This window comes from Actinoallomurus liliacearum (genome assembly GCF_039542035.1).
GTDB lineage: Bacteria > Actinomycetota > Actinomycetes > Streptosporangiales > Streptosporangiaceae > Actinoallomurus > Actinoallomurus liliacearum.
Genome location: NZ_BAABHJ010000005.1, coordinates 1,066,733 through 1,123,189 on the forward strand (window position 1 = coordinate 1,066,733; position 56,457 = coordinate 1,123,189).

At 71.7% G+C, this 56,457-nt stretch carries 55 protein-coding genes and 1 pseudogene (2 of these 56 only partly in view); 35 read left to right on the forward strand and 21 right to left on the reverse strand.

Annotation, left to right across the window (positions count from 1 at the left end; genetic code table 11):
* Positions 1–405, reverse strand: partial view of a 2-phospho-L-lactate transferase gene (gene cofD / locus ABD978_RS12945; protein WP_345353385.1) — the beginning only. The gene continues 537 nt to the left of window position 1, outside the view; only the first 405 of its 942 coding nucleotides appear in the window; it begins with the start codon at positions 403–405; the stop codon falls past the left edge of the window.
* Positions 406–504: 99 nt separating this feature from the next.
* Between cofD and ABD978_RS12950 the strand changes: the two genes are divergently transcribed.
* Both ABD978_RS12950 and ABD978_RS12955 read left to right on the forward strand, forming a co-directional pair.
* A complete protein-coding gene (locus tag ABD978_RS12950) occupies positions 505–1,338 on the forward strand; it encodes a hypothetical protein (protein ID WP_345353387.1) in 834 nt (277 codons plus the stop codon).
* 222 nt (positions 1,339–1,560) lie between these two features.
* Positions 1,561–1,824: a WhiB family transcriptional regulator gene (locus ABD978_RS12955; RefSeq protein WP_252810716.1), complete on the forward strand. Its 264-nt coding sequence runs from the start codon at positions 1,561–1,563 to the stop codon at positions 1,822–1,824.
* Between the two features lie 159 nt (positions 1,825–1,983).
* Here ABD978_RS12955 and ABD978_RS12960 read toward each other — a convergent pair whose 3' ends face one another.
* The gene (locus tag ABD978_RS12960; protein WP_345353389.1) at positions 1,984–2,415 is read right to left on the reverse strand and encodes a metallopeptidase family protein; all 432 of its coding nucleotides are present in this window, start codon (positions 2,413–2,415) and stop codon (positions 1,984–1,986) included.
* A gap of 145 nt (positions 2,416–2,560) precedes the next feature.
* On the opposite strand from ABD978_RS12960, the gene ABD978_RS12965 reads away from it, so the two are divergent.
* The 5 genes from ABD978_RS12965 to ABD978_RS12985 all read left to right on the forward strand — a co-directional run bounded on the left by ABD978_RS12965 (position 2,561) and on the right by ABD978_RS12985 (position 6,614).
* The gene (locus tag ABD978_RS12965) at positions 2,561–2,923 is read left to right on the forward strand and encodes a DUF3499 domain-containing protein (protein WP_345353391.1); all 363 of its coding nucleotides are present in this window, start codon (positions 2,561–2,563) and stop codon (positions 2,921–2,923) included.
* Between the two features lie 61 nt (positions 2,924–2,984).
* On the forward strand, positions 2,985–4,340 hold the full coding sequence (locus ABD978_RS12970) for a phosphomannomutase/phosphoglucomutase (protein ID WP_345353697.1): 1,356 nt from the start codon (positions 2,985–2,987) through the stop codon (positions 4,338–4,340).
* Positions 4,337–4,510, forward strand: a complete 174-nt coding sequence (locus tag ABD978_RS12975; protein WP_345353393.1) for a Trm112 family protein — start codon at positions 4,337–4,339, stop codon at positions 4,508–4,510. Before ABD978_RS12970 ends, ABD978_RS12975 begins: the two co-directional genes overlap by 4 nt.
* 1 nt (position 4,511) lies before the next feature.
* Positions 4,512–5,651 carry an SIS domain-containing protein gene (locus ABD978_RS12980; protein ID WP_345353395.1) on the forward strand — a complete coding sequence of 380 codons (1,140 nt, stop codon included), beginning with the start codon at positions 4,512–4,514 and terminating at the stop codon, positions 5,649–5,651.
* A 33-nt stretch (positions 5,652–5,684) separates the two neighbouring features.
* Positions 5,685–6,614, forward strand: a complete 930-nt coding sequence (locus ABD978_RS12985; RefSeq protein ID WP_345353397.1) for a cation diffusion facilitator family transporter — start codon at positions 5,685–5,687, stop codon at positions 6,612–6,614.
* A 672-nt stretch (positions 6,615–7,286) separates the two neighbouring features.
* Here ABD978_RS12985 and ABD978_RS12990 read toward each other — a convergent pair.
* The 3 genes from ABD978_RS12990 to ABD978_RS13000 all read right to left on the reverse strand — a co-directional run bounded on the left by ABD978_RS12990 (position 7,287) and on the right by ABD978_RS13000 (position 10,240).
* Positions 7,287–7,958, reverse strand: coding sequence for a response regulator (locus ABD978_RS12990; RefSeq protein ID WP_345353399.1), 672 nt, complete (start codon positions 7,956–7,958; stop codon positions 7,287–7,289).
* Positions 7,955–9,454, reverse strand: a complete 1,500-nt coding sequence (locus ABD978_RS12995) for a sensor histidine kinase (RefSeq protein ID WP_345353401.1) — start codon at positions 9,452–9,454, stop codon at positions 7,955–7,957. Before ABD978_RS12995 ends, ABD978_RS12990 begins: the two co-directional genes overlap by 4 nt.
* A gap of 447 nt (positions 9,455–9,901) precedes the next feature.
* Positions 9,902–10,240: a MerR family DNA-binding transcriptional regulator gene (locus ABD978_RS13000; protein ID WP_345353403.1), complete on the reverse strand. Its 339-nt coding sequence runs from the start codon at positions 10,238–10,240 to the stop codon at positions 9,902–9,904.
* A 109-nt stretch (positions 10,241–10,349) separates the two neighbouring features.
* On the opposite strand from ABD978_RS13000, the gene ahcY (ABD978_RS13005) reads away from it, so the two are divergent.
* From ahcY (ABD978_RS13005) to ABD978_RS13020, 4 genes are read left to right on the forward strand one after another with little or no spacing between them, the layout of a single operon-like run.
* On the forward strand, positions 10,350–11,777 hold the full coding sequence (gene ahcY, locus ABD978_RS13005) for an adenosylhomocysteinase (RefSeq protein ID WP_345353405.1): 1,428 nt from the start codon (positions 10,350–10,352) through the stop codon (positions 11,775–11,777).
* Between the two features lie 13 nt (positions 11,778–11,790).
* Entirely contained in the window at positions 11,791–13,044 is a 1,254-nt protein-coding gene (gene ahcY, locus ABD978_RS13010) for an adenosylhomocysteinase (protein WP_345353407.1), read from the forward strand.
* A 19-nt stretch (positions 13,045–13,063) separates the two neighbouring features.
* On the forward strand, positions 13,064–13,624 hold the full coding sequence (locus ABD978_RS13015) for a hypothetical protein (RefSeq protein ID WP_345353409.1): 561 nt from the start codon (positions 13,064–13,066) through the stop codon (positions 13,622–13,624).
* A gap of 44 nt (positions 13,625–13,668) precedes the next feature.
* Positions 13,669–14,070, forward strand: a complete 402-nt coding sequence (locus tag ABD978_RS13020; protein ID WP_345353410.1) for a hypothetical protein — start codon at positions 13,669–13,671, stop codon at positions 14,068–14,070.
* 11 nt (positions 14,071–14,081) lie between these two features.
* Here the strand turns inward: ABD978_RS13020 and ABD978_RS13025 are convergent, their stop codons facing one another.
* Positions 14,082–15,050 carry an RDD family protein gene (locus tag ABD978_RS13025; RefSeq protein WP_345353412.1) on the reverse strand — a complete coding sequence of 323 codons (969 nt, stop codon included), beginning with the start codon at positions 15,048–15,050 and terminating at the stop codon, positions 14,082–14,084.
* A 66-nt stretch (positions 15,051–15,116) separates the two neighbouring features.
* On the opposite strand from ABD978_RS13025, the gene ABD978_RS13030 reads away from it, so the two are divergent.
* Positions 15,117–16,115, forward strand: coding sequence for a stage II sporulation protein M (locus tag ABD978_RS13030; protein WP_345353414.1), 999 nt, complete (start codon positions 15,117–15,119; stop codon positions 16,113–16,115).
* A gap of 56 nt (positions 16,116–16,171) precedes the next feature.
* Here the strand turns inward: ABD978_RS13030 and ABD978_RS13035 are convergent.
* From ABD978_RS13035 to ABD978_RS13060, 6 genes and pseudogenes are all read right to left on the reverse strand, one after another.
* Positions 16,172–16,591: pseudogene (locus ABD978_RS13035) on the reverse strand (Uma2 family endonuclease); the annotation flags it as partial.
* Between the two features lie 122 nt (positions 16,592–16,713).
* Positions 16,714–18,006 carry a DUF58 domain-containing protein gene (locus ABD978_RS13040; RefSeq protein ID WP_345353416.1) on the reverse strand — a complete coding sequence of 431 codons (1,293 nt, stop codon included), beginning with the start codon at positions 18,004–18,006 and terminating at the stop codon, positions 16,714–16,716.
* Between the two features lie 13 nt (positions 18,007–18,019).
* Positions 18,020–18,997, reverse strand: a complete 978-nt coding sequence (locus tag ABD978_RS13045; RefSeq protein WP_345353418.1) for an AAA family ATPase — start codon at positions 18,995–18,997, stop codon at positions 18,020–18,022.
* The gene (locus tag ABD978_RS13050; RefSeq protein ID WP_345353420.1) at positions 18,994–20,181 is read right to left on the reverse strand and encodes a DUF4350 domain-containing protein; all 1,188 of its coding nucleotides are present in this window, start codon (positions 20,179–20,181) and stop codon (positions 18,994–18,996) included. The genes ABD978_RS13045 and ABD978_RS13050 overlap by 4 nt, the downstream gene beginning before the upstream one ends.
* Positions 20,178–20,834, reverse strand: coding sequence for a DUF4129 domain-containing protein (locus ABD978_RS13055; protein WP_345353422.1), 657 nt, complete (start codon positions 20,832–20,834; stop codon positions 20,178–20,180). Before ABD978_RS13055 ends, ABD978_RS13050 begins: the two co-directional genes overlap by 4 nt.
* Complete coding sequence (locus tag ABD978_RS13060; protein ID WP_345353424.1) at positions 20,831–21,946, reverse strand: DUF7847 domain-containing protein; 1,116 nt, start codon at positions 21,944–21,946, stop codon at positions 20,831–20,833. Before ABD978_RS13060 ends, ABD978_RS13055 begins: the two co-directional genes overlap by 4 nt.
* A 162-nt stretch (positions 21,947–22,108) precedes the next feature.
* Here ABD978_RS13060 and mtnA point away from each other — a divergent pair, with 162 nt between their 5' ends.
* The 7 genes from mtnA (at position 22,109) to ABD978_RS13095 (ending at position 30,211) form a co-directional block, all read left to right on the forward strand.
* A complete protein-coding gene (gene mtnA / locus ABD978_RS13065; RefSeq protein WP_345353426.1) occupies positions 22,109–23,107 on the forward strand; it encodes an S-methyl-5-thioribose-1-phosphate isomerase in 999 nt (332 codons plus the stop codon).
* Positions 23,108–23,124: 17 nt separating this feature from the next.
* The gene (gene mtrA / locus ABD978_RS13070) at positions 23,125–23,802 is read left to right on the forward strand and encodes an MtrAB system response regulator MtrA (protein ID WP_252785371.1); all 678 of its coding nucleotides are present in this window, start codon (positions 23,125–23,127) and stop codon (positions 23,800–23,802) included.
* 28 nt (positions 23,803–23,830) lie between these two features.
* A complete protein-coding gene (gene mtrB / locus ABD978_RS13075; RefSeq protein WP_345353430.1) occupies positions 23,831–25,480 on the forward strand; it encodes an MtrAB system histidine kinase MtrB in 1,650 nt (549 codons plus the stop codon).
* Positions 25,477–27,231, forward strand: coding sequence for an LpqB family beta-propeller domain-containing protein (locus ABD978_RS13080; protein WP_345353432.1), 1,755 nt, complete (start codon positions 25,477–25,479; stop codon positions 27,229–27,231). The genes mtrB and ABD978_RS13080 overlap by 4 nt, the downstream gene beginning before the upstream one ends.
* A gap of 121 nt (positions 27,232–27,352) precedes the next feature.
* Positions 27,353–28,081: a ComF family protein gene (locus ABD978_RS13085; RefSeq protein ID WP_345353434.1), complete on the forward strand. Its 729-nt coding sequence runs from the start codon at positions 27,353–27,355 to the stop codon at positions 28,079–28,081.
* A 620-nt stretch (positions 28,082–28,701) separates the two neighbouring features.
* Positions 28,702–29,361: a ribosome hibernation-promoting factor, HPF/YfiA family gene (gene hpf, locus ABD978_RS13090; protein WP_345353438.1), complete on the forward strand. Its 660-nt coding sequence runs from the start codon at positions 28,702–28,704 to the stop codon at positions 29,359–29,361.
* Positions 29,362–29,509: 148 nt separating this feature from the next.
* Positions 29,510–30,211 (forward strand): response regulator, encoded by a 702-nt coding sequence (locus ABD978_RS13095; RefSeq protein WP_345353440.1) that lies wholly within the window; start codon positions 29,510–29,512, stop codon positions 30,209–30,211.
* Between the two features lie 22 nt (positions 30,212–30,233).
* On the opposite strand, the gene ABD978_RS13100 is transcribed toward ABD978_RS13095, so the two are convergent.
* Together ABD978_RS13100 and ABD978_RS13105 are read right to left on the reverse strand one after the other, a co-directional pair.
* Positions 30,234–31,499 carry a winged helix-turn-helix domain-containing protein gene (locus ABD978_RS13100; protein ID WP_345353442.1) on the reverse strand — a complete coding sequence of 422 codons (1,266 nt, stop codon included), beginning with the start codon at positions 31,497–31,499 and terminating at the stop codon, positions 30,234–30,236.
* Positions 31,500–31,706: 207 nt separating this feature from the next.
* On the reverse strand, positions 31,707–32,015 hold the full coding sequence (locus ABD978_RS13105) for an HGxxPAAW family protein (protein WP_345353444.1): 309 nt from the start codon (positions 32,013–32,015) through the stop codon (positions 31,707–31,709).
* A 245-nt stretch (positions 32,016–32,260) separates the two neighbouring features.
* Here ABD978_RS13105 and secA point away from each other — a divergent pair, with 245 nt between their 5' ends.
* The 3 genes from secA to ABD978_RS13120 all read left to right on the forward strand — a co-directional run bounded on the left by secA (position 32,261) and on the right by ABD978_RS13120 (position 36,825).
* On the forward strand, positions 32,261–35,065 hold the full coding sequence (gene secA / locus ABD978_RS13110; protein ID WP_345353446.1) for a preprotein translocase subunit SecA: 2,805 nt from the start codon (positions 32,261–32,263) through the stop codon (positions 35,063–35,065).
* Between the two features lie 171 nt (positions 35,066–35,236).
* Entirely contained in the window at positions 35,237–35,836 is a 600-nt protein-coding gene (locus tag ABD978_RS13115; RefSeq protein ID WP_345353448.1) for an RNA polymerase sigma factor, read from the forward strand.
* Entirely contained in the window at positions 35,833–36,825 is a 993-nt protein-coding gene (locus ABD978_RS13120) for a CU044_5270 family protein (RefSeq protein WP_345353450.1), read from the forward strand. The genes ABD978_RS13115 and ABD978_RS13120 overlap by 4 nt, the downstream gene beginning before the upstream one ends.
* A gap of 59 nt (positions 36,826–36,884) precedes the next feature.
* Here ABD978_RS13120 and ABD978_RS13125 read toward each other — a convergent pair whose 3' ends face one another.
* Both ABD978_RS13125 and ABD978_RS13130 read right to left on the reverse strand, forming a co-directional pair.
* Positions 36,885–37,367 (reverse strand): Rv3235 family protein, encoded by a 483-nt coding sequence (locus ABD978_RS13125; RefSeq protein ID WP_345353452.1) that lies wholly within the window; start codon positions 37,365–37,367, stop codon positions 36,885–36,887.
* A gap of 206 nt (positions 37,368–37,573) precedes the next feature.
* Entirely contained in the window at positions 37,574–38,329 is a 756-nt protein-coding gene (locus ABD978_RS13130; protein ID WP_345353454.1) for a GntR family transcriptional regulator, read from the reverse strand.
* 165 nt (positions 38,330–38,494) lie between these two features.
* Here ABD978_RS13130 and ABD978_RS13135 point away from each other — a divergent pair, with 165 nt between their 5' ends.
* The 3 genes from ABD978_RS13135 to ptsP are packed head-to-tail and all read left to right on the forward strand — an operon-like array spanning position 38,495 to position 41,473.
* Entirely contained in the window at positions 38,495–39,526 is a 1,032-nt protein-coding gene (locus ABD978_RS13135; protein WP_345353698.1) for an SIS domain-containing protein, read from the forward strand.
* A gap of 14 nt (positions 39,527–39,540) precedes the next feature.
* Positions 39,541–39,804, forward strand: coding sequence for an HPr family phosphocarrier protein (locus tag ABD978_RS13140; RefSeq protein ID WP_345353456.1), 264 nt, complete (start codon positions 39,541–39,543; stop codon positions 39,802–39,804).
* Between the two features lie 55 nt (positions 39,805–39,859).
* Positions 39,860–41,473, forward strand: a complete 1,614-nt coding sequence (gene ptsP, locus ABD978_RS13145) for a phosphoenolpyruvate--protein phosphotransferase (protein WP_425550711.1) — start codon at positions 39,860–39,862, stop codon at positions 41,471–41,473.
* On the opposite strand, the gene ABD978_RS13150 is transcribed toward ptsP, so the two are convergent.
* Entirely contained in the window at positions 41,470–42,030 is a 561-nt protein-coding gene (locus ABD978_RS13150; protein WP_345353460.1) for a TetR/AcrR family transcriptional regulator, read from the reverse strand. The two genes, ptsP and ABD978_RS13150, sit on opposite strands and share 4 nt — an antisense overlap.
* 122 nt (positions 42,031–42,152) lie before the next feature.
* On the opposite strand from ABD978_RS13150, the gene ABD978_RS13155 reads away from it, so the two are divergent.
* Positions 42,153–43,082, forward strand: coding sequence for an SDR family oxidoreductase (locus ABD978_RS13155; RefSeq protein ID WP_345353462.1), 930 nt, complete (start codon positions 42,153–42,155; stop codon positions 43,080–43,082).
* Positions 43,083–43,133: 51 nt separating this feature from the next.
* Here the strand turns inward: ABD978_RS13155 and ABD978_RS13160 are convergent, their stop codons facing one another.
* Both ABD978_RS13160 and ABD978_RS13165 read right to left on the reverse strand, forming a co-directional pair.
* On the reverse strand, positions 43,134–43,898 hold the full coding sequence (locus ABD978_RS13160; RefSeq protein ID WP_345353464.1) for an SDR family NAD(P)-dependent oxidoreductase: 765 nt from the start codon (positions 43,896–43,898) through the stop codon (positions 43,134–43,136).
* Between the two features lie 35 nt (positions 43,899–43,933).
* A complete protein-coding gene (locus tag ABD978_RS13165) occupies positions 43,934–44,620 on the reverse strand; it encodes a DUF4386 domain-containing protein (protein ID WP_345353467.1) in 687 nt (228 codons plus the stop codon).
* An 80-nt stretch (positions 44,621–44,700) separates the two neighbouring features.
* Between ABD978_RS13165 and ABD978_RS13170 the strand changes: the two genes are divergently transcribed.
* The 3 genes from ABD978_RS13170 (at position 44,701) to ABD978_RS13180 (ending at position 48,545) form a co-directional block, all read left to right on the forward strand.
* A complete protein-coding gene (locus ABD978_RS13170) occupies positions 44,701–45,183 on the forward strand; it encodes a MarR family winged helix-turn-helix transcriptional regulator (RefSeq protein WP_345353469.1) in 483 nt (160 codons plus the stop codon).
* A gap of 127 nt (positions 45,184–45,310) precedes the next feature.
* The gene (locus ABD978_RS13175; protein WP_345353471.1) at positions 45,311–46,591 is read left to right on the forward strand and encodes a glycoside hydrolase family 3 protein; all 1,281 of its coding nucleotides are present in this window, start codon (positions 45,311–45,313) and stop codon (positions 46,589–46,591) included.
* 121 nt (positions 46,592–46,712) lie between these two features.
* Positions 46,713–48,545, forward strand: a complete 1,833-nt coding sequence (locus tag ABD978_RS13180) for a glycoside hydrolase family 3 protein (protein ID WP_345353473.1) — start codon at positions 46,713–46,715, stop codon at positions 48,543–48,545.
* Positions 48,546–48,718: 173 nt separating this feature from the next.
* On the opposite strand, the gene ABD978_RS13185 is transcribed toward ABD978_RS13180, so the two are convergent.
* Positions 48,719–49,777, reverse strand: a complete 1,059-nt coding sequence (locus ABD978_RS13185; RefSeq protein ID WP_345353475.1) for an N-acetylglucosamine kinase — start codon at positions 49,775–49,777, stop codon at positions 48,719–48,721.
* A 42-nt stretch (positions 49,778–49,819) separates the two neighbouring features.
* On the opposite strand from ABD978_RS13185, the gene ABD978_RS13190 reads away from it, so the two are divergent.
* Genes ABD978_RS13190 through ABD978_RS13210 form a run of 5 tightly spaced genes read left to right on the forward strand, consistent with a single transcriptional unit; the run spans position 49,820 to position 54,797 of the window.
* Positions 49,820–50,749: a MurR/RpiR family transcriptional regulator gene (locus tag ABD978_RS13190; protein ID WP_345353478.1), complete on the forward strand. Its 930-nt coding sequence runs from the start codon at positions 49,820–49,822 to the stop codon at positions 50,747–50,749.
* Positions 50,746–51,672 carry an N-acetylmuramic acid 6-phosphate etherase gene (gene murQ, locus ABD978_RS13195; protein WP_345353480.1) on the forward strand — a complete coding sequence of 309 codons (927 nt, stop codon included), beginning with the start codon at positions 50,746–50,748 and terminating at the stop codon, positions 51,670–51,672. The genes ABD978_RS13190 and murQ overlap by 4 nt, the downstream gene beginning before the upstream one ends.
* Positions 51,673–51,712: 40 nt before the next feature.
* Positions 51,713–52,978, forward strand: coding sequence for an ABC transporter substrate-binding protein (locus tag ABD978_RS13200; protein WP_345353482.1), 1,266 nt, complete (start codon positions 51,713–51,715; stop codon positions 52,976–52,978).
* Entirely contained in the window at positions 52,954–53,904 is a 951-nt protein-coding gene (locus ABD978_RS13205) for a carbohydrate ABC transporter permease (protein WP_345353484.1), read from the forward strand. Before ABD978_RS13200 ends, ABD978_RS13205 begins: the two co-directional genes overlap by 25 nt.
* Entirely contained in the window at positions 53,901–54,797 is an 897-nt protein-coding gene (locus ABD978_RS13210; RefSeq protein WP_345353486.1) for a carbohydrate ABC transporter permease, read from the forward strand. The genes ABD978_RS13205 and ABD978_RS13210 overlap by 4 nt, the downstream gene beginning before the upstream one ends.
* A 68-nt stretch (positions 54,798–54,865) precedes the next feature.
* On the opposite strand, the gene ABD978_RS13215 is transcribed toward ABD978_RS13210, so the two are convergent.
* Positions 54,866–55,738 carry an AraC family transcriptional regulator gene (locus ABD978_RS13215; protein ID WP_345353488.1) on the reverse strand — a complete coding sequence of 291 codons (873 nt, stop codon included), beginning with the start codon at positions 55,736–55,738 and terminating at the stop codon, positions 54,866–54,868.
* A gap of 77 nt (positions 55,739–55,815) precedes the next feature.
* On the opposite strand from ABD978_RS13215, the gene ABD978_RS13220 reads away from it, so the two are divergent.
* Positions 55,816–56,457, forward strand: partial view of a class I SAM-dependent methyltransferase gene (locus tag ABD978_RS13220; protein ID WP_345353490.1) — the 5' portion only. The gene runs 153 nt beyond the window's last position; the window shows 642 of its 795 coding nt (coding positions 1–642); the start codon lies at positions 55,816–55,818; its stop codon lies beyond the right edge, outside the window.

Here is a 56,457-nt window from a genome sequence, read left to right on the forward strand (position 1 = left end):
GTCGTCGCTCATCGGCAGCAGGCGCACACCGGGCTTCCAGCGCTCGCACAGCGCCTCGGTCACGGCGGACAGCGGGTATCCCGCGTCCAGCATCTGCGTGCGCACGATGTGCGTCGCGAAGTCACGGTCGCCGAGGGTGAACCAGGAGGGGCCGACCTCGTACGCGGCGAGTTCCTCGCGGATCGTGAACGTCTCGTCCGCGCGGCCCCATCCCTGCTCCTCGTTGATGCCGCCGCCGAGGGTGTACATCACGGTGTCCAGATCGGGACAGACCCGAAGCCCGAAGAGTGAAATGTCGTCGCCGATGTTGCCGATAACGGTGATGTCCGCCTCTGGGGCGGCCTGCTGTAGTCCGCGCAGGAAACGGGCTCCCCCGATTCCGCCCGCCAGTGCCACGATGCGCATGCGGACAAGTCTGGCACCTCGGGGGGCGGCGGACGCCCACGGGCCGTCGGTCGGTATGCGAAGCTGGCAAGGATCCGATTACTCACAGGGAGTACACGCGTGAACAACGACGCCGCGCAGCGGCTACGAGGACCCGGGGCGTGGATCCTCCTCGGTTCGGTCGTCCTGCAGTTCCTCAGCGGACTGATCGGCCTGTCCACGGGTAAGGGCACGACCTTTACGTACCGCGCCTACAACTTCGTCGCGTACGACAACTTCTTCGCGGGCGTGGCCACCGTCGCGGTCGTCGTGGCGGCGGTGGCGCTGGCGTCCCGGCTCGGCGGCCCCCCGATCGCCCAGGCCCGCAACGTCGCCCTGGCAGGCGTGATCCTGCTCGGCGTCATCGCGCTGTTCGACGTGATCGGCATCCTCGCGGGCCTCGCGGCGGGCAGCGGCAGCGAGGCCGCGATCCTGGACATTCCGGTCAGTGCGAAGTTCGCGATGTTCCTGTACGGCGTCGCGAAGCTCGCGGTGCTGGCGGTCGGCGCCTTCTACGCCTTCTCGACGTTCCAGTCGCTCCAGCCGACGCCGCCGGCCGTTCCGCAGTATCCCCAGCAGGGTTACGGCCAGCCGGGGCCGCAGTACGGCCAGGCGTACGGTCAGCAGCAGCCTTACGGTCAGCCGCAACAGCCCTATGGACAGCCCCAGGTGCAGCAACCGTATGGTCAACAGTCGCCATATCCGCAGCAGGGGTACGGCCAGTCTGCTTACTATCAGCAGCGACCGGCCCAGCCCGCCCAGCCGGCGCAGCCGGCCGGGCAGAGCGAGGGTGAGTGGACGCGTGCCTACGGCAGCACGGAGCAGCCGGCACCGCAGGAGACGAAGGAGACCTCATCGGGATCCGGGGAGTCGGATCAGTCGCCTCCCGCAGACCCGTACCGGCCTCCGGAGTAGTCGGCGACGGCAGAAACACATAACCGCGGGATTCTGTGGAGTCACTGATCGTCTCTGCAGGTCAGCACGGCTTTACGGTCGTGACACCCCGTGCCGTGCCCATTCGGCTTGACGTCCCTGGTCATACACGCGTGTAATTTCATGGGTGTAGTTCTGCCTTCCCGGGGGACTGAGTCGGGGAAGGTGACCAGGGGGGACTCCACGGGGCGAGGAGGTGCGTCTGTGAGCGAAGTGCTCATCCCGCTGGCGCACGGTGCAGACGGCGAAGAGTTGGGCTGGCAGGAGCGCGCGCTGTGCGCGCAAACCGACCCGGAAGCTTTTTTTCCGGAAAAGGGTGGCTCGACCCGTGAAGCCAAGAAAGTGTGCCGTGCCTGTGAGGTGCGGGCGGAATGCTTGGAATACGCGCTGGGGCATGACGAGCGGTTCGGGATCTGGGGAGGTCTTTCCGAACGTGAACGCCGGAAGCTCAAGCGCGCGGCAGGCTGAAATCCGCCTCCGCGGCGTCTGACGCCCGCGGCGACCATTTCACCGGGGTCCTGCCGGACGGCTTGACGCGGTCCGGCAGGGCCCGGGGGCGCCGCGTACGGTCGTCGGATCTCGCACGTCCATGCGCCGAGGCCTGCGGACCAGGCGGGCCGTTCAGGCTCAGTCGTCGCGGGACTCGTAGGTCGGGTCGATGGACTCCGGCGCGAGCCCGAGCAGATCCGCGACCTCCTCGACGACCACGTCACGGACCAGCCGGACGCGGTCGCGCTCATCGTCGCCGCCACGCGCCTCCACGGGCCGCCGGTACACCACGATCCGCGCCGGTCTGCCGTCCGCCGCGGGCAGCAGACGCCCGAGCGGAACCGGATCGGCCGGGTCCGCCCACGGCTCGACGGGCGGGACCTCTTCGACGGCGAACTCGACACCTGTCAACTCGCGGCTCCATCGCTGCTCGAGCCGGCGCGCCTCCTCGCGGACCAGATCGTCGAAGCGCTCGGCGCGGGTCCGGGAGATCGGCGCATCGGGCGGCGCGAGCGGGCCGCGCAGGCCGCGTCCACGGCGGTCGCGGCGGCGTGTGCTGGAGCGTGTCACCCGGGATCGCACTCCTTGAGCATAGTCCGGACCTCGCCGGACCGCCCCCCGCACAAAGATCCGTTATGCGGTCGCGCGTCGGAAATACGGCGACACGAAGTGAGGATAGTGGCGCGGGGGCGGCAGGAGGAGATACGTTCCCGTCGTGAGCCCCGTCCGCATCTGCTCCCGCACCGCGTGCAAGCAGTCTGCTGTCTACACGCTCACGTACGTCTACGCCGACTCGACCGCTGTTCTGGGCCCGCTGGCAGCGTACGTCGAGCCGCATTGCTATGACCTCTGCGCCGAGCACGCCGAGCGCCTGACCGCCCCCGTCGGCTGGGAGCTCGTCCGCCTCCCCGCCGAAGAGTCCGAGCCGACCACTGACGACCTCGAAGCACTGGCCAACGCCGTCCGTGAGGCCGCGAAACCGGCCACGCCGCGGGAGGAACCGGTCGGGCAGGGCATCGAGGTCGGCCGGCGCGGCCATCTGCGGGTCCTCCGCTCCGACACGCCCCGCAAACCCTGATCCGCTCCCGGTAGGCTCATGACCGCAATGCGACGACCGGGCCATGAGCAGGGGGGCGCAGGTGGGCGACCTGGCCAAGATCTTCAAGGCGTACGACGTCCGGGGGATCGTGCCCGATGACTTCGACGAGCGGATAGCCGAGGCGGCCGGTGCCGCCTTCGTCCGCGTCACCGGCGCCACGGCGATCGTCACCGCCCACGACATGCGCGCCTCGTCGGGCCCGCTGTCCGCCGCGTTCGCGCGGGGCGCCGCCGCCCAGGGCGCCGACGTCACGGAGGCGGGCCTCGGCTCGACCGACCTGCTCTACTACGCCAGCGGCAGCCTCGGACTGCCCGGCGCGATGTTCACCGCCAGCCACAACCCGGCCCGGTACAACGGCATCAAGCTGTGCCGGGCGGGCGCCCGGCCGATCGGCCGGGACACCGGGCTCGGCGAGATGCGCCGGCTGGTCGAGGAGGGCGTTCCCGCCCACGACGGCCCGGCGGGGACGGTCCGCCGCTTGGACCTGCTCTCGGGATACTCCGCGCATCTGCGGTCCCTCGTCGACCTGTCGGGCATCCGTCCGCTCAAGGTCGTCGTCGACGCCGGCAACGGCATGGCCGGGCACACGGTGCCGAGCGTGTTCGCGGGGCTGCCGATCGAGATCGTCCCGCTCTACTTCGAGCTCGACGGCACGTTCCCGAACCACGAGGCCAACCCGATCGAGCCGGAGAACCTCCGCGACCTGCAGGCGGCGGTCCGCGAGCACGGCGCCGACATCGGGCTGGCCTTCGACGGCGACGCGGACCGCTGTTTCGTCGTGGACGAGCGCGGCGAGCCGGTCACGCCCTCGGCGATCACGGCCCTGGTCGCCGTACGGGAGCTGGCCAAGCACCCCGGCGCGCGGATCGTGCACAACCTGATCACCTCCCGGGCCGTCCCGGAGTTCATCCGGGAGCACGGCGGCGAGCCCGTCCGCACGAGGGTCGGGCACTCGTTCATCAAGCAGACGATGGCCGAGGCCGGCGCCGTCTTCGGCGGTGAGCACTCCGCCCACTACTACTTCCGCGACTTCTGGTTCGCCGACTCCGGCATGCTCGCCGCGCTGCACGTCCTGGCCGCGCTCGGCGAGCAGGAGCGGCCGCTGTCCGCGCTGCTCGCCGCCTACAGCCCGTACACCGCGTCCGGTGAGATCAACTCCGAGGTCGCCGACCAGGCGGCCGCGACGGCGCGGGTGCGCGCCGAGTTCGCGGGCCGGCCCGGCGTCACCCTGGACGAGCTCGACGGCCTCACGGTCGGGCACGCCGACTGGTGGTTCAACCTGCGACCGTCCAACACCGAACCCCTCCTCCGCCTCAACGCCGAGGCGGCCGACCCCGAGACCATGGCCGCGGTGCGCGACGAAGTGCTCGCCGTCGTCCGAAAGGAAGAAAGTTGAACATCGACGCCTGGCTGCTGGAGATCCTGGCCTGCCCCAACTGCCGGGGCGAGCTGAAGGCCGACGAGGCGGCCGACGAGCTCGTCTGCACCGGAACGTGCAAGTACGCCTACCCGGTGCGCGACGACATCCCGGTCCTGCTGGTCGACGAGGCGCGGACCCCGGCCTGACATGACTTTTGTCGAGGTCGACCCCGGCCGCCTCGACGACCCCGAGGCGCTGGCGGCCGCCGATCCCGGAGACATGCTGCGGTGTGTCGCCTCCGCCGCGGCGCAGGTCCGCGAGGCTCGGCTCTACACCGCCGAGGCGGGCGTCGAACGCATCGCGCAGGGCGGCCGGCCCCGTGCCATCGTCGTCGTCGGCACCAGCGGCTCCGGCCTCGCCGGGGAGATGCTGGCGGCCGTCTGCGGGCAGGGCTGCCGCGTGCCGATCATGACCGTACAAGGTCACCGGCTCCCCGGCTGGGTCGGCGCGGCCGACCTGGTCATCGCCGTGTCCGGGCCGGGCGGCACCGAGGAGACCCTGACGGCGGCCGTCGAGGCCGTGCGCCGGGGCTGCCGCCTGCTGTGCGTCGGCGCCGGCGCGTCACCGCTGGCCGAGATCGCCGTCCAGGCCGGCGTGCCGTTCGTCCCCGTACGACCGGCCGGGCCGGAGCGGACGATGCTGTGGGGCCTGACCGTCCCGCTGCTGCTAGCCGCCCGGGCGCTCGGGCTGACCGACGTCACGGCCGCGACCCTCGAACGGACGGCCGAGGTGCTGGAGGACATGAGCCACCAGTGCCGGCCGGCGAGCGAGTCGTTCGTCAATCCCGCCAAACAGGTCGCGCTGGAGCTCGCCGGCTCGCTGCCCGTCATCTGGGGCACGTCACCGCTGACCGGGGCGGCCGCCCACCGCTTCGCGAGCCGGCTCGCGGCCGACGCCGGCCACCCCGCCGTACACGGTGAGCTGCCGGCGGCCTGGCACGACCAGGCGGCGCTGTTCGACGGTCCGTTCGCGGCCGGCGCGGGCGGCTCCGCCGAGGAGGACTTCTTCCGTGACCGGGTCGAGGAACCGGAGCCGACCCGGCTGTCCCTCGTGCTCGTCCACGACGTCGAGGAGCACCCGCAGGTGACCAGGCGGCGGGAGATCGCCGCCGAGTTCGCCCGGGACCGCGCCGTACCCGTGGTGGAGCTGACGACCAGGGGCACCCACCCGCTGGAACGGCTCGCCGGGCTCATCGCGCACATCGACTACATCAGCGTCTACCTGGCCCTGGCCATCGGGGTCGACCCGTCGGCGGCCATCCGGGAGCCCGAAGAGAGGAACACGTGAGTAACACCGGCCGCGCGACGGATAGGAGCGACCGTGAGTGCTGAAGGCGGTACCAAGGCGATCATCGCGGCACTCGGGGCGAACCTCGGTATCGCGGCCGCGAAGTTCGTGGCGTTCGCGTTCACCGGATCGGCGTCGATGATGGCCGAGGGGGTGCACTCGATCGCCGACTCGGGCAACCAGGGCCTCCTGCTGCTCGGCAGCAAGCGGTCCAAGCGGGCCAGGACCCGCGAGCACCCGTTCGGCTACGGCAGCGAGCGCTACTTCTACGCCTTCATCGTCGCGGTGGTGCTGTTCACCGTCGGCGCCCTGTTCTCGCTGTACGAGGGCTGGCACAAGGTCGCCGACCCGCACGACGTCGAGGACCCGATCTGGGCGTTCGGCGTGCTGATCTTCGCGATCCTCCTCGAGGGCTCCTCGTTCCGTACGGCGATGAAGGAGGCGAGCCAGACCCGGGGCAAGCAGAGCTGGGTGTCCTATATCCGCCGGGCCAAGGCGCCCGAGCTTCCGGTCGTGCTCCTGGAGGACTCCGCGGCCCTGCTCGGCCTGGTCATCGCCCTGGTCTGCGTCGCGCTGGCCGTCGTCACCGGCAACGGGGTCTGGGACGGCATCGGCTCGATGGCCATCGGCGTGCTGCTGGCGTTCGTGGCGATCGTGCTGGCCATCGAGACCAAGAGCCTGCTGATCGGTGAGGCGGCCGCCACCGAGGTGGAGAAGCGGATCGTCACCGAGCTCGAGTCGGTCGACGAGGTCGACCGGGTCATCCACATCCGGACGCTGCACGTCGGCCCGGAGGAGCTGCTCGTGGCCGCGAAGATCGCGGTGACCCACGACGACACCGCCGCCGAGGTCGCCAGGGCGATCGACGCGGCCGAGAAGCGCGTACGGGCCGCCGTCCCGATGGCCCGCCACATCTACCTCGAACCCGACCTGGACCGCTCCGGCGTGCCGGACGCCTCGTAGCCCTCAATAGGTGCAGCCCTCCGCCGGACGGCGGAGGGCTGCTGTTGTGACGGTGGCCGCGTCAGTGGGCTCCGCTCGCAGCCTCACCCGGTCCTCCGGGCGGATCGGCTACTGCGGAAGGCGACCTACTGGCCCGGCTTCGGCTCCGGCGGCCGCTTCGGCGCCGGGTTCCGCGGCGGGGTCGTCGGCGGCCTCGACCCGGGGTTCCTGGTCATGGATTTCTCCCTCGTCTGGTACGTGATCGCGTCCGCGCGTTTGGGCGTGGACGGGCTCGGTCCGGATGGATCCGAGTGATGTGGACCGTGCTGGTTTCGGCGCCTGGTGCAAGCGATCCGGCGGGAAAAGGCGCAGCCCCCCGCCGTCAGGCGGAGGGCTGCGGTTAAGGGGGGCGGCGTCAGCGGCCCCACCTCGGTGGCCGGCTCAGCGACGGTTCATCACTGGACCGGTACCGGGGACGGCGGCGTCGGGCTCGTCGGTCCCGGCAGGGTGGGGGCCGGCTTCGCGGGCTTCCTGGACATGGCGTGCTCCTCTGCTTCGTGTTCACCGTCCGCCTTTTTGGTGCGGACGGCCTCGGCCCGGGATGGGTCCAAGTGACCAAGACCGTACGACGTCCGGCGCTCGGCGCAATCGAACCGGCGGCGAAATGTCGTCTCGGCTCGGCGAGTCCGGCGGCTATCCGGGGGAGCCGCCGGGGGTGACCAGGCCGGACTCGTAGGCCAGGACGACGGCCTGGGCGCGGTCGCGCAGGCCGAGTTTGGTGAACACGCGGGCGACGTGCGTCTTGACCGTGTGCTCGCTCACCACGAGACGGGCGGCGATCTCGGCGTTGGACAGGCCCGCGGCGATCAGTTGGAGGACCTCGGTCTCCCGGGCGGTGAGCGTCTCCAGCGCCGGGGCGGGCGTCGGCCTGTCCCGCCGTTGCCGGGCGAACTCCCGGATCAGCCGTCCCGTCACCTGCGGGGCCAGCAGCGCGTCGCCCCGGGCGACGACGCGCACGGCGGCCACCATGTCGTCGGCGGTCGAGTCCTTCAGCAGGAAGCCGCTCGCCCCGGCGGCCAGCGCCTCGTAGACGTACTCGTCCACGTCGAACGTCGTCAGCACCAGCACCCGCGTCGATCCGCCGGCCGGATCGGCGAGGATGCGCCGCGTGGCCTCGATGCCGTCCATCTTCGGCATCCTGATGTCCATCAGCACGACGTCGGGCCGGTGGGCCTCGGCGAGGCGCACGGCCTCCCGCCCGTCACCGCACTGCCCGACGACGTCGATGTCCGGCTGGGCGGCAAGGAGGGCGGCGAAACCGGCCCGCACGATCGTCTGGTCGTCGACGATCAGCACTCGAATCACGATCGACGATTCTGGCCTACCGGAAGCTCCGCCTGCACCGCGAATCCGCCTTCCGGCCGCGGACCGGCCGCGAACCGGCCGCCGAGCATCGTCGCCCGCTCGCGCATGCCCACGAGACCGTGGCCCATGACCTTCGTACGGCCGTCGTTCACCGTCGTGGGCGGGGCCGTCGAGCCGTCGTCGGTGACACGGACGGCGAGCCGGTCGCCCTGGTACTCCAGCTCGACGTTCACCTGGGCGCCCGGGGCGTGCCGCCGCGCGTTCGTCAGGGCCTCCTGCACGATCCGGTACGCCGACAGCTCGATCGTCGTCGACAGGGGCCGGGCGCTGCCGCGCACGGTCAGCCGCGCCTCGCCGCCGGCGCCGCGGTGCGAGTCGATGAGTTCGCCCAGCCGGTCCAGCCGCGGCTGCGGCGTCACCTCCGGCTCGGCGCCGGGTTCGGCGCGCAGCACGGTCAGCAGCCGGCGCATCTCCTCGAGGGCCTCCCGGGCGGCGCCGGCGATCTCGCCGAAGCCCTTCTTGGCCTCGGGGGACAGCTCCCGCATCGTGTACGGGGCCGTCTCCGCCTGCACGGCGATCATCGAGACCGAGTGGGCGACGACGTCGTGCAGCTCGCGGGCGATCCGGGCGCGCTCCCGCAGGATGGCCTGCTCACGCTGGGCGGCGTTGAGCTGGGTGAGGGTCTCGCTGCTGCGCTCCCGTTCCTCGTCCACGCTCGCCTCGGCGGTCTCCACCGTACGGCGGGCGTCGCCCAGGCCGATGGCGGCGATGACGGCCGTGAACCCGGCCAGCCACGGGATGTCGTCCAGGCTGCCGGAGGCGAGGTACACCACGCCGACGGCGACGACGCTGCACACGCCGAGCACGCCCGTGGACTGGCGGGGGAGCTGCTGGGCGAGGAGGAACAGCGTGTACAGCCCGGCGAAGGCCGTCGTCAGCAGGACCTGCTGCCCGGACAGCAGGCTCGCGGCGAGCGCGCCCAGCACGATCGCCGACGCCGGCCGCAGCGACTCCCGGCGGAACATCAGCGGCAGCGTCGCCGCCAGCGCGAACGCGCCGGGCAGGCTCACGACCTGAAGGTGGTGCAGGGGCAGCTCGATCAGGGCCGCCGCGGCGAGGATCGCGCCCGTCACCGGACCGTACGCCCACGACTCCCCGAACCGGCGCCAGGCGTGCACCCAGCGCAGCAGCGGCGGCGTCTTGGGCGGCCGGGACGGCGGGGCGGGCGCTCCCGCCGGGGTCGGCGGCTGACGGGTGAACAGGGTGCCGTCCGGCGTCGCGTACGCGGGCGGTCCGCCGTAAGGCGGAGGCGCCGCGGGCGGAGTGCTCCGGCCGTACAGGGCGGCGACGAGGCGGCTGGTGATCGGACGCAGGAGCCGGCCGATGCCGGTGAGGATCCACAGAAGGACCTGACCCACCGCGGTCACGACCTGTGCGGCCATGCGCCACGCCGCCGGTCCGGCCTCGTGGAGGAAGTCAGGCTTGTCGCTGGTCACTCTTTACCATGACATGCCTTGGGGGGTGTTCGCCTCACCGTACGGAGCGATTCCGTCTCGGTCCTGAGTGCCCCGATGTCCACCTCTGGAACGATTCCGGGTCCATCCTTGCGGGGGACGACCGGCCGCCGTCCGCGGCGTACTTTTATCTTGTGACGAGGCGCCGGCGCTCTCGCACTAGGGGGTCCGAGGTCGCCGGCGTCCGGGCCGGGCCATCTGGATCTCGGGGGTTCGGATGGCGCGGCCGATCGTCCCTCGCCGAGGTGGCCGCAGTCCGTCCGGGTCTCCCGCGGGTATGTCCCGTGGACGGCTGGTCGGGGCGACCATGGGCTGGGGAAGGCCCCGATCCGGCCTCCTCGGCGAGGGCCGCACCGATGGCCCGCCGATCACCCTCGGCGGACGCGCCGACGGCGGGCCCCGTGCGGCTCCCGGCCGGGCCGATCGAGGCTAAGGCCGGCCGCGCAGGAGGCGTAGTGCCTTCTCCTTCTCGAAGTCCAGGGCGCGCGCCGGCGGCGCCGACAGCCGGCCGACGCGCTCGCCGAGCTCCCGGACGTCCGCCCGTACCTCCGGGTCGGCCAGCACGCGCAGCCCGAACGCGAGCTCCGCGGGGCTGATGTCGTACCTCCGCTCCAGCGCCAGCGCGAGCGCCACGGCGCGCAGCTCGGCCTCGCCGAAGCGGCGGTGCCCCTGCCGCTCGCGGGTCGGCGGAAGGAGGCCGAGGGTCTCGCGGTAGCGGAGCATGCGGGGGGACGTGCCGAGTCGCCGAGCGGCCTCCGTGATACGCATGGGCCCCATTCTGACAAATCAGTGTTAGATACGGTGCCCGCCTCGTGCGATCCTCAAGCGGCCGCGCCTAGACTCGCTGTGAAACCGAACCCCAGGGAGCAAACGAACCATGGACTACAAGGTCGCCGACCTGTCGCTGGCGGCGTTCGGCCGCAAGGAGATCCAGCTCGCCGAGCATGAGATGCCGGGTCTCATGGCGGTCCGCGAGGAGTACGCCAAGGACCAGCCGCTGCGCGGCGCGAAGATCATGGGCTCGCTGCACATGACGATCCAGACCGCCGTGCTGATCGAGACGCTGGTCGCGCTGGGCGCCGAGGTCCGCTGGGTGAGCTGCAACATCTTCTCCACCCAGGACCACGCCGCCGCCGCGGTGGTCGTCGGCCCGAACGGCACCCAGGAGGACCCGCAGGGCGTCCCGGTGTTCGCCTGGAAGGGCGAGACGCTGGAGGAGTACTGGTGGTGCACCGAGCAGGCGCTCACCTGGCCCGGTAACGACGGCCCCAACATGATCCTCGACGACGGCGGCGACGCCACCCTGCTCGTCCACAAGGGCGCCGAGTACGAGAAGGCCGGCGCCGTGCCCTCCGCGGCCGAGGACGACCCGGAGGAGTGGAAGGTCATCCTCGACCTGCTGCACCGCACCGTCGACGGCTCCGGCCGGTGGACCGCGATCGCCGAGCGCATCAAGGGCGTGACCGAGGAGACCACGACCGGCGTGCACCGCCTCTACGAGATGCACAAGAACGGCGCGCTGCTGTTCCCGGCCATCAACGTCAACGACTCGGTGACCAAGTCCAAGTTCGACAACAAGTACGGCTGCCGGCACAGCGTCATCGACGGCCTCAACCGCGCCACGGACGTGCTGATCGGCGGCAAGGTCGCCGTCGTCTGCGGCTACGGCGACGTCGGCAAGGGCTGCGCCGACGCGCTGCGCGGCCAGGGCGCCCGCGTCATCGTCACCGAGATCGACCCGATCTGCGCGCTGCAGGCCGCGATGGACGGCTTCCAGGTCACCACGCTCGACGACGTCGTCGACATCGCCGACATCTTCGTGACGACGACCGGCAACTTCAACATCATCCGCGCCGACCACATGGAGCGGATGAAGCACCAGGCGATCGTCTCCAACATCGGCCACTTCGACAACGAGATCGACATGGCCGGCCTGGCGAAGATCCCCGGCATCGTGAAGGAGGAGGTCAAGCCGCAGGTCCACACCTGGACCTTCGCGGACGGCCACTCGATCATCGTGCTCGCCGAGGGCCGGCTGATGAACCTCGGCTGCGCCACCGGCCACCCGAGCTTCGTGATGTCCAACTCCTTCACCAACCAGGTGATCGCGCAGATCGAGCTGTTCACCCGCACCGAGAACTACCCGATCGGCGTGTACACCCTGCCGAAGCACCTCGACGAGAAGGTCGCCCGCCTGCACCTCGACGCGCTCGGCGTCAAGCTGACCAAGCTCACCAAGGAGCAGGCCGCCTACATCGGCGTCGACGTCGAGGGCCCCTACAAGTCGGACCACTACCGCTACTGAGGTCTACCTCGTCGTGACGTACGACATCGCGGACCCCGGACTCGCCGAGTCCGGGGTCCGGCGCATCGAGTGGGCCGACCGGTCCATGCCCGTGCTGCGGCGCATCCGCGAGCGCTTCGCCGCCGACCGTCCCCTGGACGGCCTGCGGGTCGCGGCGTGCATGCACGTCACCACGGAGACCGCCAACCTGATCCGTACGCTCCAGGCCGGCGGCGCCCAGGTGGCCCTGGCCGCCTCGAACCCGCTGTCCACCCAGGACGACACCGCCGCCGCGCTGGTCCACGAGTACGGCGCCGCGGTGTTCGCCCGGCAGGGGGTCGACCGCGACGGGTACTACCGGCACATCCACCAGGCGCTCGAGATCGCCCCCGACCTCGTCCTCGACGACGGCTGCGACCTGGTCAACATCCTGCACACCGAGCGTCTCGACCTGCTCGACGGCGTACGCGGCGGCTGTGAGGAGACCACCACCGGCGTCATCCGCCTGCACCAGATGGCCCGCGAGGGCGCGCTGCGCTTCCCGATGGTGGCGGTCAACGACACCGACACCAAGCACATGTTCGACAACCGGTACGGCACCGGCCAGTCGACCCTCGACGGCATCGTCCGCGCCACCAACACGCTGCTGGCCGGAAAGACGATCGTCATCGCCGGGTTCGGCTACTGCGGCCGCGGCCTGGCCGAACGCGCCCGCGGCATGGGCGGCCGCGTCGTCGTCACCGAGATCGACCCGGTCAAGGCGCTCGACGCCGTCCTGCAGGGTTACCGCGTCCAGCCGATGGCGCAGGCCGCCGAGCACGGTGACGTCTTCATCACCGTCACCGGCAACCGGGACGTCATACGCGCCGAGCACCTCGCCCGGATGAAGGACGGCGCGATCCTCGCCAACTCCGGTCACTTCGACGTGGAGATCGACGTACGGGCGCTGGCCGACCTCGCCGTGGAGATCCATCGCGACGTACGCCCGCAGGCCGACGAGTACGTCCTCGTCGACGGTCGCAGGCTCGTCCTGCTCGCCGAGGGGCGTCTCGTCAACCTCGCCGCCGCCGAGGGCCACCCGGCGGCCGTCATGGACATGTCCTTCGCCGACCAGGCCCTCACCTGTGAGTGGATCGCCGGCCAGGACCTGGTCCCCGGCGTGTACGACGTCCCAAAGGAGATCGACACCGAGGTGGCACGCCTGAAGCTGGCCTCCATGGACATAGCCATCGACGCCCTCACCCAGGGCCAGGAGGAGTACCTCTCCTCCTGGCGCCAGGGTTCCTGAGCGGCACTAGATTCGAGGCATGCCGCGCGGTACGTACATTCATGAGCCCGGGGTCGAGGAGCGGTTCGCCTGTGACCTGGACGGCGGCGGCTGGCGCTACACCGCCGAGCGGTCCGACGGCGGCTCGATCGAGCTGGTCGCCGACAGCCGCTGGCGGCCCGCCCGGCTCCAGGTGACCGTCGGCGAGCACGTCCTGCGGGGCGGCGCCGTCGGCGCCGAGCTCATGTGGGTGACCGCGGGACGGGAGCACGCCGCGCGGGCCACCGGCTTCCTCGGCGAGTCGCCGGGCCTGCTGGTCGCCGTGGCCCGGTCGCTGCGCCTGGCCGAGGGCGAGCGCGTCGACCTGCGGATCCTGCTCGTCACCGCGCCGTCCCTCGCGGTCCGCACCGTCCCGCAGCGCTGGTCCCTCGCCGAGATCGCCTGGCACGACGCCGACGGCGAACGCGTCCCGGTGGAGCGCTACGAGATCACGGATCTGGAGACCGGGGAGGTGTCGGAGTTCCACCTGGCCGGCGACGTGGTGGTGGCAGCTCCCGGTATCGAACTGGTCAACCTTGAGAATCCCCCGAATTTTTCCTAAGAACTTCTGACAACCTCGGGGTCATGTGCGGTGTCATACCGATCATGAAACACGTGTTCGTCGGCGCCGGTGTGGTCGGTCTCCTCAGCGGCGGGCTCGTCGTGGCGTCCGGGGGCTCGGCGATGGCCAAGTCCGATCTCACCCTCAGCGCCGCGCACAAGGTGATCCACCGGGGTCAGCCCCTACATCTGGCCGGATCGGTCGGCGACGACGCCGGGCTGCGGCGGACCAGGTTCTGCCTGCAGGTCCGGGACGCCGGGCACTGGAGCCAGCTCGGCAAGTGCGTGGAGCCGTACCGAGCCGACGGCTGGACCGCCGTCTTCGGGTTCGACACCCGCCTGCTCACGCGCGGCAAGTACTCATTCCGCGCCGTCGGGGTGGGCCTGCGGCACAAGAAGCACGTGATCTACGGTCCCTCCCCGACGGTCCACGTCACGGTGCGCTGAGCCGTCCCGGTTCAGCCCGTGGGCGGGAGGAACCGCGGCGGGTTCGCGGCGCCGGGAGCGCCGCCGAGCCACTCCGGGACCGGCATGGGGCCGCCGCCGTAGGACGGGGGCGCGGGAGGCGGCCCGCCCACCGGGACGAAGGCCGGGCCGCCGGGCAGCCCCGGGCCGGGCGGAACGCTCACGGCGAGCGGCAGCCCGCGCCGGGCGATCGCGGCCCGCCGGGCGGCGCGTTCGGCCAGCCGGCGTTCCTCGCGGTGCCGGCGCTCGGCGAGCACGGCGGACAGGTAGATCTCCGGCCGGAATCCCTGCGGCGGTGGAGGGCTGACGTACGTCAGGACCTCGTCCATGAGCCGCCGCCCCATCTCGTCCCGTACGCGGGGCGCGAGCTCCCAGAAACGCGTGAGGTACTGCCGTGCCGCGAGGGCGGTGGTGTCCGGCAACCGCGACAGCTCCAGGGACGCCGCCCACGGCGCGAGCTGCGGCGGCATGATCGCCACTGGTCCGAGCATGACGTTCACCGGCACCCGGTCCTGGATGACGATCGTGCCCGCGAAGATGTCGCCGAGCCGCTTCCCGCGCCGGCTCACCAGGGACGAGATCAGCGCCGGAGAGCCGAACAGCATCCAGAACTCGAGGAACCCGGCCAGCGCCCGCACCAGTGCCTGACGGAAGCGCTCCGGGCCGCCGTCGTCCGCGACGACCCGCAGCCCGAGGGCGAGCTTGCCGAGCGTACGCCCCCGCGTGAGCGTCTCGGTGATCGTCGGATAGCCGACCAGCACGCCGACCATCGTGATGAGCGTCAGGCCGACCGTCACCGCGGAGTCCGAAATGTGGGCCGACATGCTGACGAAGATCAGGCAGAAGTAGAGCGCCATGAACTGCAGCAGCACGTCGATGAACAGGGCCAGCGCGCGGCTGGCCAGCCGCGCGACCCGGATGTCGAGTGCGACGGCCTCACCGGTGACGAGTTCGACGGGCACGCTGCCCCTTCCGATCGCGGATCCGTTCAAACCTGGAATCTCCAGTGAACGGTAGTCTGCCGGGTTGTGGACGTCGACGCCTTCGTGGCCGCGCACAACGCCGAATGGCGGCGCCTCGAGCAGCTCGTCAACCGCGGCACCCGCAAGCTGAGCGGCGCGGAGATCGACGAGCTGGTCGAGCTCTACCAGCGGGCGGCCACCCACCTGTCGGTGGTGCGCTCCAGTTCGCCGGAGCCCGCACTGGTCGGGCGGCTCTCCGGGCTGGTCGCGCGGGGCCGGGCGGCGGTCACCGGCGCGCAGGCGCCCATGTGGCGGGACGCCGCCCGCTTCCTCACCGTGTCGTTCCCCGTGACGGCCTACCGGATGCGCTGGTGGTGGCTGGGGTCGGCGGTGCTGTCGACCCTCGTCTCCGTGGTGCTGGCGGTGTGGGTCGCGCGCAACCCGCAGGTGCAGACGTCGCTGCTGTCGCCGCAGGAGATCAAGCAGCTCGTCGACCACGACTTCGCCGACTACTACACCGAGCACGCCGCCGGGGCGTTCGCGTTCCACGTGTGGGTCAACAACGTCTGGGTCTCCGCCGAGTCGCTGATCTTCGGCATCCTGCTCGGCATCCCGACGATCCTCGCCCTGTTCGCCAACCAGCTCAACCTGGGCGTCTCCGCCGGCCTGATGTTCGCCCACGGCAAGGGCGCGATCTTCTTCGGGCTGATCCTGCCGCACGGCCTGCTGGAGCTGACGGCCGTGTACCTCGCGGCGGCCGCGGGCCTGCGGCTCGGCTGGACGATCATCGACCCGGGCCCGCGCAGGAGGGGGCAGGCGCTCGCCGAGGAGGGCCGGGCGGCGATGAGCATCGCCCTCGGCCTGATCGGCGTGCTCGCCGTCTCCGGCGCGATCGAGGGGTTCATCACCGGCCACGTGCCGGTGACCTGGCTGCGCATCGCCATCGGCGTCCTCGCCGAGGCCGCGTTCCTGACGTACGTCATCGTCTTCGGCCGCCGCGCCGCCCAGGAGGGCGAGACCGGCGACTCCGAACTCGTCCCCGACACCGCCCCCGTCGCAGCCTGAGCCGAGACGGCTCCGCCGAGGAGCCCGGTCGTGTGTGCGGTCGGGCGCCCCGTCGTTCAGCTCAATGCGTCGAGGTCGATGGCGACGGGGAAGGGTTGGCCGGTCTTCAGGACGCCGGTGTGGGCGCCGGAAGAAGCGTAACTCCCCGTCGTTGCATTCAGAATATGGGTATAGGTGATCAACCCTGAATTCTGCTGCTCGATGCGCCAATAGTGTGGAATGCCGACTGTGGCGTATTCGGCCGGTTTATCCAATCGGTCGGCGCTGACGCTGCCCTTGCTCATGATTTCCACCGCCAGGAGGACCTGGTGAGGGCGGACCGGGAGCACGTCGGGATCGCCATCGAACACCAGCACATCGGGTCGTCGGTTATGGAGCGGGACGTCCGTCAAGCGGAGGTCGACGCCCGTGGTCACCTGCCAGGGAGTCGGTGCGGCGGCCTCGAGCGCGTTGGCGAACAGACGCGCGATGCGGTTATGCCGCGGAGTCGCGGAGCCGCCATAATGGCCCTCCTGTTAACAGGGTCGCTCTCCCTGCTTCTCACATCTTAGGAGCACCGCCGTTGACGGGGCGATCCTTCGCCGAGCGCCTAACGTGATCAGAGGCGGCCGGCGGCCTTCAGGGAGAGGTAGGCGTCCGCCAGGGCGGGGGCGATCTCGTCCGGGGGTGCGTCGACGACCTCGACGCCGTACTTGCGGAGTTCGACGGTGACGCGGCGGCGTTCGGCGCGGGCGCGCTCGGCCGCGGCGGCGTCGTAGAGGGCCGCTGCGTCGCCGCGAGCCGCCACCATCTCGGTCACCCGCGGGTCGCTCACCGCCGCGACGAGGACGAGGTGCTTGGCCGTCAGCTGGGGGAGCAGCGGCAGCAGGCCCTCCTCGATCGCGGTCGCGTTGAGGTCGGTCAGCAGCACCACCAGGCACCGCTGCCGGACCCGGGACAGCAGCGCCGAGATCATGCCCGCCGCGTCCGCCTCGATCAGCTCCGGCTCCAGCGGCGCCATCGCCCGCACCATCGAGGTCAGCACCTCGGTACGGGCGGCGCCCTCCACCCGGGCGCGCACCCTCCGGTCGTAGGCCAGCAGGTCGACGCGGTCGCCCGCGCGGGAGGCCAGCGCGCCGAGCAGCAGCGCGGCGTCCATCGAGCAGTCCAGGCGCGGGATGTCGCCGACGCGACCGGCGGCCGTACGGCCGGTGTCGAGCACGAGGTAGATGCGCCGGTCCCGCTCGGGCCGCCAGGTGCGGACGACGACGTCGCTGCGGCGTGCCGTCGCCCGCCAGTCGATCGAGCGCACGTCGTCGCCGTCGACGTACTCCCGCAGCGAGTCGAACTCGGTGCCCTGGCCGCGGATCAACGCGACGTGCTGCCCGGTGAGCTCCCGCAGCCGCGCGAGCTTCGCGGGCAGGTGACGCCGGGACGGGAAGGCCGGCAGGACCCGTACCGTCCACGGCGCGGCGCGGTTCAGCTGGCGGGCCGCCAGCCCCAGCGGGCCGTACGAGCGGACGGTGACCGCGACGGCGGCGCGGTCACCCCGGCGGGTCGGCACGAGGCGGGTCTCGACGCGGCGCCGCTCGCCGGGCGGGATCGTCACGGTCGCCGTACGGGGCGAGGCGCCCGCGCTGGGCGGCCAGGCGTCCCGCAGGCGGGCCCGCAGCCGCCGGGGGCCGGGGTTCTCCACGATCAGGGAGACGGTGGCCTCCTCGCCGAGGCGGACGTTGGTGTCGCCGGAACGGTGCAGGCGCAGCCGGCGGACGTTGCCCGCCAGCACCAGGTCGGCCACGACGAGCGCGACGATCACGCCGTCGACGGCGAGCAGCGTCCACCAGCTAGGTACGACCATGAGAACGACCGCACCGAGGACGGCCAGCAGCCCCGTACGCCCGGTCAGCGCCATGCCCGGCTCCCGCTCATCGGGGAGCGGGGACGGTGGTGAGGATGCCCTCGAGCACGCCGTCCGTGGTCGCGCCCTCGAGCTCCGCCTCGGGCCGCAGCTGCACGCGGTGCCGCAGCGTGGGCCGGGCGAGCGCCTTCACGTCGTCGGGCCGTACGTAGTCGCGGCCGGACAGCCACGCCCAGGCCCGCGCCGTCGCCAGCAGCGCCGTGGCGCCGCGCGGCGACACGCCGAGCTGCAGGGACGGCGACTGGCGGGTGGCACGGCACAGGTCGACGATGTAGCCGCTGACCTTCGGGTCGACGTGGACCCGGCGCACGGCCTCCCGGCCGGCGGCCAGGTCGGCCGGGCCGGCGACGGGGGTGACGCCGGCCGCGCCGAGGTCGCGCGGGTCGAACCCGGACGCGTGGCGCTGCAGGACCGCGATCTCGTCATCGCGGGAGGGGACCGGGACGTTCAGCTTCACCAGGAACCGGTCGAGCTGGGCTTCTGGCAGCGGGTAGGTCCCCTCGTACTCGACGGGGTTCTGCGTGGCGCAGACGACGAACGGGTCGGGCAGCGGGCGGGCCTCGCCCTCCACCGAGACCTGGCGCTCCTCCATCGACTCGAGCAGGGACGCCTGGGTCTTCGGCGGCGTCCGGTTGATCTCGTCGGCGAGCAGCAGGTTCGTGAAGACCGGCCCCTCCCGGAACTCGAACTCCGACGTGCGGTTGTCGTAGATGAGGGAGCCGGTGACGTCGCCCGGCATGAGGTCGGGGGTGAACTGCACCCGCTTGAAATCGAGCTTCAGCGCCTGGGCGAGGGTGCGGATCAGGAGCGTCTTGGCGACGCCGGGCACGCCCTCGAGCAGGACGTGGCCCCGGCACAGCAGGGCGATGACCAGGCCGGTCACGACGGAGTCCTGGCCGACGACCGCCTTGGCGACCTCTCCGCGCAGTGCCGTCAGCGCGGTACGGGCGTCCTCGCCCGCGAGGTCGTGTGGAGTTTCCGTCAAGAGTTGCGAACCAGCCTTTCCAGGTCGTCGAGGACGCCCGCGAGGCTTACCAGCCCGGCGTCGTCCACTGGGGGAGGACCGTACAGGGCGGCGCCGACCACGGCCTGTTCCCGGCCGGTGTGCGCCGCGACCGCGGCGACGATCTCGGCGGCCATCGCGGGGTCGGAGGCCGCGCTGCGCGGCATGCCGAGCAGCGCGGTGAGGCGTTCGAGCGCGCCGGCGCGCAGCGCCTCCGCCGCCCGGTCGGCGGCCCGGCGGGAGCGGTACAGGCGGGCCCGGCCCTCGACGGTCTCCGCGGAGCGCACGACGACCGGGAGCGGCTCGACGACGACCGGGCCGAGGCGCCGGGACCGCCACAGCGCCACCAGGACCACGGCGATCACGACCTGCAGCAGGCCGAGCCTGACGCCGAACGGGACGAGTTCGAAGAACGACTTGTGCCCGCCGCTGCCCGGCGCCGGCAGGTCCGGCATCAGCCAGACGGCGCCGCTCCGGGACCCGATGAGGTTCATGGCCAGGGCGGCGTTGCCGTGTTCGGCGAGGTGCTCGTTCGTGAGCAGGCGGGACGAGCCGAGGACGGTGACGGTCGCGCCGGCCACCGGCAGCTGCACCAGCCCTGCCTCGTCGCCGGAGAGGTAGCACTTCGTGGCCTCGCCGGGCGCCGTGTAGGTGGTCGCGCCGAGGAAGTCGGCGTTCCCGGCGTACGCGGCGGCGGGCAGGGTGCAGTCGGGCTCGGGGGTGCCCCACGCGGCCCCACCCGCCTCGACGCCCGGGGCCAGCGCGTTCAGCGTCTCGCTGGACGGAGTGACCAGGAGGCGGTCGCCGGGCGCGCCGCGGAGGGCGGTCAGATCGGCGGCGACGAGGCGTTCGGAGCGGACGACGACGAGGACGGCGTCGGGCTGGGCGCGCAGGCGCTCGGCGGCGTCGGCGGCCGTGTGCACGACGGTCACGGGCGTGCCGTGCTGCCGGGTGATCTCCGCGAGGGCGCGGGCGCCCTGCTGTCCGGGCGAGTCCGGGTCGAGGGTCTCCGAGCCGGTGCGCGGGCGCATCAGGGCGAGCAGCACACCGAGGACCAGCAGGGCGAGTACCGCGACGAGGATGCCGCGGGACCGCTGCCAGCGACGCCGCGCGACCTGCCCGGCGGTGGCCGGCTCACCGACCGGCGGAGCCTGCAAAGTCGTCATGAGGACGCTCCGAGCGGGACGGGGCGCGCGTTGCGGAGCCGGTCGTCGAGCTCGACGAGCGCCCGGTAGCCGTCCGCGTCGCCGTCCCGGCCGCCGTACCAGACGTCGTCGAACAGCCGTACGCCGGAGGCGAGGGCGTCGGCGTGGTCGGGCAGCGCCGTCCCCACCTCGGCGGCCAGTTCGTCGGCGGTCCGGCCGGGCCGGGGCGGGACGATCGCCCGCTCCTCGAGGTCGCGGGCGATGGCGCGGAGGCGTTCGCGGATGGCCTCGGGCCACTCGCCGGCGGCGGCGTGGCGTTCGGCCGTGGCCCGGTGGTCCTCGGCCGTGGCGACCGACTCGCCGAGCAGGGACCGGGGCCCGGCGGCGTTGCGGCGCACGCTGCCGATCCGCCACCAGACGGCGGCGACCACCAGCGCGAAGATGAGCACCAGGACGAGGTAGCCGAGCCAGCCGCCGCCGGTTCCGCCGCCTCCGACGTCGCTCACGCGGTGGTACAGGGCGTTGAGCCAGTCACCGATCTTGTTCAGGATGCGCTCGAAGAACGAGGGATCGTCCTGGTGGTACATCCGCTTCTCGAGCTCGCGGCGGGCCAGCTCGCGCGCGGGGTCGCGGGCGATCGGCGGACCGCCTCCGTAGCGGATCGCCGGCGTCATCGCTGCCACCCCGGAGGCGGCGGAGGCGGGGGCGGAGGCGCCACGAAGGACGGGCGCGGCGTCTTCGGTTGGGGACCCGACCCGGCGGCCGTGAGCGGGCCGGGCAGCCAGGCGGCGAGCGGGTCGTCCGACGGCTCGAGCTGTGACTCCAGGTCGAACGCCTCGCGCCGCATGCGCCGGTCGGCGTAGATCAGCGTGATCACTCCGGCGTTGAACGGATTGACGAGAGTACCGGCGATGACGCGGCCCACCCCGCCGACCGCGATGGCGGCCACGAGCAGCCAGCCGTGCGGATCCTTGTCGAAGACGAGGATGATCTGCTGCGCGACCGCGAACGGCACGGGCAGCACCAGGAACTCGACGAAGAACGTGATGACCAGCGCCAGGGTGAGCACGCCCATCATCCGCCACCAGCGGCCGCGCACGATCTCCGCCGAGCGGCGGAGGGCGGCACGGACGCCCCGGCGCTCGAGGACGGCGATGGGGGTGGCGAGGGCGAACCAGACGTAGCCGACGACCATCAGCGCCAGCGCCAGCGGCACGCCGAGGACGGCCGTGAGCGCCTGCAGGCCCGTGGGGGCGTGGGCGAGGAGTGACACGACGAGCGGGGTGAGGGGGAGCGCGATGGCGAGGAGCACGATCGCGAGGACGGCCGTCGCGGTGCCGATGAGGCGGCCCTTGACGGCGCGCGCGTCGCGGCAGGCCTGCCCGAACGAGGTGGCGCGGCCCAGCAGCGTGCGCCCCATGACCGGGGCGAGGAGCCCGCTGAGCAGCAGCACGACGTACGCGGTGAGGAACAGCCCGACGGCGGACGTCATGGACGCCGGCCCGAGGGTGCGGACGAGGTCCGCGGGGCTGTCGACGTTGGTGTGGAGCCTGCCGCCGAGCGCGATGAACTGCAGGACCGTGACGACCACCTGGACGATCCCGGTGAGGATCGCCGACAGGCCGAGCGCGGCGCGCGGGCTGCGGCGGACGTAGGTGATCGCCCCGTCGAGGAGCTCGGAGACGCCGAGCGGCCGTAGCGGGATCTCCGTCTCGAGGATGTCGTCCGCGGCGGCGGGGGGAGCCGGCGGCGGCGCCACCGAGTCGGCGGTGTCGGTTTCGGGCATGGCGGAGCCCGGAGACGCCCAAGCTCCTGCGTCGGTCATCGCCTGCTCCCCGCCCGCCGGTTACCCTGCCAATCCTGCCATGCGGCGAGAGTACGGGTGATCGACCGCCGCCGTCCGCCCGATCCGGTGACCGTCCGCCCGTGGTGAGGCAGACTGAGGGACATGGACGTGTTGCGGTGGATCGACCCGCCCGATGGGCCCGCGCTGCTGCTGCTGGACCAGACCCGGCTGCCGGGGGAGGAGACCGTCCTGGTCTGCCGGGACGTCCCCGCGATCGTCGCGGCGATCAAGGACCTCGCCGTCCGCGGGGCCCCGCTGCTCGGGATCGCCGCCGGGTACGGCGTCGCGCTGGCCGCCGCGCTCGGCGAGGACGTCGCGGCGGCGGCGCGTACCCTCGCCGGCGCCCGGCCTACCGCGGTCAACCTCGCCAGGGGCGCCGAGCGGGTCCTCCGGGCCCACGAGGAGGGGCGATCGGCGCTGTCCGAGGCGCACGCGATCGCGGCCGAGGAGGCGGAGGCCTCGGCGCGGATGGCCACGCACGGCCTGGAGCTGGTCCCGGACGGCGGCCGGGTCCTCACGCACTGCAACACCGGAGCCCTCGCGGCGGGCGGTGACGGCACCGCGCTGGGCGTCGTGCTCGCCGCGCACCGCGCCGGGCGGCTCAAGATGCTGTGGGTCGACGAGACCCGCCCCCTCCTGCAGGGCGCCCGGCTGACGGCGTACGAGGCGGCGCGGCACGGGATGCCGCACACCCTGCTGCCGGACGGCGCGGCCGCCTCCCTGTTCGCCGCCGGGGAGGTCGACCTGGTCGTGCTGGGCGCCGACCGCATCGCCCGGGACGGCAGTGTGGCCAACAAGGTCGGGACGTACTCCCTCGCGGTGCTGGCCCGCCACCACGGCGTGCCGTTCGTTGTGGTCGCGCCGACGAGTACCGTCGACCTGACCGCGCGAACGGGCGCCGATATCCCGATCGAACTACGTGATCCGGGAGAAGTCACCACGATCGCCGGACAACCTACGGCGCCGCTCGGGAGTCCTGTCTACAATCCGGCCTTTGATGTGACTCCGGGCGAGCTGGTGACCGCCATCGTCACCGAGCGTGGGGTCATCTCGCCGGTGAACGAAGGTACGCTGGCTGCTCTGGGCGACCGCCTCCGATAACGCGACGATGAGGGCTCATGAAGGGACGCGTGCTGGTCGTCGATGACGACCTGGCTCTGGCCGAGATGCTCGGCATCGTGCTCCGCGGCGAAGGCTTCGAGCCGTCGTTCGTGCACGACGGTGACAAGGCGCTCGAGGCCTTCCGGGAGACCCGGCCCGACCTCGTGCTGCTTGACCTGATGCTCCCCGGCATCGACGGGATCGACGTATGCCGTCAGATCCGCGCCGAGTCCGGCGTGCCGATCGTGATGCTGACCGCCAAGAGCGACACGGTCGACGTCGTTCTCGGCCTCGAATCCGGCGCCGACGACTACATCGTCAAGCCGTTCAAGCCGAAGGAGCTGGTGGCGCGGGTCCGTGCCCGGCTCCGCCGGACCGACGACCCGACGCCGGAGCTGCTGCAGATCGGCGACATCTCGATCGACGTGGCGGGCCACTCGGTGAAGCGGGCGGACCGGCACATCCCGCTGACGCCGCTGGAGTTCGACCTGCTCGTCGCGCTGGCCCGCAAGCCGCGTCAGGTCTTCACCCGCGAGGTGCTGCTCGAGCAGGTGTGGGGCTACCGCCACGCCGCCGACACCCGGTTGGTGAACGTCCACGTGCAGCGGCTGCGCGCCAAGATCGAGAAGGATCCCGAGCATCCGGAGATCGTCGTGACCGTGCGCGGCGTCGGTTACAAGGCGGGGCCGGCATAGCGGCCTCCCGACTCCCCCCGATCAGTCCATGAACAGATGGCCGACGCTGCCGTCGGCGGCCCGCCGCGGCCTGCGCCCGATCCGCCGTTACGCCCGTGCGGTGATGCGCCGGGCGTACGTCGGCTGGCGGCGGTCGCTGCAGGCCCGCGTCGTGACGACCACCCTCCTCGTGTCCGGTCTCGTCGTCGCGGTGCTCGGCGTCTTCCTGATGCAGCAGATCACCAGCGCGCTCCTGGAGGCCAAGGAACGGGCGGCGCTGCTCCAGCTGGACGAGGGCGTGGGCGTGGCCCAGGGCAGGCTGGCCAGCGCCGGCACGGACGACTCCGACGACACGAAGAGCACGCTCAACGGGATCGTCACCACGCTCGCTCACCGGAGCGGGCCGGCCGGGCTGTACGAGGTGATCATCCTCGACCGGGACGACCCGGGCAGCGTCGGGTTCAGCTCCAACTGGATCCGGCTGAAGAGCGTCCCGGCCGTGCTGATGCAGCAGGTCGAGTCCTCCGACGGGAGCGATCCGTACCGCACCTACGGCACGCTGACGTACGACGAGGGCTCGTCCAAGCCGGGCCTGATCGTCGGCAAGAAGGTCAGCCGGTACCAGCTGTACTACCTGTTCCCGCTGACGCAGGAGCGGCAGAGCCTGGAGGTCGTCCAGCAGACCATCCTCGGCGTCGGCGCGGCGCTCGTCCTGCTCCTCGCCGCGATCGCCTCGATCGTCACGCGCCAGGTCGTCATTCCGGTGCGGATGGCGGCCCAGGCGGCCGAGCGGCTGGCGGCCGGGCGCCTCGAGGAGCGGATGAAGGTACGCGGCGAGGACGACCTGGCCCGGCTCGCGACCTCCTTCAACGACATGGCCGCGAACCTGCAGGAGAAGATCGTCCAGTTGCAGGAGCTGTCGCAGGTGCAGCGCCAGTTCGTCTCCGACGTCTCCCACGAGCTGCGCACCCCGCTGACCACGGTCCGGATGGCGGCCGAGGTGCTGTACGAGTCGCGGGAGGACTTCGACCCGATGGCCGCCCGCTCCGCCGAACTGCTGCAGAGCCAGCTCGAACGCTTCGACGGGCTGCTGGCGGACCTGCTGGAGATCAGCCGGTACGACGCCGGCGCCGCCACCCTCGACATCGAGCCGATGGACGTCCGCGAGCTGGTGCTGCGGTCGGTCGGCTACGCCGAGGACCTGGCCGAGCGCAAGGGCAGCAAGATCATCCAGCAGCTCCCGGGCGAGGCGACCATGGCCGAGGTCGACCGCCGCCGCGTCGAGCGCATCCTGCGCAACCTGCTGGTCAACGCGGTCGAGCACGGCGAGGGCAAGGACATCGTCATCAGCGTCGCCGCCGACCGGGACGCCGTCGCGATCGCCGTCCGCGACCACGGCTGCGGCCTGCGGCCCGGTGAGGCGAACATGGTCTTCGACCGGTTCTGGCGCGCCGACCCGGCGCGTGCCCGTACGACGGGCGGCACCGGCCTGGGGCTGTCGATCTCGATGGAGGACGCCGAGTTGCACGGCGGCTGGCTGCAGGCGTGGGGCGAGCCGGGTCAGGGGTCGCAGTTCCGGCTGTCGCTGCCCAGGGTGGCGGGGACGGAGCTGCGCGGGTCGCCGCTGCCGCTGGTGCCGCCCGAGATCGAACTGCAGCGGGCGCCGTACGCCGAACTGGAACTGGAGGCGGACGCATGAGGCCCCGGCTCGTGACGGCCGCGCTCATGGCCCTGCTGGCGCTCCTGGCGGGCGGCTGTGTCGGCGTCCCGCAGGGCGGCCGGGTGCTCCGTGGGAACGCCGGAGGCACCGAGCAGCCGGTCGACGACCCGTACGTCCGCATCATCCCGGTCGGGCCGGAACGCGACTGGCCCCCCATCTCGATCGTCGAAGGCTTCCGCACCGCCTCCTCCAGCTTCGACGGGCCGAACGGCGATCACCAGGTCGCCCGGTCCTACCTCGCCTGCCCGTCCTGCTGGCGGCCGGGCGTCGCGGCGATCGTCTACGACAAGCTCGACCCTCCGACGTACGAGCCGAACGGCCCCACCCAGGCGACGGTCACCCTGCAGGGCAGCCAGCTCGGCCGGATCGGCGCCGACGGGCAGTACATCGCGGACGCCGTCGATTTCAAAGAGGTGTTCCACCTGCGCCGGGACGCCCAGCGGCAGTGGCGCATCACCGAACCCCTCCCGCCCGAGGGGCTCCTGCTCAGCCGGGACGACGTCACCCGCGCCTTCCGGACACTGGACCTGTACTTCTTCGCGCCCGACTCCCAGACGCTCGTGCCGAACCCGGTGTTCATTCCGCTCGTGAGCCGGTCCTGGCTCCCCACGCAGCTGGTGAAGCAGCTGATCAGCGGGCCCACGATCTGGCTCAAGAGCGCCCTCGTACGCTCGACGTTCCCGGCCGGCACCGGCCTGCGCCGGCTGCAGATCAGCGGGGGCGTGGCCACGGTCGACCTGACCCGCCAGGCCCGCGCCGGCGACCTGCGCGGCATGTCGATCCAGCTGATCTGGACGCTCCGGCAACTCCGCGAGGTCCAGCGGATGCAGCTGAGGATCGACGGCAAACCGGTCCAAGTGCCCGGCATCAGTGGAAGGCTGCAGTCGATCCACGACTGGGACGCCTACAACCCCAACGGCAGCGGCGAACCGCAGCAGGCCTACGTCCGGCTCGTCGACGGACGCCTCGGCCGCCTGGACGGCGACCGGGCGCAGTCCATGCCGCTCAAGCTCCAGGTCGGCCATCCCGCGATCTCCTACGACCACCGGCAGGCCGCCTCCCTGAACGCGGCGGCGAACACGGTCACCGTCACGGACCTGATCGGCGGCTCCGTCCGCTCGACGATGCGGGCCACCTCGAAGGGCGGCAGATTCACCCCGCCGTCCTGGGACTCGCGCGGGAACGTCTGGGTGGTCGAGTCGACCGCGAACGGCTCCCGCCTCTGGATCATCGAGGGCGGCACCCGGCCCGTCGCGGTGGACGGCTGGGCGCTCGTCCAGTACCCCGCCAAGGCGCTGCGCGTCTCCCGGGACGGTACCCGCGCCGCGGTCATCGTCAAGGCGGACAACCGCTGGCAGGTCCAGCTCGGCCGGATCGACCGCGCCCCGTCCGGCGGACTACAGGCGGAGGGGTTCATCTCGATCAGCTCGGAGCTGCAGAGCGCCATCGACCTGGCGTGGAGCACCACCGACCATCTCGCCGTCATCGGCATGACGAACGGGAACCCGTCGCCGTCGCTGTTCGACGTCCCGGTGAGCGGCGCCCCGATCCAGCCCATGATCGGCCCCGGCGGGGAGATGACCACGGTCACGGCCTCGCCCGGCTCGCCGCTGCTGGTCACCCAGCGCGTCTCCCCGGGGGACAAGACCCTGAACGTCTGCCGGCTCAGCGACCGGTACGACGACTGGAAGTGCGTCAACGGCACGTCCGACCCCGCCTACCCCGGCTAGCGCCGTAGCGCGCCCACCGGCCGCAGGCGGGCGCGAGCGTCGTCCCCAGGGCGCGGGCGTCGTCCACAGGGTGCGGGGACGGGGCTGGCGGGCCGGGGTCGCGTACCGGCAGGCTACGGCCGTGGGACTCCTCGGCGCCGCCCTCGACCTCGTGCTGCCCCAGCGGTGCGCCGGCTGCGGCCGGGCCGACGGTCTCCTGTGCTCCGCCTGTGCCGCCCTGCTGCGGGGTCCGGCGGAGGTCCGCCCGCCCCGGCCCACACCGCCCGGCCTGCCGCGGCCCTGGTCCGTCGCCGCCTACACCGGCACGGTCCGGCAGCTGATCGTGGCGCACAAGGAGCGCGGGCGTACCGGCCTGGCCCGGCCCCTCGGCTCCTGCCTCGCCACGGCCGTCCTGGCGGCCGCAGAGGACGCAGAGGACGCAGAGGACGCAGAGGACGCCATGGGCCCTGTCCTGCTCGTCCCGGTGCCCTCCTCGCGGGCGTCGGTACGCCGCCGGGGGCACGATCCGACGCTCCGCATCGCGCTGGCCGCCGCCCGCGAGGCCGCCCGGCAGGGCGCGGCGGTGTCGGTCGCGCGGGTGCTCGCGCACCGGCGGCGGGTCGCGGACCAGTCCGGGCTCACGGCGGCGGACCGGGCCGCCAACCTCGCGGGCGCGCTCACGGTGCGGCGCGACGTGCGGGGCACGCGCGTGATCGTGGTCGACGACGTGATCACCACCGGGGCGACGCTCGCCGAGGCCGCCCGCGCCCTGCGGTCGGGCGGCGCGCGGGTCCGGGCGGCCGCGGTCGTGGCCGCGACACGCCGGTACGGTGACGACGCGAGACGGGGTGAGATCGGTCACCATATGTAGCCGATTACCGGCGGGCCCTCTCCGCGCGGCAGGGATCAGTGGGAGATCACCGTCGGCGTCCTGTTCGGCCCGAAACGCGATGTCCCGGGCGTTGCGGCGGTCCGCGAGGCCCGTGCGGGCGCGCGTTTCACCCGGTCGGCGGCGGATGGCCGCATCGTTCCGACCGCCGAACGGGAGGGCCGAAACGGCGTCCGTTCATGACTATCCGTGGTTTTCTCCGTCACACCCCCCTGACATTCGCCCGGAGAGGGGTTAGCGTTCCTCACATGACACCCGCCCGGGTCCGTGGTTGCGCCGAGCCTCTACCGGCCCGGCAAGCCGATGCCAGCCGCAGGCGAAACGGCCCACGTAAGGCGACTTTTCGTCGACCGATCACGGTGCGGCTTAGAGGTAAGTCCTGCCTCGCCGGGGGATCAGATGTCCTCCGGACCGGGAGAAGGGGAGTAGTGGCGAGAGCGCCGCGAGACCCTCAGCAGGCGGATGTGGGGACGAAGACCAGGTCGGCCGGGCGGGTGTTGTCCCCTAGGGGTCCGGCGACCCACGACCGGATCCGAACAACCTACCGAGCCCGGCGTTCCCGTCGCTGACAGGTCAGCGACCGGGGAGGAGGGGGGTCCCCCGTGGAAATCATCGTCAAAGGTCGCCACACGGACGTGAGCGACCGCTTCCGCCGTCATGTGGACAGCAAGATCGCGAAAGTTGAGAAGCTGGACCCGAAGGTCATGCGGATCGACGTCGAAGTCTCCCAAGAACGCAATCCCCGCCAGTCGTCCCGCCGAGAGCGCGTCGAGCTCACCATCCACTCGCGCGGGCCGGTGATCCGGGCCGAGGCCGCCGCGGACGATCGGATCGCGGCGCTCGACATGGCCATCGGCAAGCTCGAGGCCCGGCTCCGCCGCTCGTCCGACCGGCGCAAGCCGCACGGCGGCCACGGACGTGAGCGCCTCGCGATGGCCCTCGCCCCGGAGCCCGTGGAGACGACCGGCACCGCCGTTCCCCTCGCGGAGCCCACGGAGGAGACCCGGGACACCTGGCGCGACGAGGCCCGGGCGGAGGCCGAGAAGGGCATCGTTCCCATCCCGATGGAGGGGGAGGGGCCGCTCGTGGTGCGCGAGAAGTCGCACAAGGCCCAGCCCATGACGATCGACCAGGCCCTCTTCGAGATGGAGCTGGTCGGCCACGACTTCTTCCTCTTCCGGGACAAGGACTCCGGGGACGCCAGCGTGGTCTACCGGCGGCGTGGATGGGACTACGGGGTCATCCGTCTCGTCGAAGAGTGACCTCCCGCTTGCGCCGCGCCACCGGCTCGACCACTCTGGACTCGTAAGCGTTCCGCGGTGGGACGCCCATGACTCCCCGAGCTTGCTCTCAGCCCCGCGACACGCCCAAGATGTTGATCATGGGCAGGCGCACCGTTTGGAGGGAAAGTTGAGCGAGACCCCCGAGACTCGCGGCGCGGTCGCCGGTGATCCCATCCGCGTCCTGATCGTCGACGACCACGCGCTGTTCCGCCGTGGTCTGGAGATGGTGCTCGAGGATGAGGACGGCGTCGAGGTCGTCGGACAGTGCGGCGACGGCCAGGAGGCGGTCGAGCAGGTGGGCGACCTGCTGCCGGACGTCGTCCTCATGGACATCCGGATGCCGCGCCGCGGTGGCATCGAGGCGTGCACCGCCATCAAGGACCAGGTGCCGAGCGCCAAGATCGTCATGCTGACGATCAGCGATGAGGAGGAGGACCTCTTCGAGGCGATCAAGGCCGGTGCCACCGGTTACCTGCTGAAGGACGTCTCGATCGACGAGGTCGCCGACGTGGTCCGCGCGGTCCACGACGGCCAGTCCTTCATCAGCCCGTCGATGGCGTCCAAGCTGATCACCGAGTTCGCCGCGCTGGCCAAGCGCGGCGAGGAGCGGCAGCAGCAGGTCCCGGCGCCCAAGCTCACCGATCGGGAGATGGAAGTGCTCCGTCTCGTCGCTCGGGGCCTGGGCAACCGGGAGATCGCCAAGGAGCTGTTCATCTCCGAGAACACCGTGAAGAACCACATCCGCAACATCCTCGAGAAGCTCCAACTGCACTCGCGGATGGAGGCGGTGGTCTACGCGGTGCGCGAGAAGCTGCTGGAGATCAGCTGACCGCGAGCCGCGGCAGGCCGGTTCAGGATCGCGCCGCGGGGGACGGGCCGAGCCCCGTCTCCTGCAACGCGGCGCTCAGCAGTGAGGCGAGCTCCGGCGGGTCGAGCCGTTCCACGCGTACGGCGTCGCACCCGACCCAGGCGGCGGCCGCCACGAGCGCGTCGGCCAGCCGGGCCACCGCACTCTCCGCGCGCGTGGGCGTGCTCACCGCCCCCGGCTCGAGCGACGCCTTGCGGACGACGAGTGTGGACCCCTCGCGTGCCGGGTCGGCGCGGCCGATGAGCCGCCCGCCCGCCAGGAGCGGCATCGTGAAATAGCCGTGCACGCGCTTGGCGCGGGGGACGTACGCCTCCAGCCGATGGTCGAAGCCGAACACCCGCTGGGTGCGCTTGCGGTCCCAGACGAGCGAGTCGAAGGGCGACAGCAGGGTGGTGTGGTGCCGGCCGCGCGGCGGTGCGTCGAGGGCCTCCGGATGCGCCCAGGCGGTGCTCCGGCCCGCGCCGTTGCCGTTGGTCCAGCCGGCCACCGTCACCGGGACCAGCCCGGCGGCCTCGACGACCGCGTCCACGTCCTCGCCCCGGACGCGGACGTAGTCGGCGAGGTCCGCCCTGGTCGCGACGCCCAGCGCCCGGGCGGCGCGCCGGACGAGCGTCGTGACGCACTCGGCGTCGTCGAGGTCGCGGGCCCGCAGCTCGGCGGGGACGGCCCGCTCCGGCAGGTCGTACACCCGCCGCCAGCCGACCCGTCGGGTGCAGACGACGTCCCCGGTGGCCAGCAGGAACTCGGCGGCGATCTTCTCGTCGGTGCGGTCGAACCACTCACCGCCCTTCTTCGCGCCGCCGAGGCCCGTCACGGTGAGCGGACCCTCGGCGCGGAGCCGGGCCAGGACGTCCGCGCAGACCTCCTCCGGCGTACGGTGCCAGTGCCGGCCCCGCCGGCGGTAGGCGCGGCGGCGGAAGGCGTACAGCGGCCAGTCCTCGATCGGCAGCACGCAGGCGGCGTGCGACCAGTACTCGAAGGCGGCGGTCCCGCCCCAGTAGGCCCGCTCGACGCTCGCGCGCCCGACCGCGCCGAGCCGGGCGTAGGCGACCAGTTCGTGCGAGCGGGCGAGCACGGAGATCGTGTCGAGCTGGACCGCGCCGAGATGGCGGAGCGCGCCGAGCGCCCGGCGCGCGTCCGGGTCGCCGCGCAGGTCCTGGGTCGGGGCGGGCGCGACCCGCCCGATGAGGCCCTGGGCGTACAACTGGATCCGGCGCGCCTCGTCGGCGGTCAGCTCGTGCGTCGGCATGGCCCGATCGTAGGGGCCGACACCGACAAAACGGTTATGCGGGTTGAGCGATCCGGAACTGCCGATGGGCCCGCTCGGCCGGGGTCGGCTCGGGCGGGCCCATCGATCGGAATGTGACTGAACTGTGACCGGAAGCGGTGCCGCCACGCCCGGAACGGCGGTCGGCGGACGGCCGCTCGCTCCGCGCGCGGGGACCGCGGCGGTCGCTCAGCCGTGGGGGTGCGTCGTCTGCGGGTCGGTGGCGGTCGCGGGACCCTCGATTCCGGCGGCCCGGGCGTGCAGCACGGCCGGGTGGGCCTCCTCCGAAATGATCCGCGGAGCGTCGATGATGACGTCGTCGAAGATGCGGACGATCAGCCCGATGACACCGCCGACCGCGACGATGCCGACACCGGTCCAGAAGAGCCACCACGACGGTCCGCTGACCATCGCGACGCCCCCGACACCGAAGCCGATCCACATCACGACGACCGCGACCCACGAGCTGAGGCGGCCTCCGTGAGAACTGCCGGCCATGTGTTTTCCTCCCAGGGGCATCTGCGTCCGTCCCCGAACGCGGACCTACGTTGTGCTTTGTGGTGCGGTTCCTCGCAGCGTCAACGATAAACCCGGGGCTTACGGCCCCTGCGGCCGAGTCCCGTGATATCGAGGTGGTCCCGCTGTACGGTTGGACTCGCCTACGATGACACCGTACGGGTCGTGTATGCGCCGTCGGACATGACCCCCGGCGATTCCACGAATGGTTCGAGGAGCTTCCGAGAGTGCCAGTAGTCATCGACAAGATCCTTCGCGCTGGCGAAGGCAAAGTTCTGCGCAAGCTCAAGCGGATCGCCGACCAGGTCAACTCCATCGAGGAGGACTTCGTCGACATGAGCGACGCCGAGCTGCGCGCGCTCACCGAGACGTACAAGGAGCGCCTGGCCGACGGCGAGACGCTCGACGATCTGCTTCCCGAGGCGTTCGCGACCGCCCGCGAGGCCGCCAAGCGCACGCTGGGCCAGCGCCACTTCGACGTGCAGATCATGGGCGGTGCCGCCCTCCACATGGGCAACATCGCCGAGATGCGCACCGGTGAGGGCAAGACCCTGACCTGCGTGCTGCCCGCCTACCTCAACGCGCTGTCCGGCAAGGGCGTCCACGTCGTCACGGTCAACGACTACCTGGCCAAGCGCGACGCCGAGTGGATGGGCCGCGTGCACCAGTTCCTCGGCCTCGAGGTCGGCGTGATCCTGGCCGACATGACGCCGGAGGAGCGCCGCAAGGCGTACGCCGCCGACATCACGTACGGCACGAACAACGAGTTCGGCTTCGACTACCTGCGCGACAACATGGCCTGGAGCCTGGACGAGTGCGTCCAGCGCGAGCACAACTTCGCGATCGTGGACGAGGTCGACTCGATCCTCATCGACGAGGCGCGGACCCCGCTGATCATCTCCGGTCCGGCCGAGCAGAACTCCAAGTGGTACGTCGAGTTCGCCAAGATCGTGCCGCGGCTCAAGCGCGCGACCGACGGCCCGGAGGGCGAGGACGGCGACTACCAGGTCGACGAGAAGAAGCGCACGGTCGGCATCCTGGAGTCCGGTGTCGAGAAGGTCGAGGACTGGCTCGGCATCGACAACCTGTACGACTCGGTCAACACGCCGCTGGTCAGCTTCCTGAACAACGCGCTGAAGGCCAAGGAGCTGTACAAGAAGGACAAGGACTACATCGTCAACAACGGCGAGGTCCTGATCGTCGACGAGTTCACCGGCCGCATCCTGCACGGCCGGCGCTACAACGAGGGCATGCACCAGGCCATCGAGGCCAAAGAGGGCGTGGCGATCAAGGACGAGAACCAGACGCTCGCCACGATCACCCTGCAGAACTTCTTCCGGCTGTACGACAAGCTCGGCGGCATGACCGGTACCGCCCAGACCGAGGCGGCCGAGTTCAACAAGATCTACAAGCTCGGCGTGATCCCGATCCCGACGAACAAGCCGATGGTCCGCCGCGACGTGTCCGACGTGGTGTACAAGACCGAGCAGGCCAAGTTCGAGGCCGTGGTCGAGGACATCCTGGAGCGGCACGAGAAGGGCCAGCCGGTCCTGGTCGGCACCACCTCGGTCGACAAGTCCGAGAAGCTCTCGCGGATGCTCAAGCGGCGCGGCATCAAGCACGAGGTGCTGAACGCCAAGTACCACGAGAAGGAGGCGATGATCGTCGCCGAGGCGGGCCGCAAGGGCGCCGTCACGGTCGCGACGAACATGGCCGGTCGAGGCACCGACATCACGCTCGGCGGCAACCCCGACCACATCGCCGACAAGGAGCTGCACGCCCGCGGCCTGTCCCCGCTCGAGACTCCGGAGGAGTACGAGAAGGCCTGGCCGGAGGCGATCGAGAAGGCCAAGAAGGCGGTCAAGGAGGAGCACGAGGAGGTCAAGGAGGCCGGTGGCCTCTACGTCCTCGCGACCGAGCGGCACGAGTCGCGGCGCATCGACAACCAGCTTCGCGGCCGGTCCGGCCGGCAGGGCGACCCGGGCGAGTCCCGCTTCTACCTGTCGCTCGAGGACGACCTGATGCGGCTGTTCAACTCCGCCCGGGTCGAGGCCATCATGACCCGTCTGAACATCCCGGACGACGTGCCGATCGAGTCGAAGATCGTGTCGAACGCCATCCGGTCGGCCCAGCACCAGGTCGAGCAGCAGAACTTCGAGATCCGCAAGAACGTCCTGAAGTACGACGAGGTGCTGAACCGGCAGCGCAAGGTGATCTACGCCGAGCGCCGTCGCGTCCTCGAGGGCGCCGACCTGCACGAGCAGATCGTGCGCATGATCGATGAGGTCGTGGCCGGATACGTCACCGCGGCGACCGCCGAGGGCTTCCCCGAGGAGTGGGACCTCGACAAGCTGTGGAAGGCGTTCAAGCAGCTCTACCCGATCTCGGTCGGCTCCGAGGACCTCGTCGAGGAGGCGGGCGGCCAGGCCGGCCTGACCGCCGAGCTGCTCACCGAGAAGATCGGCGAGGACGCCCAGGCCGCGTACGAACGGCGCGAGGAGGAGCTCGGCGGGGAGGTGCTCCGCGAGCTGGAGCGCCGCGTCGTCCTGTCCGTCCTCGACCGCAAGTGGCGCGAGCACCTCTACGAGATGGACTACCTCCAGGAGGGCATCGGCCTGCGGGCGATGGCGCAGCGCGACCCGCTGGTGGAGTACCAGCGCGAGGGCTACGACATGTTCACCGCGATGCTCGAGGGCATCAAGGAGGAGTCGGTCGGCTACCTCTTCAACCTCGAGGTCGAGGTCGCCGAGGAGGAGCGCGCCGCGGGAGTGGCCGGCGTCGGCGAGGCCCCGGTCGAGCTGTCCGTGACCGGCGAGGAGACGCCGGAGATCGTCGCCAAGGGCCTGGAGGAGTCGGCCCGGCCGCAGACGCTCAACTACACGGCGCCGACCGTCGACGGCGAGGGCGGCGTGGAGACCCACACCGAGAAGACCGACGACGCGTTCGCCAACGTGTCGCGCAACGACCCGTGCCCCTGCGGCTCGGGCAAGAAGTACAAGCGCTGCCACGGCGACCCGAAGCACAGCGACTGACCGAAGACGGCTGAAACGGCCCCGGGCGACCTCTCGCCCGGGGCCGTTCGGTCTTTCCGGGCGGTGCCTCCCGGAGGCGGTGCCTTCCGAAAGAAGTCGGAACAACGCGGCGCCCCACCACCAAGTACCGGATGACCGATGCACGACGCACGGCATCGAAAGGAGACTTCGGTGGAGAAGACGCCGCCCCCTGACACAAGGGAGGCGACCGACAGCGAGGCGATCGCGGAGTCCGCCACCGAGCCGGAGAGGTTCTCCCTGATCTTCGACCGGCACTGGGACGCCATCCATCGGTACGTGGTCCGCAGGCTCGGCCCCGAGGTCGCCGAGGACGTCAGCGCCGAGACCTTCGTCGTCGCCTTCCGCGCCCGCGCCCGCTACGACCTGACCCGACCCGACGCCCGGCCGTGGCTGTTCGGCATCGCGACGAACCTGATCGGCGAGCACCGCCGGGTCGAGCGCCGCCGGCAGCGCGCGCTGGCGCGGGCGGACGCCGAGTGGATGACCCTGCCGTTCGACGAGAGCAGCGACGCGCGAGTGACGGCGCAACGGCTCGGTCCCCGGATCGCCTCCGCGCTGACGCGCCTGTCGGCGGCGGAACGCGACCTGCTGCTGCTCATCGCCTGGGCCGACCTGACGTACGACGAGGCGGCGCAGGCGCTGGAACTGCCGCTCGGCACGGTCAGGTCCCGGCTCCACCGGGTTCGCGGGAAGCTCCGCCGGGCGTTCGGCGGAACCGACCCCTCTCGTCTTCAGGAGGAGTTCGCGTGATCGACAACGAGATCGACCTGGTCGGCCGGGTCCGCCCGGCAGTTCCGGCGCAGGACACGGGAGCCAGGGCACGCGCCTGGGCGCGCCTACATGCCCAGATGGAGGCGAATCCGGAGGCTCGCAGCCGAAAGGTCCGTCGCCGCCTCGGCCGGCCGTTGGCCGCCACGGGCATCGTGGCCGCGGGCGTCGCCACGGCGATCGTCGTGGCGCAGACCGGCGGCACGACGCCGCCGAAGGCACCACGGCCCGGCGTCACGACGGCGCTGCCATCACTCGAGCTGGCCGCCGCGACCGTCGAACACCAGACGCAGACGCTGCCCCGGCCGGACCAGTGGATCTACACCCGCACGCTCTACACGAACAGCGTCCCGGCGCCGGGGCACGTGCAGGCCGCCCCGGTGGTGGAGCGCTGGGACCAGTACGGCGCGACCCGGACGGCGAGCATCGATCGGCGCACCGGACGGTTGCACGTGACCTATGACGCGGAGGCGGCCAGGGCGACGGAGGGTCTGAAGCTGCCGCAGTTGGTGAAGTACGTCAACGGACTGCCCACCGACCCGGCCGCTCTGCTCGCCAGAGTGCGCAAGGACAGCAAGAGCAAGTTGTTCGTCAGCACCGTGGGCAACGGGGACAAGAACGGGCCCGTCTTCGAGTCCATTCAACTGATCTTCATGAATGATCCCTTCATCCCGCCCAAGGTGAACGCCGCGCTCTTCCGCATGCTCAAGGGCTTCCCGGGCGTGCACCTGGAGCAGGTGACGGACGCCGCCGGGCGCCGCACCGTCGGGGTCTACCGCGACTCCCCGGGTGAGGACCGGAGAGAGATCCTGTTCGACCCCACGACCTTCCGCTACAGGGGGTCGCGCCTCGTCGCCGTCCAGGACATGACCACGGACGGAACTCCGAAGCTGGTCCAGCGGGTCGGGCAGGTGCTGTCCCAGAGCGCGCTGGTGACCGTCAAGGTGACCGACAAGCCCGGACAACGTTGAGAGCGTGGCGGTCCCCCCGGCCTAGTCCAGGGGGACCGCCACGCCCGTCACGGTCCTCCTCAGCTCGCGGGCACGGTCGTCTCGATGACCGCGCAGCGCCACCGGCCCCGGCCGTGCTCCAGACGCAGCGCCAGGGCGTGGACCCGCGACCCGAAGGCCGCGATCGCGGTGACCTCCGCCACGCCGGGCGCGGGCGCGCAGACCCGGACCGTGCCGAGCCGGGGGAACACCCGTGTCGGCATTCGGGCGGCGAATCCGTCCAGGTGCTCGAACAGCTCCGGCGTCGTACGGCCGGCGAGGTGGTGGTACGGGCGCACGCCGGCCAGCACCTCCAGGACGAGCCGGGCGATGAGCCGCGCGTCCGCGGTGACGTCCGGCGCGCCGGGGCGTACGACGCCGAGCGGCGGGCGGGTGCGCGGTGGCGGGCCGGAGTCCAGGGCGACGGCCAGTGAACCGTGGACGGTGATCTCGGGGGACCGGCCCGAGCCGTACGGGATCAGCCGGATCGGGGCGGGTCGGCGGGCGGATGGGTTTCGGCGCATGACGGGCCTCCCTTGGTGTCTGCCGCGGGGAGGGCGGCAGCCACAAAGAGGCCCGAGAAGGCGCGTTGATACATCCTGGCCGCATCCGGCCAGGCGTCCCCGTGCTCGCGGGCGCGCGTCTCGGCGTTCGCCGGCGAGGGGCCGGGCGTACGCTCCGGCGGTCTGCCGGCGCGGGGCCGGGCGGTCGCGGGGTGCGCTCCGGCGGTCTACTGGCGCGGGGCAGGGCGGTTGCGGCGGGGGATCTCCAGGGCGCCGCGCAACTGGTAGCGGTCGGCGCGGTAGGTGGAGACGGCGAGCTCGACGCACTTGCCGTTCATGAACGACCGGCGCTGGAGCAGCAGGACGGCGCTGCCGCGGGGCAGGTCGAGGAGCCGGGCGTCCGCCGTGTCGGCCAGCCCCGCCTCGATGGTCTGCTCGCCGGCGTCGAACATGACGCCGAAGCGCTTCTCCAGCACGTCGTACAGCGAGACGTCGCCGAGCGGGATGTCGAGCAGGCCCGGGGCGACGGTCGCCGGGATCTGGGAGCGTTCGACCGCCATGGGCTCGCCGTCGGCGGTGCGCAGCCGCTCGATGACGTGCACCCCGGTGCCCAGCGGGATGCCGAAGACCCGCGCGAGGTTCGCGTTCGCCTGCGTCGTGCGGTGGTCGAGGTCCCGGGCGCCGGGTTCGAGGCCGCGCGCCCGCATGTCCTCGGTGAACGACACCAGGCGCAGCGGCATCTCGATCTTCGGCCGCGCGACGAACGTGCCCTTGCCGGGGACCCGGTACAGCCGGCCCTCGGTGACCAGGTGGTCGACCGCCTGGCGGACGGTCATCCGGGACAGCCCGAACCGCTGGCACAGCTCGCGCTCCGACGGGATCGGCGCGTCCACGGGCAGCTCTGCGTCGTCGATCAGGTCGAGGAGGATGCCGCGCAGCTGGAAGTACTTGGGCACGGGGCTGGTGGGGTCGATCTTCCCCATTGGGTACCTCTGGTGGCGAAGTCGGGGGTTGAAGTATGGTTCAGACTGGTCTAGTCCGGACTAGACCACACGTCAGAACTGACTGTCAATGCAGGTCAGCAACACGAAGACGTAACGAGAAGATCACAGGCGAAGGATGGGATGGTTCTGGTGAGCACATCGCGCATGCGGGCGGAGATCGGCGAGCAGCCCGCCGCCCTGCGGGCCACCCTCGACGCTCTGCTCCCCCGAATGCCGGAGATCGGGCTGCTGGCGCAGGAGACCCGCCAAGTGCTGTTCATCGCGCGCGGCTCGTCCGACAACGCCGCCGTCTACGGCAGCTACCTGGTCCAGACGCACGCCGGACGGCTCGCGACGCTCGCTTCGCCGTCGGTGGCCACGACCTACAAGAAGCGGATCGACCTGTCCGGCGTTCTCGCGGTCGCCATCAGCCAGTCGGGCAAGACCGAGGAGATCGTCGAGTCGCTGGACTGGGCCGCGGACTGCGGCGCCCGTACGATCGCCGTCACCAACGGCGAGGGGTCGCCGCTCGCGGAGGCCGCCCAGATCGCCCTCGTGACGAAGGCGGGCGCGGAGGTGGCCGTCCCGGCGACCAAGACCTACACCACACAGCTCGCGGCGCTGGCCGTGCTCGGCATCGCCCTGGGCGCCGACGTGGACGTCGCGGACCTGCGCCGCGCACCGGACGAGGTCGAGCGCCTGGTCACGGCGACCGAGGAGTCCGGCGCGCTGGAGCCGATCGTCGACGGCCTCGCGGGTGTGAAGGGCGTGGTGGTGTCCGGGCGCGGCATCGCGTACGGCACCGCCCTCGAACTGGCCCTCAAGCTGAAAGAAGCGTGTTACCTGCACGCCATGGGCCTGTCCTACGCTGATCTGCTGCACGGCCCGATCGCCGTCGTCGACGAGGAGACGCCCGCGGTCCTCGTCGCCGCCGACTCGGGGCCCACGCTGTCCGGCACGGTGGCACTGGCCGAGCGGGTGGTGGCGGCGGGTGCCCCGGCGTACGGTATCGGCGGCGGCCGGGCACTGTCCGAAGTGACCTCGTGTGCACTACCTGGTCCGGATCTGCCAGAGTGGGTATCGCCGCTCGCCTTGATCGTGCCAGGCCAGCTGCTGACCGAGGCGCTGGCCCGTGGGCTCGGCATCGACCCCGACGTCCCACGCGGTCTCGACAAGGTGACCCAGACAGATCAATGACGCAGGAGGACCACATGGCCGAGCGCCGTGTCAGGGTGGAAACGAAGGTAGGGCTGCACGCCCGCCCGGCCGCGCTCTTCGTTCAGGCGGCCACGAGGACGCCTTTGGACGTCACCGTGGCCAAGCCGGGCAAGGACCCGGTCAACGCCAAGAGCATTCTGTCCGTTCTCGCCCTCGACGCCCAGCAGGGCGAGGAGATCGTGATCAGGGCGGAGGGCGACGGTGCCGACGCCGTGCTGGAGGAGCTGGCGGGACTGGTCACCGAGCCGAGTGCCTGAGGTCCTGCGGGGCACCGGGGTCAGCCCCGGAGTCGCGGCCGGGCCGGTGCGGCCCATGTCCGGGGCGGTGCCCGAACCACCCGCCGACCAACGGCACGCGGGTGACGCCCACGCCGAACGCGCGCGTGCGCTGGCCGCGCTGGACGCCGTCGGCGCGGACCTGGAGGAGCGCGGCGCGCAGGCGGGCGGCGAGGCACAGGACGTCCTGGCCGCCCAGGCGATGATGGCCCGGGACCCCGGGCTGGCCGGCCTCGTGACCGACCGGATCGACGACGGTCTGTCGGCGCCGCGCGCGGTGTACGAGGCGTTCGGCGTCTTCCGCGCGGCGCTGTCCCGCGCGGGGGAGTACATGGCCGCCCGGGTCGCCGACCTCGACGACGTCCGGGACCGTGCCGTCGCCGTCCTCCTGGGCGTGGGGGCGCCGGGCGTCCCCGACTCCGACGAGCCGTTCGTGCTGGTCGCACGGGATCTGGCCCCGGCCGACACCGCCCTGCTGGACCCGGCGAAGGTCCTCGCCTTCGTCACCCGGGACGGCGGTCCGACCAGCCACACCGCCATCCTCGCCCGCGCGATGGGCGTGCCCGCGGTCGTCGCCTGCGGCGACTGCATGGACCTGCGCGACGGCACGATCGTGCTGGTCGACGGCGCCTCCGGCGAGGTGCGCCCCGACCCCACCGAGCAGGTGATCGCGGACGCGCACGCGGCGGCCGGGGCGCGGGCGGCCGCGCTCGACGTCACGACCGGGCCGGGCGCCACCGCCGACGGGCACCGGATGCCGCTGCTGGCCAACATCGGCGGCCCGAAGGACGTCGAGGCGGCCCTGGCCTGCGGCGCGGAGGGCGTCGGGCTGTTCCGCACCGAGTTCCTCTTCCTCGGCCGTACGACCGCCCCTTCGGAGGAGGAGCAGGAGTCGGCCTACCGCGCCGTGCTGGAGGCGTTCCCGAGCGTCGTCGTCCGGACGCTGGACGCGGGCGCCGACAAGCCGCTGGCCTTCCTGCCGCCCCCGGACGACGAGCCGAACCCGGCGCTCGGCGAACGCGGCCTGCGCCTGTTCGACAGCCATCCCGGCGTGCTGACAGGGCAGTTGCGCGCCCTCGCCCGCGCCGCCGACGGACTGGACGTCGAACTGCACGTGATGGCGCCGATGGTCGCCGACGCCGCGGAGACCCGGTCGTTCGTCGCGGCCTGCCGCGCGGCCGGGCTGACCCGCGCCGGCATCATGATCGAGATTCCGGCGGCGGCGCTGCGGGCCGCCGACCTGGCCGCCGAGGCGGACTTCTTCAGCCTCGGCACCAACGACCTCGCCCAGTACACCTTCGCCGCCGACCGGCAGATCGGCGGGCTCGCCCGCTTCCAGGACCCCTGGCAGCCGGCGCTGCTCGACCTCGTCGCGCTGGCCGCCGGGGCCGCCACCGCCGCGGGCAAGGACTGCGGCGTCTGCGGCGAGGCGGCCGGCGACCCGGCGCTCGCCTGCGTGCTCACCGGTCTCGGCGTGACCTCGCTCTCCATGAGCGCCCGGTCGCTGCCCCTGGTACGCGCCGCGGTGGCCGCGCACACCCTGGACCAGTGCCGCCGGGCCGCCGAGGCCGCCCGCCGCGCCACCGACGCCGACGGCGCCCGTACGGCCGCCCGGGCGGAACTCCCGGGCCTGGAGCCTCTCGGCCTTTAGCCGGCGGTCACGGCCTTCAGCTCGTCGATCGCCTCTCGGATGAGCTCCGACAGGTCCTTCTCGTCGGTTCCGGCGATCCACCGCTCGAACGCGACCTTGAAGACGGCGACTCCCGCCTCCGCGGTCAGGCTGGCGGCCAGGTCCGGAACGCCGCGCCGGCGCAGTGCGTCGGCGACGGCGGAGGCGAGTGCCGCGAGCTTGATCAGCTCGCGCTCGCGCAGCTCCGCGGTCGAGTCGATGACCTTCTGGCGCCGCCGGGAGAACTCGCGGTCCATGAGTACGGAGCCGACGGTCTCCAGGGCCGCGGTCACCGCGTCGATCGGCGCCGCGGACTCGTGCGCGTCGACGACGGCGCGCACGAGGGACTCCTGCAGGATCTCCGAGCCCGCGAACAGGACCTCCCGCTTGTCGGCGAAGTGCCGGAAGAAGGTGCGCTCCGTCAGCCCCGCCCGCTTGGCGATCTCCGCCACCGTGGTCTGTTCGTACCCGCGTTCGCCATAGAGCTCGAAGGCCGCCTGCGCGAGCCGGCCACGAGCGTTCGGCTCCCATCGACCCATGTGCTGATCGTAGCGCGATGACAGCCGCTGACATCGCTTGCTATGCTGACGACAGTCACTGACATCGGTCGGTCTTCGGACACGTCTGTGCCGAGGCCGGCCGACCATTCGGAGGTCTTCTCATGCGCGTATTCGTCACCGGAGCGTCCGGCTGGATCGGCTCCGCCGTCGTTCCGGAGCTCATCGGCGCCGGCCACCAGGTCATCGGGCTCGCGCGCTCGGACACGTCGGCCGCCGCGCTCACCGCGGCCGGAGCGGAGGCGCTCCGCGGCACTCTCGACGATCTGGACGTCCTGCGGGACGCGGCGGCCGCGTCGGACGGCGTGATCCACCTCGCTTTCAAGCACGACATCGCGTTCTCGGGGGGCTTCGAGGACGCCGCCGACGCGGACCGCCGCGCCGTCGAGGCGTTCGGCGAGGCGCTCGCGGGTTCCGATCGGCCGTTCGTCCTCGCCTCCGGGCTGCTCGGGCTCCAGCCGGGACAGGTCGTGACGGAAGAGGACGGGCGTGAGCCGGCTCCGGAATCCGTGCCGGCCGGTCCGCGGGCCCGGTACGAGACCGCGCTCCTGACGCTCTCCCTCGCCTCCCGCGGCGTCCGTTCCTCGGTGCTGCGCCTCCCCCCGACGGTGTACGGCGACGGAGATCACGGGTTCATGGCGGCCCTGATCGGCGTCGCCCGCGACAAGGGCGTCGCCGGCTACATCGGCGACGGTTCCAACCGCTGGCCCGCGACGCACCGGCTCGACGCCGCCCACCTGTTCCGCCTGGCGCTGGAGAACGCCCCGGCGGGATCGGCGCTGCACGCGGTGACCGACGAGGGGGTGCCGATCCGCGAGGTCGCCGAGGTGATCGGCCGCCACCTCGATCTCCCCGTGGTCTCCGTCTCTCCCGAGGACGCGGGGGAGCACTTCGGCTGGCTGGCGGGCTTCATCGGGGCCGACGCTCCGGCCTCGAGCGCGCTGACCCGCGAGCTGCTGGGATGGCAGCCGACCCAGCCCGGACTCCTCGACGACCTCGACAAGGGCCACTACTTCCAGAGCCCGTCCGCCTGACGATCCGGTCCTTCTACCGGTCACCGGCCGGCGCGCTCACCCCGGGCGTCGTCAGCCGGTGACCCGGCCGCCCGCGACGTCGACGGTGATCCCGGTCAGCCACGACGCGTCCTCGGAGGCCAGGAACAGGGCGGTCCGGGCGACGTCGTCACTGGTGCCGATGCGGCCGAGCGGGTGCCCCGCCGCGACCTTCGCCCGGACCCCGGCGGGCATGCGGGCCTCGACCTTCTCCGTGGCGATGGCCGAGGGCGCGATGCAGTTGACGCGGACCCCGCGCGGCCCGACCTCGGTGGCGAGGTGGCGCGTGAGCATGACCAAACCGGCGTTGGCCACGCCGTACGCGAGGTTGGCCTGGCTAGGCTGGCGGCCGGCGGCGGAGGACATCGTCAGGATCGAGCCGCGGCCACGTTCGAGCATGCCCGGCAGGAACGCCTTGATGGTCAGGAACACCGAGGTGAGGTCGGAGTCGAGCACCTCGCGCCAGCGCTCCTCGGTCAGTTCCGGGGAGGGGACCGGGAAGCCCTGCCCGCCGGCGAAGGCGGCCAGGACGTCGGCCGGGCCGAGCCGCGCCTCCACCTGGTCGCGCACGGCGTCGAGCGCGGCGGAGTCGGTCACGTCGGCGGCCACGTCGATCGCGACGCCGCCGTCCTGGGCGATCCCGGCGACCACCCGAGCGAGGGCGTCAGTGTCGCGGCCGACGGCGCAGACCTTGGCGCCCTGGGCGGCGAACGCCCGGGCGGTCCGCGCGCCGATGCCGCGCGATCCACCGGTGACGACGACGACCTTGCCGGCGAGGTCGGAGTAGGTGCTGGTCATGGAGGTCTCCTCGGTGTTCGGTCCGGTCCGGGTTCTCACTGATGGCGGGAGGGCCGCGTCCGCGGCAGCAGGGCGGCAACGGCCACGAGCCACACGGTGCCGCCGAAGCGGACCACCGGCAGCAGGAAGCCGAAGGGGGAGGCCAGGAGGGTCAGCAGGGCGACCATCCCGACGGCGGCCAGGACGAGCCCCGTCCAGGTCACCGCGCGCGGCAGCAGGCCCGCGAGCAGGCCCGTCACCGAGATCCCGGCGGCGAGCAGGGCGAACATCGCCACGAAGGCCGGACCGCCGGCCACGAACCCCAGGTCGGCGAGGGCACGGGCGAGCGCGGGGTCGGTCTCGACGCGGCCGCCGGTCCAGGTGAACATCCCGCTCAGGCTGAGCGCGCCGGCGGCGGACACGCCGCCGACCAGGGTGATCGCCGAGCCCGGCGCGGTGATGCCCAGCGCCCGCAGCCGCCGGTAGAGCACCGCCGCGGTGAGGGCGAGGGGCACCGCCGAGGCGACCAGCAGGAAGGCCCCGACCTTGATCGTGGTGCCGTGCGACCGGGCGTACTCCAGGACCGCGAGGCCGGAGGCGTCCGGGTGCGGTGTGGCCCGGTTGGCGACGACGTAGGCGATGGTCAGCCCGGCGAACGCGAGCACGGGGGCGAGCAGGGGGGGCCCGGACTGCGGGCGGCGGCCCGGGGCCTTCACGCCAGGGGCGGCGGAGACGGTCGACATCTCTTCTCCTCGGTCAGAAATCGTGTACGTCAGATAATGATTACAGATCAGAACGATTGTCAAACGTATACAGTGTCGCCATGAGCACGAACCAGCAGACCGACCGCTCCAGGAACCAGGGGGGCGCCGCCTTCCTGCTGGCTCAGCTCGGGGCGCACGCCGCGCGGGCGTTCGCCGAGCGGATCGCCTCGCTGGACCTGACACCCCCGCAGGCGGGGCTCCTCCGGATGCTGGCCGCGACGCCCGGCCGCAGCCAGCGCCGGCTCGCCGAGGACCTCGGGATGCCGCCGAGCCGCTTCGTGCCGTTCGCCGACGAGCTGGAGGGACGCGGCCTGATCGAGCGGCGCAAGAACCCCGACGACCGGCGGTCGCACGCGCTCTACCTGACCGAACGGGGCGTCGAGCTGCTGGCCGAGCTGCGCGAGGTGGGCGCCGCGCACGAGCGCGACGTCTGCGCGGCGCTCTCCTCCGACGAGCACCGGCAGCTGACCGTGCTGCTCCGGCGCGTCGCCGAACAGCAGGGACTCACGCCGGGAGTGCACCCCGGCTACCGCTCGTCCTGACGTGGTCGCCGGGCCCGGACGGCGCGCCCTCCGGGTGCGCGGGGAGCGCCCGACCGGGGCGTTTGCCGCGTGCCGGTCCGGGGGCTAGCGTCGTGCGGGTGCGATGACGGCTCGGGGAGGGCGGCGAGTGAGACGGACCGGTGGCCTGCGGCTCCTGTCCGCAGTGGCCGCGATCACGGCGGTGGCCGCCGCGGCGGCGTGCGGCGGATCGTCGGCCCGCTCCGACGACGGGCCGACGCGGCGCGGTTCGGCGGCCGCCCGCACCATCCCCAGCCCCACTCCCACCCCCGACCCGGTCGCGGCGCTGGTCCGGCGGATGAGCACGGCGGACAAGGTCGGCCAGCTGTTCATCCCGACCGTCCAGGGCACCACCGCCGCCACCGGCGCCGCGATGGTCGCGAAGTACCACCCCGGCGGCGTCATCTACTTCCCGAACAACCTGCGCACGGCGCGGCAGACGGCGACGCTGTCCAACGGCCTGCAGCGTGCGGCGGCGAAGGACGGCGGCGTTCCGCTGCTCATCGGCACCGACGAGGAGCAGGGCATCGTCTCCCGCCTGCCGTACATCACCCGGTTCCCCACCAACAAGGCGCTCGCGTCGACCAAGAACCCCGATGACGACGTGCGCACGGCGGCACGGGTCACCGGCGAGGAGCTGCGCGCGGTCGGCATCAACCAGGACTTCGCGCCGGTCGCCGACGTCAACGTCAACCCCCGCAACCCGGTGATCGGCGTACGGTCGTTCGGCGCCGATCCCAAGGAGGTCGCCCATCTCGTCGGCGTCGCGGTCGACGCCTACCGGGCGACCGGGATCGTGGCGACGGTCAAGCACTTCCCCGGGCACGGCGACACCGCGACCGACAGTCACACCGGCCTGCCGGTGATCAAGCACTCCATGGCGACGTGGGAGCGCCTCGACGCGCCGCCGTTCCAGACCGCCATCGCCCACCACATCGACATGATCATGACCGCGCACATCGTCGTCCCCGGCCTGGACAAGTCCGGCGACCCGGCGACCATGTCCAAGACGGTGCTGACGGGCCTGCTCCGCGACAAGCTCGGTTACGACGGGGTCGTGGTGACCGACTCGCTGAGCATGGCGGGCGCGACGATGAAGTACGGCGCGCCGGAGGCGGCGGTGCGGGCCGTTCAGGCCGGCGCGGACATGCTCCTGATGCCGCCGCGGCTGGACGGTGCCTACCGCGCCGTGCTCACGGCGGTGCGGTCGGGCCGGATCCCGCAGAGCCGCCTCGACCAGGCGGTCACCCGCATCCTGCGGATGAAGCAGGACCGGGGGATCCTCCGCTCACCGTACGTCGACGCGTCCCGCGCCGCCGACATCGTGGGTTCGGCGGAGCACCGGGCGGCCGCGCGGAAGGTCGCGGCGCACATCCGCGCGGGCCGCTGACCAGCGGATCGGCAGCCGACCGTTGACGCGCGTCCATTCGCGTGACTAAGTTTCGCTCTGCCGGTTTCGACTGGTCATTTTCTTACAGATTCGTATTCGGGGGCGGACGGAAGGAGTCTGGATGTCCCGTCGCCGACGGCTCGCCGCGATCAGTACGGCGTCAATGGTGGCGATCGCGGGTCTGGGTGCGGGAACCGCCCAGGCCGCGTCCTCGCCCGGCAAGGACCAGAGCGTCCTGCGGATCCTCCACAAGATGACGCTGGAGGAGAAGGTCGCCCAGCTGTTCGTCCTGCAGGTGTACGGCACCAGCGCCGACACCACGGACCCGGCCGCCGTCGCGGCCAACCAGAAGCTGTACGGGGTGAACAACGCCGCGCAGCTCATCGACAAGTACCACCCGGGCGGGATCATCTACTACTCCGTGGATCCGCCCAACCTCGCGAGCCCGCAGCAGGTCGCGCACCTGTCCAACGGGATCCAGCAGGCGGCGATGCGCCAGCGGGTGCCGATTCCGATGACGATCGTCACGGACCAGGAGCAGGGCAGCGTGGTGACCCGGGTCCCGGCGCCGTTCACCCAGTTCCCCGGCAGCCAGGCCCTCGGGGCCGGACGCCGGCCCAAGGACGCGTACGAGACCTCGAAGATCACCGGGCAGGAGCTGCGGGCGATCGGCATCAACACCGACTACGCCCCCGACGCCGACGTCAACACCAACCCGGCCAACCCCGTGATCGGCGTACGGTCCTTCGGCTCCGACCCGCAGCTGGTCTCGAAGTTCGTGGCGGCCGAGGTCGACGGCTACCAGGCCGCGGGCGTCATCCCGACGGCCAAGCACTTCCCGGGCCACGGTGACGCCGCCACCGACAGCCACACCGGCGTGCCGGTCATCAACCACACCCGCGAGCAGTGGGAGAAGCTCGACATGCCGCCCTTCAAGGCGGCCATCGCGCACGGCATCGACTCGATCATGACGGCGCACATCGTCGTCCCGGCGCTGGACCCGTCCGGCGACCCGGCGACGCTGTCCAAGCCGATCCTCACCGGCATCCTGCGGAACGAGCTGCACTTCAAGGGCGTCATCGCCACCGACGCCCTCGGCATGCAGGGCGTCCGCGACAAGTACGGCGACGACCGCGTGCCGGTCCTCGCCATCAAGGCGGGCGCGGACGAGCTGGAGAAGCCGCCGACGGACGCGAAGGGCAACGGCCTGTTCGACCTGCAGCTCAACTCCGTGATCAACGCGGTGAAGGGCGGCGAGCTGACCGAGTCCCGGATCGACGAGTCGGTCTACCGGCTTCTCGAGGTCAAGAAGAAGCACCGCCTGTTCACGAACCCGTACGTCGACGAGAGCAAGGTCGCCCAGAAGGTCGGCACGCCGGCGCACCTCGCCACCGAGCAGCGGGTCACCGACCGCACCATCACGCTGGTCAAGAACGACGCGCTGCCGCTGAAGAAGGACGGCCGCAAGGTCCTCGTGACCGGCTACGGCGTCGCGACGACCCAGACGCTCGCCGACGACATCCACAAGCGGGGCCCGGCCACGACCGTCTACCAGACCGGCACGAGCCCGTCGCAGGCGACGATCGACCAGGCCGTGGCCAAGGCGAAGGACAACGATCTCGTCGTCGTCACCACCAACCGCGCCTGGGACGTCTCGACCGAGTCGGGTCACAACGGTCCGGGTCAGGCCAACCTCGTCAAGGCCCTCGTGGCCACCGGCAAGCCGGTCATCGTGGCGGCGGTGCGCGACGCGTACGACATCGGCTACTTCCCCGAGGCGAAGAACTACCTGGCCACCTACGGCTACACGCCGGCGACGCTCGAGTCGCTGACCAAGGTGCTGTTCGGTGAGATCAGCCCCCAGGGGAAGCTGCCCGTCATGGTCCCCGTCGCGGGCGACCCGACCAAGACCCTGTACCCCTTCGGAACCGGGCTGACCTTCCACAAGAAGTAAGAGAACCCGGCCGGTGTGCCCGCCTCATCGATGTCCGGATCGATGAGGCGGCACCTGGACCGGCCGACCCCCGTACGGAGCGTGGGACGGCGAGACCCCGCCGGTCGCCGTCCCACGCTCTCAGAGAATCCTCGCCCGAACCCGCCGCCGCGTAAAGGCGATCGCGTCGGGACTCAGTCGCGGCCCGCGCGGCGGAGGGCCAGGCGGGTGGCGCCGAGGGTGCCGTCGTCGGCCACGGACGCCTCGACGCCGAACCGCTCGCACAGCCCGGCGCGTACGGCCTCGGCGACCGGCCCCTCCTCGAGCAGCGAACCGGCCACGACGACGCCCGGACCGGAATCCCCGCACCGAGCGGTGCCGATGATCTCCTCCAGCGTCGGGCGCACGGCGTCGACGTCGGCGAGCAGCCACCGTGCGGCCTCCGTGACGATCCGCAGCGCCACCTCGTCGCCCGCGGTGGCCGCGGCGGTCACCAGGGGAGCCGCACGGCCGAGCCCGGCGGGCGGCCCGCCGTACACCTCCTTCAGCACCGCCTGGGGCAGCGCGGCACCAGAAGACATCGCGGCCGCGCCGGTGTCGCCGGAGCCGAGGGTCAGGGCCTTCAGATCGACGTCGGCGAGGAGCGGGCCGGCGGCCTCGCCGAGCAGCAGCCTCGGCACGCTCTCGGCCAGGGTGGTGGGCGCGCCGCGCCCGTCGTAGGCGCGCAGAGCCGCGCGGACCGCCTCGACGCCGATCCACACCCCTGAGCCCTCGTCGCCGACCAGCCACCCGTAGCCGTCGGCGCGGCGTACCACCTCGCCGTCGTCGACCACGGCGGCGCCCGCTCCGGTGCCGGCGAAGACCACGAGCCCGGCGTGCGCCGGGCTCCCGGCGGCGAACGCCACCGCGATGTCGGTGACCACCTCCGGCTCGCCGGGGAGGCCCAGCGCCCGCCACGCGGCGTTCGCGGCGGCGACCGCTTTCGGTCGTCCGGCCGCGCCGGCCCCGGCGATCCCGAAAACGCCGCCTACCACCCGTAGCGGGTCCAGGTCCCCCAGAGCGGAACCGACGGCCCTGGTCAGAGCGTCGGCCGGATCGGCGCTGGAGTTAGGATTGGCGCCAGGACCACGGCCACGACCAGCGACAACACCGTCGAGAGTGACGATCGTGGCACGAGTGTTGGTGCCGCCGGCATCCACTCCCACGACATACGGGCCTCTCCAATTGGAACACACACTGTGACCGTAGAACATGGCATATTGACAGGGAACGGTTTTCGTCGGAAAATTTCCTGCATGAGCAAGGTCGGGCCCGACCCCGGGTCCGCGGCCGACAGTGCGAGCGCGTCGCTCAGCACGGTCGTTCGCGTCCGTTCCCTGTTGCCCTCGCTGCCCCCCGCCGAGGCGCGCGTCGCCCAGCGCGTGATCGACGATCCCGAGGCGGTGGCCAACTCGACCATCACCGAGCTCGCCCAGGCGTGCGGGACCTCGGAGACGACGGTCATCCGGTTCTGCCGGGCGATCGGCTTCGCCGGCTACCCGGAGCTGCGGCTGACCCTGGCCACCGAGGCCGGGCGCGCCCAGGGGGTGACCGGTGGACGGGTCGTCGGCAGCGACATCAGCACCGATGACACGCTCCAGCAGGTCGTGGAGAAGATCTCCTTCGCCGACGCGCGGGCGGTCGAGGAGACCGCCAACCAGCTCGACATCGAAGCGCTCGAACGGGTCGTCGCGGCCATCGTCGACGCGCGCCGGGTCGACATCTACGGCGTGGGCGCCAGCGCGTTCGTCGCCCTGGACTTCCAGCAGAAGCTGCACCGCATCGGGCGCACCTCCTACGGCTGGTCCGACGCGCACATCATGCTCACCAGCGCGGCCGTGCTGGAGCCCGGGGACGTCGCGGTCGGCATCTCCCACACCGGCACCACGGTCGACACCATCGACGCGCTCAATGTCGCCAAGCGGCGCGGTGCGACCACGGTCGCGCTGACCAACTTCCCGCGCTCGCCGATCGCCGAGGTCGCCGACTACGTCCTGACCACGGCGGCCCGCGAGACCACCTTCCGGTCGGGCGCCACGGCGAGCCGGCTGGCCCAGCTGACCGTCGTCGACTGCATCTTCGTCGGCGTCGCGCAGCGCACGTACGAACCGACCCGTCAGGCCCTGGAGGCGACCCGCGAAGCGGTCCGGGTCCGCCGTGTCGGATCAGATCGGAGACGCAGGTGACCGATCGCCTCTCCGTCGGGGTTCTGCAGGGGGTCCCCACCGAGGGTCGCAATCCGCGCACCGTCGACATCGACCTGCTGCCCACCCTGGACGTGCTTCGTTTGATCAACGCCGAGGACGAGCAGGTCCCCGGCGCGGTGGCGAAGATGCTGCCGCAGATCGCCAAGGCCGCCGACCTCGCCGTCGACGCGCTGCGCGGCGGCGGGCGGGTGCACTACTTCGGCGCCGGCACCTCCGGGCGGCTCGCGGTGCTGGACGCCGCCGAGCTCCCGCCGACGTTCGGCGTCAGTCCGGACCTCTTCGTCGCCCACCACGCGGGCGGGCTCGGCGCGCTGTCCCAGGCGGTCGAGGGAGTCGAGGACGACGAGGACCTCGGGGGCCGCGACGCCGCGGACGTCCGCCTCGGCGAGCTGGCCGTCGGCATCACCGCGAGCGGCCGCACGCCGTATGTCGTCGGCGCGCTGCGCGCCGCGGCCAAGCAGGGCGCGCACACCGCGTTGATCAGCTCGAACCCGCGAGCGGCGTTCGGCGCGGAGGTCGACGTCAACATCGCCGTGGAGACCGGGCCCGAGGCCGTCACCGGCTCGACCCGGATGAAGGCGGGCACCGCCACCAAGCTGGTGCTGAACGCCATGTCCACCGCTGTCATGGTGCGGCTCGGCCGCACCTACTCCAACCTCATGGTCAGCGTCAACGCGCTCAACTCGAAGCTGCGCGGTCGCGTGATCAAGATCCTGGTCGAGGCGACCGGTCTGGACGCCGAGACATGCGCGGCGGCGCTGGCGGGAGCCGGCGGCGACACGCGCGTCGCGTTGCTGTCCCTGTTGTGCGACGTGCCTTCCGACCGCGCCGCCGGAGCGCTGGAGGAGACCGGAGGCTCGGTGCGGGAAGCGATGCGCAGGGTCCGGCCCGAGGGCCAGTAGGAAGACGTCGGGGGCAGCGAAGAAAGGGGTCCACCTCCTCATGCGGAAATACTGCGCGCTCGTCGCGGCGTTGGGCGCAGCCCTCGCCCTCCCGGCGTGCGCACCGAGCACGAATAGTGGCGGCGGCAAGATCCATCTCACGGTCGAGACCTGGCGTCCCGAGGACACCGCGGGATACCAGAAGATCTTCGACGCGTACGAGAAGAAGCACCCGAAGGTCATCCTCGACTACAAGCCGATCAAGAGCACCGACTACCTGACGGTGCTGCCGAACGACTTGAAGAAGGCGACGGGCGGGCCGGACGTCGTCCAGCTCAAGCCGTACGGGCCGCTGCAGTCCTACATCAAGGCGGGCAACCTGGTGCCGCTCGACGGCCAGGTGAACGTCAGCGGCTGGCAGGACAAGGTGCTGCAGGCGGCCAAGGGCAAGGAAGACGGCAAGCTGTACGGCGTCCCGTACGCCCTGCAGACGCTCGGGATCCTCTACAACAAGAAGATCTTCGCCGACCAGGGCATCCAGCCGCCGACGACGTGGGCCGACTTCACCGCCGCCTGCGACAAGCTCAAGAAGGCCGGCATCACCCCGATGGCCACGAGCGGCCTGCAGCCGTGGGTGCTCGCCATCGACCACCAGATCTTCGGCGCGACGCGGGAGGGCGGCAACGACTTCGAGCAGGCCGTCCTCACCGGCAAGAAGGACTTCACCGACCCGGACTACACGGCCTCGCTGCAGACCGTCGCGGATCTGAAGCCGTACTTCCCGAACCAGGTCGCCGCCGTCGACTACCCCGACGCGCAGACGCTGTTCACCAGCGGCAAGGCCGCGATGTACCCGGGCGGCTCGTACGAGATCGGGCCGTTCACCAAGACGACGCCGGACCTGCAGATCGGCTTCTTCGACGCCCCGCCCGCGCCGGGCGCCAAGGTGAACCAGCCGCTGACCTCCGGCTACGTCGACGGGTCGTTCGGCGTGAACGCGCACTCGGAGCACAAGGCCGAGGCGCTCGAACTGGTCAAGTGGATGGCGACGCCGGAGTTCGGGCAGCTGTACGCCAACTCGCTGAAGCAGATCTCGGCCGTGCCCGGCACGACCCCCGGCGACCCGCTGCTCACCCAGGCCTACCAGGGCTACCAGCAGCACGGGGCGACGTACATCATGGTCGTCGACTTCGGCTACGGGAACCCGCTCGGCCGTGACCAGGAGGGGCAGGCCCTGCAGAAGATGCTGGGCGGCACCTCGGCCGCGGACGCGGGCAAGCTCGTCCAGAAGGGCATCTCGGCGTGGTTCAAGCCCAGCGGAGGCTGAGGCGTCCGGTCGGCACCGGCGGCGGGCGACCCCGCCGCCGGGTCCTGCTGGCCTTCCTGCTGCCCGCTCTGGCGCTGTACACGGTGTTCATCATCTATCCGCTGGTCTCCGCCGCGCAGTACAGCGTGTACTCCTGGTCGGGGAACAAGCAGGACGGCTTCACCGGCCTGTCCAACTTCCACCAGCTGTTCACCAAGTACCCGCTGAGCGAGCAGGTGTGGCGCGCCCTCGGCCACAACTGCCTGTTCTTCATCGGCACGATGCTGATCCAGACCACCCTCGGCCTGGCGTTCGCCGTGCTGCTGCACAAGTCCCGGCGCGGCAAGCGGTTCCTGCAGACCGCGTACACGCTGCCGCACCTGGTCAGCCCCGTCGTGGTCGGCTACCTCTGGTCGATCATGCTCAACCCGCAGTTCGGCGCGGTGAACGCCGCGCTGCGCGGCGTCGGCCTCGGCTCGCTGGCGCAGCCCTGGCGCGGTGACCCGCACCTGGCGCTGCCCGTGGCGATCGTCGTGAACGCCTGGCAGTGGGTCGGCTTCCCGATGCTGCTGTTCGGCGCCGCCCTGGCGGGGATCCCCGACGAGTACGAGCAGGCCGCCCGCGTCGACGGCGCGTCGTCGTGGCAGGTGTTCCGGCGGATCACGCTGCCGCTGCTCACGCCGGTGCTGGGCATCGTCACCGTGCTGACCTTCATCGGCACGTTCAACGTGCTCGACCTGATCTTCGCGTTGCAGGGTTCCCAGGGCAATCCCGGGTTCGCCACCGACACGCTCGGGCTGCTGTTCTACCGGACGGCCTTCGAGAACCCGGATCCGAACGCCATCGGCCAGTCGTGCGCGCTCGCCGTGTGCATGTTCGTCCTGATCTTCGGGGTGTCGCTGGCGGCCAACAAGGTCTTCCGCCGGATGGAGGAACGCCTCACATGACCAGCGGCACTCTCACGGTCAACGAGCGGTCCACCGTCGCCGCGCGCCCGCGTCCGCCCCGGCGGCGGGTCCAGGTCGGCGGAGCGGCCTCGGCCATCCTGCTCTGGGTGTACGCCCTGGCGGCGCTGGCCCCGCTCATCATCATGGCGTTCAACTCGCTGCGCACCGAGAAGGACCTGGCGAACCAGCCGCTCGGCCTGCCCCTGCACCCGGTGTTCGAGAACTACTCGCACGCCTGGTCGGCGGGCAACTTCAGCACCTACTTCGTCAACTCCGTCGTGATCACGGTGAGCGCGGTGGTACTCGGCACGGGGGTCTCGGTGCTCGCCGCCTACCCGCTGGGGCGCTACCGCTTCCGCGGCCGGGGGGCGCTGTCGTCCTACTTTCTGGCCGGTCTCATGCTGCCGATCCGGCTCGGCGCCGTCCCGGTGTTCTACCTGGTGAACTCGCTCACGCAATCGCTGCCCGGGGTCGACGCCCGGTTCTGGCTGATCTGCGTGTACGCGGGGAGCGGCGTGCCGTTCTCGGTCTTCGTGCTGACGGCGTTCTTCCGGCAGTTGCCGATGGAGCTGGAGGAGGCGGCCCGCATCGACGGCGCCGGCGAGCTGCGGATCTTCGCCCGGATCATGGTCCCCATGGTCCGCCCGGCGCTGACCACCGTGGCGTTGTTCCAGTTCATCCCACTCTGGAACGACTTCTTCTTCCCGCTGGTGCTGTTGAAGGACGACCAGTGGACCCTGCCGACCGGCCTGACGCGCTTCTTCGGCGAGTTCGAGGCCGCCCACGCGCAGTTGTCCGCCGGCCTGGTCATCACGACGATCCCGCTAGTCGTCCTCTTCCTCGTGGCCACCAAACAGATCGTCGCCGGCCTGACCGCCGGAATGTCCAAATAACCGCCCGCCGCTACCGCCACGAGGCCGCCGCCGGCACAGCGGCCTCGTGGCAAGCGATCCCGCCCTGATCAGTTGGCGGATGTGGGGCTTGGGCTGGGTGTTCGGAGGGTGGGCCAGGCGACGTCGTCGACGGCCAGGAACGGCTCGTTGGTCAGGGTCGCAGGGGTCGCGCCGCTGAAGGCCACGACGTCGCGGTGCAGGTGGGACTGGTCGGCGTAGCCGGCCTCGGCCGCGACTCGGGCCGCGCCTTCACCCGCGGACAGGCGGTCGGCGGCGTGGTCGAAGCGGACGAGCCGCGCGGCGCGCTTGGGCGGTAGGCCGATCTGCGCGTGGAACCGCGACCACAGGCGCTTACGGCTCCAGCCGACCTCGTCCGCCAGCCGGTCGATCCGGACCCGGCCGTGGTCGGCGACGATCCGCTTCCAGACCCAGGCCACCTCCGGATCCACGGACGATCGCGCCTCGAACCGGCGCGCGAGCAACGCGTCCGTCAGGGCGAAACGGTCCTGCCAGGAGGAGACTTCGCTCAGTCGCTCGCGAATCCGTGACGTCTCCCGGCCCCACAGGTCGTCCAGGGCTACCACCGTGCCCTCCAGGTCGGCCGGGGAGACGCCCAGAATCGCGCGTACGACCATCGGGGACAGCCGCACCTGCACGCACTCGACGTTCTCCCCACGAGCCCAGGCACCGCCCCCGACGCCGAACCCGACCCCGGCGACGAGACTGCCCCGCTGCCGCCGCCCGGCCGAATCGTCCACGGTGGGCGTGCCGGCGCCGAACTCCACGGCCACTGTCACGGCGGGGTGCGGGACCATCCGAACCGCCGCCAGGCTGTGGACACCGAACCCGGCCATGGTGACGCCGGCCAGCCGGCTGGGCCGCGCCGGGTGTGCGACGTCCCATAAAGCCGTAACGCCACGTTTGCGCCCGGTGAACCGCATCGTCACATGCTACGCGAGCCGTTTGCAGCGGACATTTGTTCAAGCCGCCGGCGCGCGTGGACGGCGACAGTGGGCTCATGAGCGATATCGACCTGCGCCGGCGCCGGGGCGAGTACGGCGTCGATGGGGATTTCCGGGTGGTACCCGCGGTCTGGCAAGCGACGATTCTCGGCGTGCTCTGCGCCGCCATGGCGGCGTTCACGATCCTCAACCTCACCGCCGGCCGGACCGTGGGCGCCGTCATCACCGGCCTGATCACGTTCTTGCTGGTGCTGACGGGTGTCTCGTACGTCTTCACGACCCGCGTGGGCAAGTTCAGGGTCTGGGCGCGCGTTCTCACCGAACTCGGGCTGCGCGGCGACGAGGACCTGCTCGATCTCGGGTGTGGTCGCGGCGCGGTGCTGCTCGCCGCGGCGGAGCTGCTTCCCAACGGCCGCGCGGTCGGGGTCGACCTGTGGCGGGCCGACCAGACGGGCAACTCGCCCGCGGCGACGCGCCGCAACGCCGAGCTGGAAGGTGTGGCCGCGCGGGTGACGTTGCACAGCGGCGACATGACGAGCCTGCCGTTCGAGGACCAGAGCTTCGACGTGATCGTCAGCAGCATCGCGATCCACAACATCCCGGAGGCCGCCGGGCGGGAGGCGGCGATCGACGAGGCGGTACGGGTCCTCCGCCCCGGCGGGCGGATCCTCATCGCCGACCTCCGGTTCACCCGGCAG

Bases quoted from the DNA above. Each gene is read 5' to 3' on its own strand.
- ABD978_RS12980 (WP_345353395.1), top strand. From the start codon at position 4,512: ATGACTTTTGTCGAGGTCGACCCCGGCCGCCTCGACGACCCCGAGGCG.
- ABD978_RS13000 (WP_345353403.1), bottom strand. From the start codon at position 10,240: ATGCGTATCACGGAGGCCGCTCGGCGACTCGGCACGTCCCCCCGCATG.
- ahcY (WP_345353405.1), top strand. From the start codon at position 10,350: ATGGACTACAAGGTCGCCGACCTGTCGCTGGCGGCGTTCGGCCGCAAG.
- ABD978_RS13015 (WP_345353409.1), top strand. From the start codon at position 13,064: ATGCCGCGCGGTACGTACATTCATGAGCCCGGGGTCGAGGAGCGGTTC.
- ABD978_RS13020 (WP_345353410.1), top strand. From the start codon at position 13,669: ATGAAACACGTGTTCGTCGGCGCCGGTGTGGTCGGTCTCCTCAGCGGC.
- ABD978_RS13040 (WP_345353416.1), bottom strand. From the start codon at position 18,006: ATGGCGCTGACCGGGCGTACGGGGCTGCTGGCCGTCCTCGGTGCGGTC.
- ABD978_RS13050 (WP_345353420.1), bottom strand. From the start codon at position 20,181: ATGACGACTTTGCAGGCTCCGCCGGTCGGTGAGCCGGCCACCGCCGGG.
- ABD978_RS13055 (WP_345353422.1), bottom strand. From the start codon at position 20,834: ATGACGCCGGCGATCCGCTACGGAGGCGGTCCGCCGATCGCCCGCGAC.
- ABD978_RS13060 (WP_345353424.1), bottom strand. From the start codon at position 21,946: ATGCCCGAAACCGACACCGCCGACTCGGTGGCGCCGCCGCCGGCTCCC.
- mtnA (WP_345353426.1), top strand. From the start codon at position 22,109: ATGGACGTGTTGCGGTGGATCGACCCGCCCGATGGGCCCGCGCTGCTG.
- mtrA (WP_252785371.1), top strand. From the start codon at position 23,125: ATGAAGGGACGCGTGCTGGTCGTCGATGACGACCTGGCTCTGGCCGAG.
- mtrB (WP_345353430.1), top strand. From the start codon at position 23,831: ATGAACAGATGGCCGACGCTGCCGTCGGCGGCCCGCCGCGGCCTGCGC.
- ABD978_RS13080 (WP_345353432.1), top strand. From the start codon at position 25,477: ATGAGGCCCCGGCTCGTGACGGCCGCGCTCATGGCCCTGCTGGCGCTC.
- ABD978_RS13100 (WP_345353442.1), bottom strand. From the start codon at position 31,499: ATGCCGACGCACGAGCTGACCGCCGACGAGGCGCGCCGGATCCAGTTG.
- ABD978_RS13105 (WP_345353444.1), bottom strand. From the start codon at position 32,015: ATGGCCGGCAGTTCTCACGGAGGCCGCCTCAGCTCGTGGGTCGCGGTC.
- ABD978_RS13125 (WP_345353452.1), bottom strand. From the start codon at position 37,367: ATGCGCCGAAACCCATCCGCCCGCCGACCCGCCCCGATCCGGCTGATC.
- ABD978_RS13130 (WP_345353454.1), bottom strand. From the start codon at position 38,329: ATGGGGAAGATCGACCCCACCAGCCCCGTGCCCAAGTACTTCCAGCTG.
- ABD978_RS13135 (WP_345353698.1), top strand. From the start codon at position 38,495: ATGCGGGCGGAGATCGGCGAGCAGCCCGCCGCCCTGCGGGCCACCCTC.
- ABD978_RS13140 (WP_345353456.1), top strand. From the start codon at position 39,541: ATGGCCGAGCGCCGTGTCAGGGTGGAAACGAAGGTAGGGCTGCACGCC.
- ptsP (WP_425550711.1), top strand. From the start codon at position 39,860: ATGTCCGGGGCGGTGCCCGAACCACCCGCCGACCAACGGCACGCGGGT.
- ABD978_RS13150 (WP_345353460.1), bottom strand. From the start codon at position 42,030: ATGGGTCGATGGGAGCCGAACGCTCGTGGCCGGCTCGCGCAGGCGGCC.
- ABD978_RS13155 (WP_345353462.1), top strand. From the start codon at position 42,153: ATGCGCGTATTCGTCACCGGAGCGTCCGGCTGGATCGGCTCCGCCGTC.
- ABD978_RS13160 (WP_345353464.1), bottom strand. From the start codon at position 43,898: ATGACCAGCACCTACTCCGACCTCGCCGGCAAGGTCGTCGTCGTCACC.
- ABD978_RS13165 (WP_345353467.1), bottom strand. From the start codon at position 44,620: ATGTCGACCGTCTCCGCCGCCCCTGGCGTGAAGGCCCCGGGCCGCCGC.
- ABD978_RS13170 (WP_345353469.1), top strand. From the start codon at position 44,701: ATGAGCACGAACCAGCAGACCGACCGCTCCAGGAACCAGGGGGGCGCC.
- ABD978_RS13180 (WP_345353473.1), top strand. From the start codon at position 46,713: ATGTCCCGTCGCCGACGGCTCGCCGCGATCAGTACGGCGTCAATGGTG.
- ABD978_RS13185 (WP_345353475.1), bottom strand. From the start codon at position 49,777: ATGTTCTACGGTCACAGTGTGTGTTCCAATTGGAGAGGCCCGTATGTC.
- ABD978_RS13190 (WP_345353478.1), top strand. From the start codon at position 49,820: ATGAGCAAGGTCGGGCCCGACCCCGGGTCCGCGGCCGACAGTGCGAGC.
- ABD978_RS13200 (WP_345353482.1), top strand. From the start codon at position 51,713: ATGCGGAAATACTGCGCGCTCGTCGCGGCGTTGGGCGCAGCCCTCGCC.
- ABD978_RS13210 (WP_345353486.1), top strand. From the start codon at position 53,901: ATGACCAGCGGCACTCTCACGGTCAACGAGCGGTCCACCGTCGCCGCG.
- ABD978_RS13215 (WP_345353488.1), bottom strand. From the start codon at position 55,738: ATGCGGTTCACCGGGCGCAAACGTGGCGTTACGGCTTTATGGGACGTC.